Here is a 57,671-nt window from a genome sequence, read left to right on the forward strand (position 1 = left end):
CTTTGCTGGCTGGAAACCCTAATGGCTCTGGGTTTTTCTCAATATCCCTACTAAGCCTTGCTCAACCTTGCTGAGTCTAAAGCACTCAATCTGGTCGCGTTCTTGAGTGGGTGTTGATGGATCCCGGTCGATCGAGCAGCAGCAGGGGGACTCTAGAATGCACGTTTTCAAAGTGCATGTTTTCAAGGTGAACATTTTGCCATGCACATTTTGCCAAAAGCCTTTTGATCACCCGATCGGCCTTTGGCTCTCAACCTGTTCAAGATTTAGAGGCAAGTGGGAAACAACCGCTCATGCCCAGCCCGGCAACCGCAACATTCAGCATCAGCAGACCGCTTGGTCTTTTACTCTGTTGCCGTTCATTCTTGGTTGTTAGGCTGCGATCAATCGTTGACCCTATTGCCTGATCAGGGCTATTGCCCTGCTCATATTTTAGTCGTTGAGGAGACAACAGGGATCGAAAGATAACACTCAAGATAGAAGAATCTATGAGCGTAATTTTTGATTTTTCAGTGATGCCAGGAGGCGGACTTGAACCGCCGACACGAGGATTTTCAGTCCTCTGCTCTACCGGCTGAGCTATCCCGGCTAGGGTTTTTAGGCGCTGCTGTTTTCAGCGCCTAAATAAATTAGCAAACTTGATCAGGATTGGCAAGGGATTCGCTAATTTTTTTGGAAGAACTGGCTTCCTAACACCTATTGGATCGGTTGCAGGCGGGTGACCTTGAGCTTGAAGGGGCCGCCAACGGCTTTGCCAAAGGTTTGAACCCGCACCACATATTCGCCTGTGTTCTGAATGCTGGTGAAAATCAGGGAGTTCGTGCCGCCGTCGGGGCCGTCGTCGTTCTCGGCAACGCTGGAACCATCATCGGCAATGAGCATCAGGACGGTATCGAAGCTGTCGGAGCTGGCGGTGATTTCAACCCGATCGCCTGCCGTGAGCGAGATTTTATAGTCCCGGGCAAATCCCCCTTGGCCGGTGGGAATGTCCTTGGTTGATAGGGTGTCGTTCAACTCGCTGCTGCTGGAAATCGTGCCCGGTTGATAGGTCGGGCTGGCTTGGGCGATCGCCCCGCCACTGCCGGCCGTGACCAGGGCGATCGCGCCCATCATTCCCACCACACCACGCCGCTGCAAAAAAGACCAAAAAAGCATGAAATCACCGTCCCAAGGGCATCGCTCCGATTATAGCCAGTCCGATTGAGAATCCCAGTTCCGGAGCCAACCCGATCGCCCTGAATCTGCGGATTAAGCCGAGCGATCGCCCGGCTCCGAAACTCTGGCTAGTTCGATTACGTCACCGATCTAGCGACAGTCAGGCCCCTGCTCCGGAAAAGCAGCCCAAACAGTCCCAACGGTTTCTGAACGGCCAAAAACCTGGGAGAGGTTGCCAAAACCTTGCCCAAACGTTCCCGGTTCGGAACCCTTGGCGGTTGAATTTTTGATTGGCTGAAAACCCAGGGCCTGGACTTGCCTGATATTTTGGTTTTGAAGCAACCCAACCGATTTTGCGAATATGGCTCCTGCGGCTCGTTTAAATGGTTCCGCCACCGTAATCATGCTGGTGAACGGTCAGTCCGTCGAAATGGCGATTGATGGGGCCAATGCCCCCGTCACGGCCGGCAATTTTGTGGACTTGGTGGAGCGGGGATTTTATGACGGCATTTCGTTTCACCGCGTGGTGCGATCGCCCGATCCCTTTGTGGTGCAAGCGGGAGATCCGGCGAGCAAAGATCCCAACGTGCCGCTCAGCAGCTTGGGAACGGGCGGGTTCATTGACCCAGACACCAACCAAGCCCGCAGCATTCCCCTCGAAATCAAAGTTCAGGGCGCAACGGAACCGATCTATAGCCAAACCACCACTCAGCCGGTGGCCTTGCCCCACAAGCAAGGAACCCTGGCCATGGCTCGGGCCCAATCGCCCGATTCCGGTTCTTCGCAGTTCTACATTGCCCTGAAGGAATTGCCGTTTTTGGATGGTAATTACGCCACCTTTGGCCAGGTGACCCAAGGGTTTTCGGCGGTGGATGCGATCCAAGCGGGCGATCGCATCACAGCGGCCAAGGTGGTGGATGGAGTTTTGCCGGGCCGAACTTCGGTGGTGCTGACGGATGCAACCCGCTTGAACACTGCGCACAATTTTCTGAACCGGGCTGACCTGCCCCGCCAATTCACCTTCCTCACAGAAGCGGCAGAAACCGTGACCCTGACGGCGACCCAAAGCCAAACCACTCCCAGCGGCGTGCGGGGGTTGGGGGGCGATGACGTAATCACCGGCTCCAGTGCGGCGGATATTGTCTGGGGTGATGCGGGCAATGATTCGCTCTTCGGTGGCGACGGAGATGATTATCTGCGCGGCATTGATGGCAATGACTTGATCAACGGTGACGGGGGCAACGACTTCCTCAACGGCAATCAGGGCAACGATACGGTCAATGGCGGCGCGGGTGATGATTTTGTGCGCGGAGGCCAGGGCGATGATGTGCTGCTGGGGGGCGATGGTAACGATGTCCTTTGTGGTGACTTTGGGGCTGATACGTTAACCGGCGGCGCGGGGGCCGATACGTTCCTGCTGCGCACTGATACGGCGATCGGGATTCGGGCAGCGGCGGACTTGGTGGTGGATTTCAGTACGGCTCAGGGCGATCGAATCGGCATTGTCGGTTCCGTGAGCTTGGAGCAACTGACGCTGCAAAATCAGGGCGGCTCCACGGTGCTGCAATTGCCCACGGGTCAGACCTTGGCCACCATCACCGGAGCCACTCCCGATTTGGTGCGATCGGCTCTTGTGGCCGTCAGCGCCAGTGATGCGGTCATGCGCCTATAGGCTCCCTCAGGCTCAAAAACACGATCTAGCTCAGGCTTGGGGTCAGCATTTTCAAACATATCTGGCGAATCGCATCTGGCGAATCGCAGAGCGTGCAGCATTGCCCTAGCCCGGCCTCGCAGTCGATTTTCAGGCGGTTTTAGGTGTTGTTTCTCGGCTTGATTCTGCACAGTAGAGATGCAACCCCAACTGAGCTATAACTAGCTATTAATCAGTCACTAATCCGTCACGAGTGACTGATGCTTGGGCGATCGCCACGACAGGCCAAGCCCAATCGTGACATTCACCCTCATATTCGATCGGGAGGACAGGAACGTGGGTTGGCGAGTCCGGGCCATTCGAGGAGCAACTACCGCAACCGAAAACACCATTGAAGCCATTCGGGAGGCGGTTCATGAGCTACTCGACGCTTTGGAAACCCACAATCGTCTGGAGATGGATGAGGTGGTGAGCGTCACCTTTTCGGTGACCCGTGACCTGGATGCCGTGTTTCCCGCCAAGATTGCCCGCGAGCGGCCCAACTGGCAAAACGTGCCCCTGATGGATGTGCAGCAAATGCATGTGGATGGCAGTTTGCCCCAATGCATTCGACTGCTCGTGCATTTCAACACCCCTGACCCGATCGCCCGGATTCATCATCCCTATCTCCGAGGAGCCAAGCACCTACGCCCCGATTGGGTTTCAGCCCAAGAAGTGCGCCAAAAGGAACTGATCGTTAACTCCTAATTCTTTCAGGGGTTAAGCTAGCGGCAGTTTTGAGACTGAGACCTGTGACTGCTGAGCGTGCTTCTATTCCCGATCGGTTAACCTTCCCGGCCAAGCTGGCCTATGGGGCCGGCGACGCAGGCCCCGCCATCACCGCCAACCTGCTTGTCTTTTTGCAGTTGGCATTTTTAACCGATGTGGCCGGGTTGCCCGCCGGGTTAGCTGGCTCGGTGCTGATGGTGAGCAAAATTGGCGATGCCATCAACGACCCAATCATCGGCGTAATGAGCGATCGCACCCGCTCCCGTTGGGGTCGTCGATATTCCTGGATGCTCTGGGGGGCGATTCCCTTCGGCATTCTCTTTTTCTTGCAGTGGCTAGTGCCGCCGGGCAACACCTGGCTGCTCTATGGCTACTACGTGGTCTTGGGGCTGCTGTTCAATATTGCCTATACGGCGGTGAACTTACCCTACACAGCCCTCACCGCTGAGCTAACGGATGACTATGACGAACGCACCAGCCTCAACAGCTTCCGGTTTGCCTTCTCGATCGGGGGCAGTCTTCTCTCGCTGATTTTGGGCAAGGTCGTTGCCGACCAAATTCCCGACCCCGTTTGGCAATACATCTGGCTAGCCGCCATTTGCACCCTGTTTTCTGTGTTGCCCATTCTCTGGTGCGTCGTGGGCACATTTCGGTATGGCATGGCCGCCGAGCGCCGCTGCGCCGAACGCAACGAAACCGCCCCCAGCTTGGGTCTGAAACAACAACTGGCGATCGTCTTTCAAAATCGCCCCTTCCTCTACGTCATTGGGATCTATCTCTGTTCCTGGCTGGCTGTGCAACTCACCGCCTCCATCCTGCCCTACTTCGTGGTGAGCTACATGGGGCTACAGCAAGCAGATTTCTTCATGGTCGCGATCGGGGTGCAGCTCACCGCCTTCGCCATGTTGTTTGTGTGGAGTGCCCTCAGCCGCCGTTGGGGCAAACGGGGGGTCTACTTCGCGGGCATGAGCCTTTGGATCATTGCCCAAGCGGGTTTGTTATTGCTGCAACCGGGGCAAACGGGCTTGCTATACCTGTTGGCCGTGATGGCTGGCGTTGGGGTCTCCACGGCTTATCTAGTCCCTTGGTCGATGCTGCCGGATGTGATTGAGCTGGATGAGCTAACCACTGGGCAACGTCGGGAAGGTGTGTTCTATGCCTTCATGGTCTTTTTGCAAAAGTTGGGGTTGGCTCTGGCGCTTTGGCTGGTGGGGATTGCGCTGGAAGTGGCTGGTTATGTGCCCACAGCCGCCGGAGGCACGCCGGCCAACCAACCGGCCTCAGCCCTGTTGGCCATTCGGCTGGCGATCGGCCCTTTGCCCACGGCAGCCCTGATTGGCGGCTTGGTTTTGGCTTATTTCTACCCCATTACCCGCGACATCCACGCGGAAATTCTGCTGAAGCTGGCCGAGCGCAAACGTGCCAATCAACAGGCCAGCCAGGACTAGGGAAGCGCTAGGCAAGGATCCATCCCCCGGGGCGATCGCCCCCGTTCCTCTGCCTTGCGAACCCGGTTCAAAAAAATTCAAAAAAATTCAGAAAACCCCTTGACCCTTCTCGGAAGTTGTTGTTACTATACTCAAGCCTTCGGGCAATGGGGCGTCGCCAAGCGGTAAGGCAGCGGGTTTTGGTCCCGCCATTCCTAGGTTCGAATCCTAGCGCCCCAGTTAAAAAATTAGTTAAAGAAAGCTGGCTGATTGGAAGCCTGCTGATTGCGCTCCAGCCAAGCCAGTCAATAAAAAAGCAAAAATAAAAAAGCAAAATATAAAATCAAGAGTAATCAAGATCAAAAACAGTGTCTTGGTCATTCATGCCCTTGGTAATTGATGCGGGCTTACACCCAGACGTAAACTTAGAAACCCATTTAGGAATTGAAATATCAATCACTGAGGCCCGATCGAGGCATGATTGAGAAATCGATTTGGTAACCCGATTTGGCAACCGAGTTTAGAAACCGAATTTAAAAACCGAATCGGAAACTTAATTGGCAAGGCCCCCGGCGAACTCCAGCGCAGGAAAAAGCAAGTCATCGGTGGTCAATTTTGCACAATCCATCAACCCTACTGACGAGGACAACTGAGGTGGCAACCTGGCAATGTATCAAAGGCTGTGGAGCCTGCTGTCATCTCGATCCCAACGAACGCCCCGACCTGGAAAGCTATTTAGAACCCGAGGATTTATTGCTCTATCTGAGCATGGTGGGGCCCGATGGTTGGTGCATGAATTATGACCAATTGAACCGAGAATGCACGATCTATGACGATCGCCCCTGGTTCTGTCGGGTGCAAGTCGAAACCTTTCAGCGGATGTTCGAGATTGAGCCAGCGGAGTTGAACGATTTTGCGATCGAATGCTGTCGTGATCAAATCAGCGGAGTCTATGGCGATCTGAGCTTGGAAATGCATCGGTTCGATCGCGCCGTGGGCCTCACCCTCAGCACCAACGCCCCAGCAACCCCCGAGCCGTTGGAGTTGGATCCGTCTGGATTCGATCCGTCTGGATTGGATCAATATCAATAGGCATTTGACCAGCAGCAATCAACCAGCAGAATTCAGCCAACGAGATTGAGCCAACGAGATTGAGCCAACGGAATTGAGCCAGCCGAACGCTCAATGCCACCAACCAGCGCAACAACCAATGCAACAAAATGCAATGCAACAAAATGCGCAATGAGTGAGATCCCAATCGCGCAGGGGGCTGCATTCGGATTAAATTGAGGATTGGCTCTTTCAGTTTCCTGAGTTCCATGTCTGACCCTAACGCTTTACCCGACTGGATTCGCCAAATCGTGCAGGATCAACCCCTCAGCAACGAGCAGGCGACTTGTTTGCACTGGATTGGCGATGCTTACCAACTGCTGATGCAGCTCAATAGCTTTAGCTTGAGTGAGTATTCTGAGCAGGTTCAGCATCTCGATCGGGTAGCGGAAATGGCTCGGGCTGGGAGTCGGCTGGCTCAACATGCACCGGAAGTGGTGGAAGCCTTGGTTCAACAGCAGCCGGTGGGCCGCTCGTCCTGATGTTCACCCCCGAACAATTGGCGCTGGCGGTGGTGGCGATCGCCCTGGGGGTTTCCGTTGGAAGCTTCTTGAATGTGGTGGTTTATCGCCTCCCCGCCGGTTTGTCGCTGCTGCACCCGCCCTCCCGCTGCCCCAAATGTTTGCACCGGCTGGCTCCCCACGACAATGTGCCGGTTTTCGGCTGGCTGTGGTTGCGGGGCCGTTGTCGCTATTGCGCAGCCCCGATCGCCCCGCGCTATCCCTTGGTGGAAGCCACCACCGGGCTGTTGTTTGCCGCGATCGCCCTACGAATTAGCGCCGCCGAACCGGAATTGGTGTTCAGTCCTTGGGGCTTGAGCATGATTTTGGGAGGATGGATCTTCGTGAGCTGGCTGCTGGCCCTGGCGCTCATTGATTGGGACACCCTCACCCTGCCCAACTCGCTCACCCAATCGGGCCTGCTGTTGGGATTGGGATTCAGAACCGCCTTCGGAGCGATTGACGCGGGCCAAGGCAGCGGCGCGGCGGCCGGATTGCTGGATGCCCTGTTGGCCATGGCGCTTGGTTTGTGGTTGTTTCAGGCGATCGCCACCCTGGGCAGCTTGATTTGGGGACGCACGGCCATGGGGGCCGGAGATGTGAAGCTGGCGGCCATGCTGGGGGTTTGGTTGGGCTGGAAATTGCTGTTGCTGGCGAGTTTTTTGGCCTGCGCGATCGGGGCAGTAGCCGGTTTGGGCGCAATGGGCCTGGGTTGGCTACGGCGCGATCGGGTCTTACCCTTCGGCCCATTTCTGGCCCTGGGCAGCCTAATCGCCATGCTGTGGGGCCCAGAAATCATCACAGCCTACTGGCAATTTTGGGTGCGCTAGGCCCAAGTCAGAGCCTGGCCACCACCTCCTCCACTGAGGATGGCCAATAATTTCCCCAAGCCAAATTCAGCAACGTTCCTTGCATCTCACAGAGGCATTGCACCAGCCGCTGGGCAGTCCGCACCATTAGCGGGCTAGTTTTCAAAAAAGCAGCCACTTGAACCGCCTGGGCCGATCGCTGCAAGGTGGGTGAAATGGCCGTCGCAGTGGTGATGAACGATCGCTCCTGCCATTGATCCAAATCCTCGCGAACCGCTTGCCAGTAAAGGACTTGGAATTGCACAAAATCAAAATCGCACTCCCGCAGCACCCGCTCAATGCGGGCATAGCGATGCAGACACCAGTTGCGCAAAATGACCCAGGATGGGTGTAAATCCCGTGCCAAAACCAGCTTGAACGCCCGTCGGCGCAACTGCGGTAAATAATCATCCACCCAAAAAACCATCATGTCGTGATAGGCCGGCGTGCCGATGCACGATCGATCCAAAACCGCCGCCCGATCGACCCCAAACCGATCCAACACCTCCTGGGGAAAGTAGCAGATCCCCTGGCGCGCATCCTCATCGATGTCGCGCAGGTTGTTATAGAACTGATCGACCGCTCCAAAGTGATAGGCCGCTTCCCACTGGGACGGACTCAAAAACGGCAGAATCTGGAAAAAGGAACCCGCCAACGTCTCCAGCATCGTTTCATAGTCAGCCAACGTTTCAATCCGTAGATTGTCCGTGTGGTAGGTCAAGATTGCATCCAGATACCGATCCCACGACTGCACAGATAAGCGATCACTCAGACTTGCCTCCGCATGAAACCAGCGCTGTTGCATTGTCACCAGCAAGCTGGCATCTTCTGTGACCATGGCCGCCGGGCCATGACTCAGCAAACGCTTCCAAGAGCGATAGAACGCGAGGAAACTAGGCTGCTCCGTAGATGTGTGATTTTCTTTACAGACAAGTTCTGCCTCCGCCAATCGATCGACCTTACGAATCCAACCAATCCGTTCAATCCACTCCCGTTGCACATCTGACTCGAGTCCTAAGACCCAAGCAGCGTTATCTTCATCCTTAAGAGAATCATCAGCAATCGCGCAGTATTGCGACGATTCGACCAGCTTGGCCACAGCCGATCCGTTCATGATGCACCCGTGAAATCCCTGACGCACTCTATTAGAACTTTAGCCCCTTGTTCTGGTAGATGAACAAATACCACCAATTTCTAAGGAAGTCTTAGCCGTCAGGGGCGATCGCCCTTTGTTTTAGCAAGAAATGGCCAGACTTTATTGCTGTGTGACACCCCCTAATCTCAGGAATTGAGAACATCAGCCAAGTCTAGCCAGGATTGAAATTTAAAGCGCTTGTTTTCAGGCATGAAATTCTTTTTTTAGGCCATGAATTAGTGATGATTCTCAATCTTTAAAACACTTGTATTTTCCACTACATCAATTCAGAGAGAAATCCCTTAAGGTGTCTCACCACTCAATTGGTTGTCTCCGCAAATTCTCGGAGCTAATGCCCCCAGTGTCAGCTTTTGGGATGCGTAACCAGAACGACAACACGGAAGCCCCCTAAAAAAAGGCACAGGCTAACAGGGCGCAAGTTTTGAACAACCGCCGCCGTTGGCTGACCCGATCGCTGATCGCGTGCGCGCCTGTCTATGGCTCAATCAAGGGACTATCTGGCTGAACCCGAGGTTGGATTGAGACCAGATCGAGGCTGCTGAGTCCAAGCGTCAGCCCAAGGTTGACCCAAAATCGATACAGCCAAATGGATACGGCCAAATGGATACGATAGATGCGATGAGGGATCAAGTGCGATGAGGGATCGCGGATCGCGCCGATCCCGATCCTGGCAAGATTGTGCTGATTGCCGCTGATCACGTTGCCACTGAATCATGGCAAGATTCACCGGATCGCGACCCTGGATTACAAAACAGGGCGATCGGCAAATCCAAGCGCGTTATGGCTAAGGGAAGAATTTTGGGTTCTGGGCCAGAGCGTGGGAAACTAGGGCAGCGATCACCCGCTGCTGGCAAGGGCGCATCTGGAAGCAGGTAAACTGCGCCGGCCGAAAGCAGCAACGCATTTTGGTAGCCCTGTTGGAACGAATCCGCCGAGCCTCTGGGATGGTTTACAACACCCCCAATCGACCGTTACCAGTGCCTTTGACGCAACCGTTTCTGGTGTCCGCAAGAGTATTGTAACGCCCCGAGGGGCGGGGAATCTACCCGGAGAGTATTGAACCCATGTCGTTGTTTGATTGGTTTGCAAATCGTCGTAAGAGCGATCCGGCTGGACATTCAGGCCAAGAGCGAGAAATCGCCGATGGTCTCTGGACGAAGTGTGAAGCCTGCGGCGTTCTCGCCTACACGAAAGACCTTCAGGCAAATCAGATGGTTTGCCTGGATTGTGGGCATCATATGCGGGTCTATAGCGATGAGCGGATCCAGCAATTAATTGACCCGGGTACTTGGGTGGCGTTGGATCGGGATGTGCGCCCGGTGGATCCTCTGGGCTTTTTCGATCGCAAGTCCTACAGCGATCGAATTGTGGAGGCCCAAAGCAAGTCCGGCCTCATTGATGCGGTGCAAACGGGCTTGGGTGATTTGGAAGGCCAGCCGATCGCCCTAGGGGTGATGGACTTTCGGTTCATGGGCGGCAGTATGGGATCCGTGGTGGGCGAAAAGCTCACTCGGGCGATCGAGCGGGCCACCGCTGAACGCCGGGCCATGGTGATTGTCTGCGCATCCGGGGGGGCCCGAATGCAGGAAGGAATGCTGAGTTTGATGCAGATGGCCAAAATTTCCGGGGCCCTGGAGCAGCATCGCGAGGCCGGCTGTCTCTACATCCCCGTGCTGACCCATCCCACCACGGGCGGTGTGACGGCCAGTTTTGCCATGCTCGGCGACATCATCATCGCAGAACCCAAAGCATTGATCGGGTTTGCGGGTCGGCGGGTCATTGAACAAACCCTGCGCGAAAAGCTCCCGGATAATTTCCAAACGGCGGAATATTTGCAACAAAACGGGTTTGTGGATGCGATCGTGCCGCGAACCCAACTGAAGTCTACGTTGGCCCGCTTGGTTCGATTGCATCACGCTTCCCGACGGGCGGTGTCCACGGCTCCCACCAATGGGGCCCGGCTGCGGGATGAGGTGATGCTGGATGGTCAACGGGATGGGTTGCATGTGGAACATTCGATCGCCCCTGGCTCGATCGCGGCCCAGCCCTAAATCCTCTAACCGGCTATCCTCCAACCGGCTCGCAGTGATTCGGTTCACCCAATTCGATTCGCTCCAGCGGCCATCGCCAAGATTACGACCCGAGATTGCGGCCCGAGATTGCGGCCCGAGATTGCGATATGTTTCCGAACGATGGTTTCGGAATCCAGGCTCTACGGGGGATCACCCCGCCCCCGAAGCGAGACTAGGGCCATGGGCTGAAAGCCTTGACCCCCAACGGTTATTCAGCCCCCGATCTCGGAAAGTCATGCCCACTGATGCGGCTTGAGTTGATAACTTGCCATCTCCCGGAGCCTGAAAGGCGGGGGCTTTGCCCTCAATCCGGTAAGATTAAAATCAACTTTTGGCTACCGCATTTTTTCTCCAAAACATTTACCGTTTAGGGCTTTGCCGGCCAAAGGCAACCGTTATCATTACCCGGCGATCGCTGGGTGAGACTCGGACACTTTGAAAAGACACCGAAACCAACCCCGCTCCCGTCACTGGGCAGTGGAGAGGGCTTTGGGGTCAAACCACCGATCAACGCAGCCGTTTTAGCTGGCTGCCTAGATCGGGAATCCCCGTTGCTTTAGCATGGGGAGGATGTGAATTGTGGTTAGAGTGCCGCAGCGGGGGCGATCGCGCGATCCGAGCGACAATCTAGCCGGCTATAACATCGGCCTGACTTTGATCGAGATCAAGAGACTCAAGTCTAGAAAGAACTATGCTGAAAAAGGTTGTTTTGCTAGTTGTAGCGGTGGCGTTTTTTGCCTTCCAACTGGCCGTTAGCCCCGTAAGCGCGGCGGAAATGAAGCCGGAACTGCGCACGGTCAAGGTCAGCGAAAAGGGTGATACCGTCACCTTGACCCTGGAGCAAGTGGCTCTGGGCAAGAGACTGTTTAATGACACTTGTGCCCAGTGCCATGCGGGCGGTGTGACCAAGACCAGCCCCGATGTGGATCTGTCGCCTTCGTCCTTGGCGGGTGCCGTTCCTAGCCGCGATCACATCGCTGGCCTGGTGGACTACATGAAGAATCCGACCACCTACGACGGTGAAACGGAAATTTATGAACTGCACCCCAGCACCCGCAGTTCTGACATTTTCCCGGAGATGCGGAACCTGACCGATGAGGAATTGGAAGCGATCGCTGGTCATATTCTGAGCCAACCCAAGGTGATTGGTTCCCGCTGGGGCGCTGGTAAGACTCGTTATTCAACTTGATGGATGAGTGAATATGGAGGGCGATCGAGCAACAGGGTAGATGATGCCCGATAGCGATGCCCTCAGGGTTCTCTGGATGGTCGTTTGATTCAGTTGCCCCATTCAAGACTCATAATCGACTGCTTGCCCGGTTAACCGAAGGATGGTGGCCGGGTATTTGTTTGGGATGAATTGAGCCTGGGGATGAATTGGGCACTGGCATTAGTTGAGCATTGGACTGAATTAGGCTCTGGGATTCCTGAAGCGGCGGCCACCCCGCAATTTTGCAGGGTAGAATCGAAAGGTCTCTGGGCTAAGGTTCCATGGCCGCATGAGTTCCACTAGCTGTGCCGTTTGCCCCGCGTCATCATCATGTCTAAACGTCAGTCCGATCGATTTGCGCTGGGGATCCTGTTGGGGGCGGCAACCGGAGCCGTAGCAGGATTATTGTTGGCTCCCCGATCGGGTCGAGCCTCCCGCCAGCGCCTACAGCAATCTTTGCAAAACACCTTACAAAAAACGGTGAAGCAATCGGGCGATCGCCTGCCGGGAGCGTTGGAGGAGTTGGGGCAGGTGGTGCGCGACCAAGCAGCCATTTGGTCCGATCGCACTCGCGATCGCCTGGAAGGGGCGCTCGATCGACTGCGAGACGCGATCGCCAGCGGTGTGGCCGCCAGCCAAACGGTGGATCAAGAAGATGTCAGCTTGTCGGAAGAGGGCGACGCAATCCCAACCGGCTCAGCCCCAACTCCGAAGCCCCGCCAGTTGGCCTATAACCGTATGGCCGCCCCCATGACCCAAACGGGCGATCGCTAACGGCGCGCATTCCGTCCTCTGAACCCATGATCGATCCGTTATTTTGGCTGGGGCTATCGTTTTTGCTCGTCAGCGTTTGCTTGGCGATCGCCCTGGCCGCTGCCATTCCTGCCCTGCAAGAATTGGGGCGGGCCGCCCGCAGCGCCGAAAAGTTATTTGACACCCTCACGAGGGAATTGCCGCCCACCCTGGAAGCCATTCGCCTCACGGGTTTGGAAATTAGTGACCTGACGGATGACATGACCAATGGCGTGCAAAGCGCCGGTCAAGTGGTGCAGAAGGTGGACAGCAGCTTGGACACGGCCCGGCGGCAGGCCCGGCGAGTGGGAGCCACGGCCCGACGGGCGGCGGCAGGTCTTCAGGCCGCTTGGCAGGTGTTGGTGAAACCTGGTCGCGATCGCCGTCGAGATAACCGATTGGAAGGGCGCAGTGAACGGAATGAATTGCGGGGCGAACTGCGGGGTGACCTCAGGAACGATCGCAACGAACGGAGTGATCGCGATGAGCGAAACGACCCAAGAACTGAGGGGCTGAACCGACGAGCGGAACGGCCGGGACTACCGAGTGGATCCACTTGGCAACCGCCCGATCGCTATGCGGAGGCCTACCTAGAAGATGAGCTGGATGATGATCTTGATGATGATTTGGAAGATCTGGATGTCGAGGATCTGGATATCGAGGATCTGGATGAATTAGATCATCTGAGCCATCGAGCCAACTATGGAGATCAACAGGCGCTCCAAGATTTGCAAAATTTGCGAGGTCTGAACCATTCAGCAACCTCCGGTGAACTGGAGCAGCTAGGCAATGATCCCGATTCGGGCCGCGATCGAAACTCAGGTCAGGATCGCCACCCTGAAGCAAGCACTAACTCCGACCCTGAATCTGGAGATGGAACCCTGGTTGAGCGATCGAAATGAGCTGTCGAGATGAGCCTTGATTTGCAGGACTGGCCCCTAAAACTCACCCCCTTAAAACTGACGGATTTACCCGAGACGGCTTATCTGGTGGGTGGAGCCGTGCGGGATGCCCTTTTGGGGCGGCAACGCGACGCGGTGGATTTGGATGTGGTGCTGGCGGCGGGGGCGATCGAGCTGGCCCGATCGATTGCTGGGCGCTACGATGCAGGGTTTGTGGTGTTGGATCGAGAACGCCAGATTGCGCGGGTGGTTTTTGCGCAGGGAACGCTGGATGTGGCGGCCCAAGTGGGCGACTCGATCGAGGCGGATCTGCGACGGCGGGACTTCACGGTGAATGCGATCGCCTATCAACCCCATCGTCAGGAGTGGGTGGATCCCCTCGAAGGCCGGCGAGACTTAGCCGATCGATCCCTGCGGATGGTATCCGTGGAAAACCTGCGGGAGGATCCCCTGCGCTTGTTGCGGGCCTATCGAATCAGCGCCCAATTGAACCTTCAAATGGAGCCGACCACGGCCCAGGCGATCGCCCAACAGGTACCGAACTTGCGGCTTGTGGCCGCCGAACGAGTGCGAGCTGAGTTGGACTATTTGTTGGAAACACCCCGGGGCGATCGGGCACTGATGGCGGCCAGCGAAATTCAGCTTTTGCGCGATTGGCTGCCCCCTTGGCAAGGAAAGCATGGGGTAACGCTCCCGGCCCTATCCAAGGCGATCGAGCAATTACAAAACCTTTGGCCCGATGCGCCCCTTAACTGTCCCCTGCCCAATGGGCGATCGCCCTTGGCGGCGGCCCGGCTGGCCTGTTTGTTGGGGTCAGATTTGATGATCGCCCAACGGGCCCTGGAGCAACTCAAAACCAGCCGGGTTGATCAGCGCATTCTGCTGGCAATTCTGGGGGCCAAGGCTAGCCTGCCGGCCGATCGCCAATCGCCTCTCGATCGCGCGGCTCAGTACCAATTTTGCAAGGCGGCTGGGGAAGGATTTTTGGCGGCCGTGCTCCTGGCTTTGGCAGAAGGAACGGCCCCGATCGCCCTGGCCGAGGCGATTGGCCGTTGGCAAGATGCCACCGATCCGGTCGCCCACCCCAGCCCACCGCTCACGGGTCACGAGTTGATGACGGAATTTGGCTTGCCCCGGGGGCCGATCGTCGGTCAACTGTTGGCGGCCCTGGAGCGGGCCCAGGCTATTGGACAAATTCAGGGTTCCGAAAGCGCTCGGCAGTTTGCCCAAAGCTGGCTCCAATCAGCCCAATCCTTCCCGACATAGCCAACCTTTGCGGGCCAACCTTTGCGGGTCGATCGCGAAAGGCAATCTCAAGGCGATCGAGATGCGCTATGCTAGGTGGGCTGAACGGGAAATGGAACATGGCAAAGCGCCGTAACCTCAAAAAAGAAAAAGCACAGCGTAACTTGGCTTACGCACGTAAATTCCGCAAGCGCTCCAACAGTGGACGGATGCACCGCTCTCGTCGCCCGTCTGCATCGGCCGAAGCGGAAACCAATGAAGAGGAAACGACCACCGACGTTCAAGACGGTGCAGCGGTCTAACCCAACCCAAGTCTCTCTTCTGTGGCCGAAGCGGCCTGTGGCTAAAAACGTTTTGGGTTTCCTTGCTCCGTCGTGGATCCAATTTTCCATTAACCTCTGGGTTGTGCCATGGATTGGGTCTAACCCACGACCGGGGCCAGAAGCACCCGATCGCGGCTTTGAGGAAGCGCAGCAGTTTTATTAACTGTTGCGCTTCTCTGTTTTTGCCATTTGTTTTTGCCATTTGTTTTGAGCATTTATTTTGAGGATCAGTTCCCTTGACCAAGGGCAACAGCCGAGACAGGCCTTGCAGAGTTGGGAAATTGGACGACGGCCCCTAGAGGCCTCCCTCAAGACCTCGTTAAAGATTTTTGTTAAAGATTTTTGTCAAAGATTTTTAGAGATTTTTCAGAAAATCCTCCATTTCTTGGGCCTCGGTGACCATTCCCAAGGTTTGGAAGTGATCGATCGCCCGTTCGGCCCAATTACGCGACTCCTTGCGCAATCGCCCGGCCAAGGCCGCGCGGGCCAAATGCTTGCAGCAATAGGCACAACACCGCTGATCAACAATCACTGCCGCCAACCGGTAGCTGGCTTCCAACTCCCGCAAAGCTCGGGAATATTGCCCCTGCGCCATCCGCACCTGCCCGATCGAGGACTGAATGTAGGCCGTTCCCCGTTGCCAACCCAAGGCCTGTGCTTTTTTCAGGGCTGTCGTATAAAGTCGCAAGGCTTCGGCGGAGTTCTGTGCCTGCTGGGCCACATCGCCTTCGTAGTAAAGACTCTGGCACTCCAAGCGCAACCGGTGCTCGGCGTTGAGCTGGGGATTGTGAATGAGCTGCTCAACACGGTGTTTCCACCGATCGCCATGGTCGATCGATCCCTGTTCATAGGCCAGGCGCAGTTGGTTAATGGCTAAATCCGACTGCAAATCTAGATCCAGGTGATCCCGCAATTGCCAAACGGCCTCAAAATCCGCGCAAGCCTGGCGAAGGGATTGGGAGTCATTGCGGAGGGCATAGGTCCAACCGCGATCGAACAAAAAGCGTGCCTCCAAGGCCGAGTTCTGTTGCTGGCGAGCCAGTTGGATGGCTTTGGCATCGCGGGCAATCCGCTCCGACCAATGGCCGCGAAAGTGGCTGTAGCCCCTGAGGGGTTGAAAAACCTGCCAAAACGACTCCAATCGCCCGGCCGCCAAACACCAATCCAAAACCTGATTCAGGGTGTCCCAATGGAGATCGATCGCCTGGTGATCGGTTAACCACTCCAGGCGATCGCCCTGGCCATGTTGCTGCACGTAGTCGATCGCCCATTGCAACCATCGCTCACGCATGGCCATTTCTTGAGTTGGGGCCAGGCGATCGACCCCCACCGTGGCCACATAACGCCGAACCAAGGACGACAGACCATAGCGCCCGTCACAATGGAGGGTCACCATGGACTGCTCAGCCAGCTTGGCCAAATGGGCCCAAGTGGCATGGGCTTCTGGATCCACTCCGGCCACTTGGGCTAACAACACCGGTTGCACGGGAACCGCAAACCAACTGAGGGCCAACAGAAATTGCCCCGCCAACTGCCCACCCAAAGCCTCCAGGGTGTTGGCACAGTAAAACTGTGTCACCCAGTGATCCGGCTGTTCCAGTTGGGCAATGACCCAGGCGATTGGTTGGCCCGCCGCCAATTGCCCCAACCCCCAAGCGATCGGCCCCGGCAGGGAACCCGCCGCCGCCACCAAGCGCCGATATTGCCCCAGAGACCAAGGCCAACCCGTTTCCGGAACCCGCTGCATGATCCACCGCAAGGCCGCCTCTGGCTCCAGGGGATCTAGGTGGAGCGATCGGGCGATCGGCAACCGATAGCGACAGGTGAACAACACCTTGACCGTGGCCGGCAATTCATACAAAAACGCCAACGTGGCCTGCGGATCCGTCATTTCCTCAAAACTATCCAAAATCAACAACATGGGTTGTTGAGCCATCAAAGTCCAAGCCTGTCGCATTCGATCGGGCAGCGGGCGATCGTTCCATTCATTTGTCACCCGATCAGAATCGGATGTGAGATTTTGCAAAATTTCCGATAATAGCTGCTCTAGGGTTTGTTGCGATCGACATCCTGGCAGCAACCCCATCCCCGTTAAGTAATGGGTTTTAGCGGAAGTGAACAAGACCCACTGAAAAGGGCAAGAGTTTTGTTGAATTAAATAATGAACACTCGCTAAAGCCAGGGCCGTCTTACCGGTTCCGCCAGCGCCTTCAATCACCCAAAATCGCTCTTCTTGATTCCGTTGCAGCCAGTGAATCAGGTGTTCCCACTCCCGATCGCGGCCCTCCAAAATCGCACTATCCTGAGCTGGTAAATAAACCTTCAAGTTTTGATACTCCGCAATCGGAACGGAGGAAATTCGATAGGGACGTTCTGCTAACATTGCCAAAGCTCGGCGATGACAAAAACGTCCTTCCCAATTTAATAATGCTTTAAGATAAGTGTAAAGCTTATTTGTGAGTTCTGTTCGGAGAGCATCGGTGTTAATTTCAAGCACTGTTGCCAAGGCTTTAATGCTCATTCCTGTGAGAAATCCGCGCAAATAGAGGCGTTCAGTGCGGCTGAGTTGCGATCGCCGAGGATCACCAGCGGTGGGAAACTCCGGACAGGGTTGCCCCTGCTTTGCCCACAGCAGCCGGGCCTTGACTCGGCCCAAGTCGCGATAGAGACCTTCGAGATTCCATTCGCACCCCACCTCCTGAAACAACGTGCTTTTGCTATCCATCGCTTGCTGGTCACCCTCCTTCGGGAAAGGCTCGATTAGCCAAAGTTCGTGGCCGAGATTCAGGTCAGTTTCATCGAATCGAATTGATCAAAGATTTGAGATTTACCTAAGATTTTAGAGTTTTACCTAAGATTTTGGCTTTGGCTCTTACAAAACGGATCGAGATATTCTGATTTTCAAGCTGATTTCGCCACCGATTCCGCGCCGATCGCGTGGGGGAAACTGATTGCTCAGCCCTCGTGAATTTCTGTTAGTTCAGAGGACTCGTTCAACCAATTCGTTCAACGGACAGACCTAGGGTCGATCGACCCTGGATCTGGGCCAAAAGCCGCGAGCAATTCATCTGGGTTCTGGGCCAAAGCCCGCTGTCATGGGCCGCAGCCGGATCCAAGCCAATGGGCTGCTGATGGTTTTTGGGCTAAATCAACAACAATTCCAGGTCTTGGAGCTTGCATAAAAATTTCCAAGCAAGGCGATGTTAATGCAGTTGATGTTGGGTTTAGGGCTTGAGTAATTGCGCCCTAGCTGCTTGCTCTGTGTTGCTGAATTCTTGAAACTTTGGTCGAGAATGCCCCATGATCCTTCCCTCTCCGGTGTTGTCTCAGGATCGGAAAACGGCTTGGCCCGACGGAACCCTAATTCACGATCGCTACAGCATCCTGCGGGGGCTGAATGCCGCCGCCGCGCGATTGCCCCAAGTCGGTCAGGTGCAAGTGTTCGAGGTGGTGGACTTGGAAGACGACGATCGGCCCAAGGTTTTGAAACTGTTGATTCGTCAACAATCAACCCGGCTCGATCGGCTTTATCGGGAAGCGGAAGTGCTGATGCGCGGCCCCCAGCATCCCCAAATCCCCAAGGCGGCGGTGGATGGCTTCTTTTGCTGGCGACCGATCGACAGCCGCTGGCCCTTTCAGGGGCTGGTGATGGAGGCGATCGCGGGGGAATCCCTAGAGGCTTATCTCGATCGACAGGGGGCGATCGACCCCATGGCAGCGATTCGCTGGTGGGTGCAACTCAGCAGCCTGCTTCACAACCTGCACCAAGCCGGCTGGATCCATGGGGACGTGAAGCCCGCCAATCTGATTCGGCGACCCCAGGGGGATTTGGCCCTGGTGGATTTTGATGCGGCAATGCTGGTGGGTGAGCGGGCGGCGGCCTGTGGCTCCGCTGGCTACATTGCCCCAGAGCAGCGGCAAGGGCAGCCCATTGGCCCCGCCAGCGATTGGTTTAGCCTGGGCCGCACGATCGTGCATTGGCTCACGGGGCAGCATCCCTTAGATTTGATTGCCCAAAGTGTTGACTCTGACTTTGACTGGCGCTGGGCTGTGCCGGGGTTGCCGGACTCGATCGCCGATGCGATCGACACCCTGATGGCTCCCAACCCGAGCGATCGCCGAATCATGCCAGCGGGAACCACCGCCACGTCCTTGCTTCCCCTGGCTCAGCGCCTGGCGCGGCCGCCCGTTGTCGCCACGCCCCCTAGGCAGTTCCCGGAATTCCCGAGGGCTGCCTAGGGAATCCCTGGGAATCCCAGCAACCTAGGAATTTCTAGGGGTTTCTAGGGATTTTCTAGTGTTCCTACACACCACAATCTCTCTGTTCAATTCGGCGGTGGACTGTGCTCCACGAGCCGGATTTTTTTGTGGCAAATCTTGGTGGCAAATCTTGGTGGCAAATCTTAGTTGCCAATCAACGCGGCACATTAGCGCGGCAAATCAGCGCGGCACTAGGGGCGATCGCTCCGGTACGGAATGCCAAGGGCGCGGGACTCCATACAACGCCACCGTTCCCTGGCCGTTCCAGCGCTCCCCATTCGGCAGGGTAGCCCGCCGAAAATCCGCTTGCTCCAATTGAGCATCGTGCAAAACGGCCCGGGTGAGATTGCTGGCAAACAAAATGGCTTGGGTCAAATCTGCCCGACTCAAATCCGCGTCAATTAGCGCGGCCCGACTTAAATCGGTGCGGATCAGATTGGCTCGGCGGAGGTTAGCCCGACTCAGATCCACCTCTGACAAATCAAAATGGCTCAGATCGGCGGTGGCCAAGTTACTTTGGGGCGCAATTAACCACAGGCCAGCCCCGATCGGGTCAAAGTCCTGGGGCCAGCAGGTGGCCTCGTCCATCAATGCCCCATGAAAACTAGCCCCTTGGAGTTGGGCGTGGCTCAGGTCGGTTCCGCGCAGATCTGCCCGATCGAGATAGGCCTCCTGTAACTGGGCTTGGGCTAAATTCCAACCCCGCAAGTCCGCTTGGCTGAGGTTGCTGGCCGCGGCTTTCAGGTGGGAACCCAGGACGATCGCCCCCTGTTGCAACCAGTCGATCGCCCCTTGGGTACGGGCATCCACGCGGGCCTGTCGCCAGTCCACCCCATCCACCCAAGTCCACCGCAAATCCGCCCCACAAAGATCCGCCCCGTTTAAGCTGGCTCCTCGCAGATCTGCACCCCGTAAATCAGCTTCGCGCAAATCCGCCCGCCGCAGGTAAGTGCCCCGTAAGTCGGCTTCGCGCAAATCCGCCCGCCGCAGGTTCACCCCCGACAGATAGGCCGAAGACCAATTGACCGCCCGAGCCACAACCTCACGAAAGCGGGCCCCGGAAAAATCCGCCCCGCTTAAGCGTAGTTCCGACAAATTGGCTCGATCAAAATTCCACTTGCCCTGGTGATATTGCTCAATCCACTCAGCCGCCTGACTCTGTTTCATGGAGATCACCGATCGCGCCGTTGGCTACCAACTGTTGATAGTCTTCGGCCGTTAGTCCTTCGTTATTGCCCAAGACCGCACCCGTGACGATCGCCCGATGAAAATTCACCCGACTCAAGTTGGCCCCGCTCAGGTTAGCCCCACTCAGGTTAGCCCCGCTCAGGTTGGCCAGGGCCAAGCTGGCCTTGTGCAGATCTGCTTTGGTTAAATTGACATCGCTCAAGAGGGCCCCGGACAAATCTGCCCCGGCCAAGCGTGCTTCCGCCAAATCGGCCCCGCTCAAGTCCGCATCACAAAGCTGGGAACCCCGTAGGTTCACCCGTTGCAGATTGGCCCCGCTCAGGTCACACCCCTCCAGTCGCACCCCCAGCAGTTGTCTGCCGGTTAAGTCTTGTTGGGGATTCAGTTGGGCCAGGGTCAACAAGTCGAGGAAGCTGGCTTGCGGATTGGCCCAAATGGCCGCGATCGCCCCGGCCCAGGGCCCGTCAATGGCTCCACCCGATCGCGCCAGGAGGCAATCCAACACTGCTCGCTGCTCCGGCGACAGGGGGTGACGCTCCGCCAGGTTCAACGCTTGGGTAATTTGTTCGATCGCCGCATCCAAATCCACGCGCGATCGATCCGCACCCGCCTGTTCCGCAGGGGCCCCTGCATCCTGAAAAACCGTCACAATTCAATCTCCTTCAATTGCCGTTTGCACAACGGCTGCTGCACATGATCACTACCCAGTTTTTAGGGTAACCCGAAGGGAACCGGCGGCCGGCTGAATGCAAAGAGAGTTCAACATTCTCACGATCCGCATCGCGGCGGCACGAGGGTTCATCAGAAGGTTAATCAACCGTTCAGGTCGGTAACCAGGTTTGCACCACACGCCCCGTAATTTTGTGGCCCAGCCATGGGCTGTTCTGGGCCAGGGACTGCAATTGGGCCGGCTCCACTGTCCAGGTGGCGGCAGGATCAAACCGAATCAGGGGCTGGGCCTGACCGGGGCCGATCGCTTGGGGCGTTTGGCCCAGCAACTCGGCGGGCCGCTGACTGAGCGATCGCCACAGTTCCAGCGCCGTCAATTCCCCGGTCATCACCAACCCTGACCAGAGCAAGGGCAAGGCCAACTCCAGCCCGATCGCCCCTTGGGGTGCTTCGGCAAAGGCGACGGTTTTTTCTTCGTAGGTGTAGGGAGCATGATCCACCGCGATCGCGTCAATCGCTCCGGTTTTGAGGGCAGCGATCAGGGCTTGGCGATCGGCGGGATTGCCCAAGGGAGCAGGCAGATGCAGGCTGGGATCGTAGGGCAAAGGGGGGCGATCGCTACCCGGCAGCGGTCGCCGGCCGTCAATGTGGCTGGTGTCGCAGAGCAATTGCAACCATGACAAGCTGGCCGTGAGGGGCAACCCATCGGCCTTGCCTTGGGCCACGAGGGCTGCGGCGCGATCGGTGGCTAAACGCATCACATGCAGGCGGGCGGGGCGATCACGTAGCAATTCCAAGAGGGTGGCTAGGGCGCTGCTTTCGGCCGCCGCCGACACCCCCACCAGCCCCAACCGCAACGCCTCAACCCCTTCCAGCACCGGGCCGCGACTGGCCGAGGCCCTGTGACCCATCACCATTAACGGCAACCCCAAGGGCCCTGCATAATCCAGCAAGCGTTCCATTAAGACCCAATCCCGGATCGATCGGCCGTCGGTGAAGCCCACAATGCCAGCGGTGGCTAACTCTGCCAACTCGCTCATTTGCTCCCCTTGGGTTCCTTGGGTCAAGGCTCCCCAAAGGTGTAGGCGGGGGCTTGGCTCCGGCAAGGCCGCCCAGCGATCGCGCAGGTTTTGCACCATGGCGGGCTGATCGATCACCGGTTGCGTGTTGGGCAACAGGGCGAGAGTGGTGAACCCACCGGCCAGGGCGGCGGCGGCCAAGCTGGCGAGGGTTTCTCGGGACTCATAACCCGGTTCGCCCGATCGGGAATAGCAATCCACCAGGCCCGGAGCCAAAATTTGCCCCGCCGCCTCAATCACTCGGGTTCCCTCCGGCAGAGCTTGGGGATCCGGGTCGATCGCCCGCACTTGCCCCTGATCCAACAGAACCGTGGCCCGGCGATCAACCTGGGCCACCGGGTCAATCAGGCGAATTTCCCGTAGCAGTTCGATCGCCATCTACAGCGCCCCAGCGGCCGTTTTGTCCAAAATGGTGCCGGATAGGTGATGGGTAATATTCATCGCCTGCAACACCGGCAAACTATCGGGCCCGTCGGGATAGCAAATTGCCGTTACCCCACCGTTCCCTTGCTTAAAGCGCCAAATGCTGTCGGGGCCAAGACCCGTGAGCTGACAGAGCAGGGCTTTATTCACGGCATCATGGGCCACCACCAAACCGGTCAAGGGGCGATCGGCTGGCGTTGCCACTTCACCCGCCTGAGCCAACACGGCCGCCCAGGCCTGCTCAGCGCGATCGAACACCTGTTGCAAATTCTCACCCTCCGGCATTTGCACCGTTTCCGGGTGCGTTTGCCACTGTTTCAGCAAGCCCGGATATTCCGCCTCAATTTCCGATTCATACTTGCCTTCCCACAGACCATGGCCAATCTCCTTGAGGGTATCCAGCAAGCCCAATTCCAGCCCCGGGTGATGCGCCAAAATTGCCTCCGCCGTGGCCTTGGGGCGAGCCATGGGGCTGCTGAAGGCAAAGTCGATCGCCACATCCTTCAGGAAATTGCCCGCTTTGGCCGCTTGACCGTGACCCGTTTCATTCAAGGGCACATCGATTTGACCCTGAAACCGCCCCTGACGGTTCCATTCCGTTTCCCCGTGGCGCACCAACAGCAACTGCGGCCCCCGATCGCCCCCACCGGGCTTGGGCACGGCGGAACCCCCCAAGGCTCCCAAATGCGCCGTCAGGTTCATCGATTCCAGTTGCACCGCATCCCCTAGTCCACCGGCAAAGTTCAGCACGCTGATTCCGCAGTTCGATTGCAGCAGGCAGTGGTAGCGATCGGGGCCAATTCCCAACGCCGTGCTCAGCAAGCAACGGTTAATGCCGTTATGGCCCACCAAAACCACCGTTTGTCCCTGATGGCGGCTCAAAATCTCTTCCCAAAAGGCCTTAGCCTGCTCTCGCAGGGACAGCACCGGGAAATGTGTCCCACTGGCCAGTGCCATGCTGAATTCGTGGGGCTGGTGTTTCCATTGGTCATAGGCTTCAGGAAACTGAGCCTTCACGTCACTCACGGCCATCCCTTCCCAGAGGGGCAAATCCACCTCTCGCAACAGTTCGTTGGTGGTCAAGGGCGGCACGGGCTGTAGTTGCTGACAGATGGTTTCGGCCGTTTGGCGCGCACGCTGAAGGGGGCTGCAATAGAAGGCATCGATCGCCAAACCTTGCAGGGCGATCGCCACCTGGGTAGCCTGGTTACGCCCCAAGTCAGTCAGCACCGACTGATCGCAGCGCCCTTGAATGATCCGGCGGGTGTTGAAGTTACTTTGTCCGTGGCGGATGAGGATAACGCGCGTAGCCAAGGGGCTGTCTCCTAAAGTGGGGGTCAGGGGGGGAGCGGGGCAACAGGACTATTGCCGGGCTGAGGGCTTGTCAGAGCGAAGGTGCGGCGGTTTGGCGATCGAACAGGGCCTTGCTTCGGGGATTGAAGGCGGGCCCATGGCAGACAACCGGCGCTCAGCCAGGATGCATTCTACCGCTCTGGGGTGAATCAACAGTTCTTCTGATCGGATCTTCTGATTGAAGATTTCCATGGAAAAACAACCGCCACCCAAGGAAGCGGTTGCAACCCAAGCACACCGAGGCCCGATCGAGCCGGAAACTGCTACACCACCAAGGCGCAACCGATCAGCCTATTGCGCTAACACATCCGGTGCGGTGGTTTCACCAAGGCCCGATCGCCGCTGGGTGGGTGGGTTAGGGCTGGCGCTGGGCGTGGGTTGCTGGGTGGGTTGCTGGGTGGGTTGTTGGGTGGGTTGAGTCGCCGCTGGCGGATTGGTGGCCTCAGAAGTGGGGGTCGATCGGCTCTGGGGCGTGGGGGTAGGGGTTTGAGCCGGTACGGTGCGCGGAGCAGGGGTCACCGGCTCAGGCGATCGCGGCTCAGTCGCTTGGTTCAAGGCCGTGCGCACGGCTTCGATCGGCTGGGCCTCCTTGAGTCGGCCCCCTTCCCACAGCCCCGCCAACTGTTGCCCATTGGCATAGCTATAGATGCCGCGACCGTGGAAAGCATTGTTGCGAAATTCCCCTTCGTAGCGATCACCATTGGCGGTGCGGTAATTGCCGCGGCCGTTGAACTGTCCCGCCATAAAGTCTCCTTCATAGCGATCGCCCGCAGGCGACACATAAAGCCCCCGCCCTTGCAGCTTGCCGTTCACCACCTGGCCTTCATAAACCCCACCCGCCGCATAGGCATAGCGGCCGCGCCCCGTGCGCTGACCCGCCACAAAGTCTCCCTCGTAGCGATCGCCATTGGCCGCCAAGCAGTTGCCTGGGCCCGTGAAGATGGCCGCCTTGGCTAATTCCTCGCAGGACGCGGTGGCGGAATTGGTGGATAGGCGCACTTCTTCCGATCGCGCCGCTGGACTAATCCCGATCGTGCCAACACAGGCACTCAGAACCATCGGAAGCACAACACCCCGACCCCATGGCCAAGGCAAACAAGTTGAGTTGGATCGCATAAGGTTTAGATGAGTAGCTATTGCAATCGTTCTGAGCAACCGCCCCTAGGGAGCGTGGCGAGCGACGTAGCTAAGTCTTTTGTAGCTGGCTGATCGCAATCCTGACGCATTTTCTATTAAATCGTTATCTTAAATCGAGTCTGCCTAGGCTGTCTGTGATCTCTGTGATCAAATAATCACCTTGGTTGATTTTCTTGTGAGAATCAACCTATTCCAGCACATGATTTACCTTGATTTTTCACCCTAATTTTTGAATGATCCAAGTTTTGTTAACTTCATCATGATCACCACACCAGTCAGTGGTGCATTTGCAGGCTGGTTTCAGAATCCGCTCCCTCGTCTCCGCTTGGGCCATGGAGACGAGGTTTGAAGCCTCGATCGGACGCTGACCTTTCCGACCTTCAATTTTGGAAATGATGATGAAGCGATTACAAACTCCCAAAGCAGTCAATCCTTAAGTCGTTCAAGGCCAATTGCAGATCAAGAACAGATCAAAAAACAAAATCGACAGAAAATCAGTCGAAAAACCCTTCAAAATCGATCTAAGACTCCCATCAGGGACGAGGGAGATTGGCTTGAAACCTTGATTAGTTCCCTCAGCTTTGCTCATAGACATAGAGCATAACCGATGGAATAGCTGATGGATTAGCTGGGAGAATGGGCGGGAATAATGACTAGGGACAGGGTTGTGGCGATGCATTAGCGCAGATCCCGCTTGTTGGGGGCATCGTTAGCTTGGGGGGCATCGTTAGCTTGGGGGGCAATGGCTGCGGATGGCTTCCCTCCCGCGATCACCCTTGGGGTCTGAAATGCTGAAAATGCCGCCCAATTAGTCCCGAGCAGGGTACATCAGCATCGATCGAAGTAAGCAGTATGTGCGCTGGTTGATTGACCACCTCAGGGCCAGGCCCTGGCCGGGTCGGGTGATCATCCCCAGTCCGCAACACTTGAGGCGATTTCCCTGGGATCTGCGCCGTGGCTCATCCCTGTAGCCTGGGTCTGCCCACAGCCGTTTTATGCAATTCAGTATCGTCATCGCTACCTATAACCGCCGTCGGCTGCTCGATCGGGCGATCGCCTCTGCCTTGGGGCAAAGCTATCCCTGTGAAGTCGTGGTGGTGGACGACTGTTCCCGGGACGATACCCCCGAATGGGTGGCTCAGTTGCAACTCAGCCTCCCGATCGAGCGACGCGCCCAATTGGTCTATTGGCGCAACAGCATCAATCAGGGCCATTCAGCCAGCGTGAACCGAGGTGTGGAGCTGGCCAAGGGCGACTGGGTGAAGTTGCTGGATGATGATGATTATCTTGATCCCAATTGCATTGCTGAGTTTGTGCGGGCAATTCGCATTCACGATCAGCGCTGTGGCAAAGGTTTACGTCCACCCGCGGCCCTGTGCTCCTGCCAGGCCTTGCAGGTGGACTTACAGGGCAATGAAATGGGGCACACCCCTCGCACGGGGCCAGGTTTAGCCTATTTCATTCCCCAAGAGGATATTCACTACGGCATGTTGGTGGAGATGGTGCCGTTTGGTACGCCGGTACAAGTGGCCTTTCGTCGATCGGCCTTTCTGCAAGCCCGGGGCTGGGACTCTCAGTTTGATACCAATTTTGATGATATTGATGCTTGGATTCGCATTGCTGAATATGGCGATGCCATTTTTTTAAATCAGTGCTTGGCCTATCGCACCGTTTGGGACGGAGCCTATAACCGGCAATTTTCGTTCGATCGCCGGTTTGACACCAATTGGTCCATTAAACAAAAAATTCACGGGCTGGTAAACGAACGGTTTCAGCAACAATTACCCGAAAGCCAGGCGGTTCAGTCCTATCTGCGCCTGCATTGGGGATTGGTTGCCCTTAAGCATTACCAATGGTTCAAGGCCTTCTCGATCGCTGCTCCCAGTTTGCTATCGGCTCGGGGATGGGGCCTGATGTTGCGGACTCGGCTGAATCGTATTTTCCACGCCCTGACCTGGACCTATCGAGACACCCAACGCTATCTGAAGCGCCGCCTTCAGGCCTGGATTCGGGCCCAATCGCCCCAATCGCTGCTGCGGGGTGGGTGGTTCAAACTGCGCTGGCAACAGATGCGTTTTCGGTTGCAGTTGGCGCGGCAACTGTGGCAGCAGGGGTTCCCCTTAGCGGCTCTGTTTGTGGTGAAAACGGTGGTGATGCGTTGGGCGATCGCCCTGTGGCTCGATCCTTTGGTGCGTTGGGCCCAACGATCGCCCCGGCGACGGGCTTGGCTGCTGCGCCGTGCGGCCCGACTGTGGCGTTGGCTCGATCGGGACTTAAATTTTCTGAACCATTTAGATCATCCCCAGCGCCGAAACAGTCCCCATCACTCCAGTGCGCCCCGTCATCCCAATTACCCTCGCCCCCTCAGCGATCGGATCAGGAATCGTCTCGATCGCCTGAATCGCCTGAGTCGCCTGAATCGCTTAAGTCGCCTGAGCTATTTACCAACCAGCAATCCTTTGCTCGCGCTGCCCGCTGCCCCAATCTCCAGCCCACCACAACCGCAACCACAACCACAACCGCCCAAACCACCCATGACCCCAAGGTTGCGCCAATGGATCGATCGACTACGGTTCGTGCAAGCTCGCCAATTGTGGCATCAGGGGCGTTGGCTGAAATCTTTGGCGCTGTCGATGCCGCTGCTGTTTTCCCCTGCCATTTGGGGGCTGATGTGGCAACGGGGCGGGCGGGCAATGCGCCGGCCGAAGGTTCGGCGGTTTGTGCTGCTGGATTTGCCAGCGACTCCGGGCGATCGGCCTCATCCTCACCCCTGAATCAGGATGCGATCGGGGTGACAGCAAGGGCGAACTGGAGTGAAACCAGAATGAACCCAGAACAAAGCCAGGATGAAACCAGGATGCGATCAAGATGAATCGCTCCGCAATGGGAGTGGATTCTTGGGCTACCAACCGCTTAGGGGCGCGGCTGTGTTGATCGCTGCCAGTGATAGCATGAGCAGGGGCCAGGGCCGGAGAACGATCGAGTGCGATCGCCCGTCCAACCCAATGTTTCTGAACCTATCGTGATTTTGACTGCGCGCAGACCGCGCGACTAACACCTATGTCGCAAAACAAAGGATTTGGCTTCGGCTTGGGCAAAATGAAGGAAATTGCCCAAGCGATCCAAAAAGCCCAGCAAGTGCAAGAAGATGCTAAAAAGCTGCAAGAAGAGCTGGAAAAAACCGAAATTGAAGGTCAAGCGGGCAACGGCTTGGTGAAGGTGGTGATGAGCGGCAACCAAGAACCCCTCCGCGTAGAAATTTCCGCAGAAGCCTTGGGCGAAGGGGCTGAAGTTTTGTCGGATCTGGTTTTTGCGGCCATGAAAAACGCCTACACCGCTTCCACAGAAACCATGCGGCAACGAATGGAAGCCCTGACCGCTAATCTTCAGCTACCGGGCATGTAGTCCCTACAGATCTGCGATCAATTCCTCAGCCCCTGAGCCTGCTGTTCCGACATCGCAGAAGGCTAGGGGCTTCGGCCCCTGGCCTGCGGTGAGTGAGACACATCGAATTCAGTTGCCTTCTTTGGCACTTTGCTAGACTCTGCGACATCTGTGCCCTATGCCTGTCAAACTGCTATTTGTCTGTTTGGGCAATATTTGCCGATCGCCCGCTGCCGAAAATTTGATGAATCATCTCATTGCACAGCGCGGCTTGCAGGGGCAAATTGAGTGTGATTCGGCGGGCACAGGAGCCTATCACGTGGGCGAGCCACCCGATCGGCGCATGAGCGCGGCGGCGGCGAATCACCCAGGCATCAAACTGCAAGGGCGGGCGCGACAATTTTCTTCCGTTGATTTTGCGGATTTTGACCTGATTTTGGCGATGGATCGGGATAACTATTGGGGCATTTTGGCGCGCGATCCCGATCGCAAATATCGCGACAAGGTGAAAATGATGTGCGATTTTTGTCGCCACCATGACCTCAAGGAAGTGCCTGATCCTTACTATGGCGGCCCCGAAGGATTTCAACAGGTTATTGATTTGTTGCTTGATGCCTGTGAAGGACTGTTGGAAACCCTAATTCAGGAAGGCAAGGTTACACCTCCTTAGGATTAGGAAACTGCCGGGTTAACCACAGGATTAAACAACTGTTCACCAACTTCAGAATTAGACCATTCAGCATTCAACCATTTAGCATTTAGCCATCAAACTCGATCGCCCCAGGCCAATAGTCCCATAACACCAGGGCTTGGCCCTGAAACTGCGTGGGTTCTCCGAGGGTAATGAATTCGTTGGGTAATTCATGGGGTAACCCGCTGGTTGATTGACGCATCAACTCATGGGGTAACTTAAGGTTCAATTGAGGGTTCGATCGCTCCGTTAATCCTGTGATTGGCCGAATCACTGATCCCTCAACCCCAGCTACTGTTCCCCGAGGCGATCGCCCCACCAACGCCACATCAAACCGCCGAGCTAAATGGGCCCACTGGGGATGTTGAATGAAAAACAACTCCGCCGCTCGTAAGAGTTTCAGTTGCTTGGCGGGGGTGATGGCTAACGCGCCGTTGCGATCCCAATTTCCAGGACTGCGGGTTTTCACCTCCACAAAGGCCAATTCCTGGCCCGATCGCGCCACCAAGTCCAACTCACCGGCCCGACAGCGCCATCGCCGCGCCTCGATCGTCCAACCCTCTTGCATCAACCAAGCGGCCACAAATGCTTCACCCAATTCGCCTAATTGGGCCGCAGTTGATCGGCGATCGGAACCTTTGGAATGGGGGGTCATAGGCTGATGTCCTAGCGGCCCTCGCCCGTATCGAGCATTACGCCCAGAGCCAAGGCAATCCGGCGATCGAGATAGCGGTTGAGATCCGCACTCATATCCAAAACGTAGCGATCGAGCAAGGTGAATTTGCGGTTAAATTCTCCAATTTGCCGCTCTCGATTGGCTTCACAAATAATAAAGTTAGTGCGCAACAATCCAAACATTGGCCCCAGCAAGCGCCGAAGCAATGCAAGGGCAATTGAATCTTCATAGGCTATGCAAAGCAGTGAGCCATCGGGGCGATAGCAATGCCACCGTTTGCGAAATAGATCGTAGAGATAGTTCTTGCGAAATCGAGCTAAATCTCCTTTCAAATCGCGCACGGTGAAAGTGGCCGTGAACCATTCAAATTTTTTCTCTTGAATGATTTTAATCAGTGGTTCCTGTTTGCTGGCATCTCGATAGATGGTGATATGACGCTTGGGTGAAATCAGCACAATCACCGCCAAAACTGCGATGCAAATAACGATCGTTCCCATCAAAAACACGGGCCATTGCAAGTTTTCTGGCATCACCGACATCAGAAGAGCCAGCAGCACGATCATGACGATGGTGGTAACTAAACCGGCCAAAACCGCCAGCAAGCTACGCGCCCAATGGGTTGGCCGTTCAATGAACAGGATGGGGTCTCCGTGGTCATCACAAACGTCATATTTTTCCGAGAGGGTCATCAACTTTTGTCGCAATAAAAATCGATCGCGGTTAAAGACTGAATCGACCTGAAACATGCTCAATTCTCCACAACATCACCCGATCGCCCCGTGGCGGCGGCCCCGGTTAGCCCAGGTTTCTGGGCCAACGTTAACCGACAACCCGCCTCATCGCAGGGTCACCACCACCCCTTGGCTTTCACGGGCCGATCGATCCACGGCGCAGAGGGCATAGGTTCCGGCCCCCAAGGCGAGCGATCGCGCTCCGGCCGCCAACAGGAGATCGAGCGTCCAACTGTTGCCCTGTTGTCGGTAAAGGGCCCAACCACGCAACCCTTCGCCACCCGCAGCCCAAGTGAGTTCTCCACCATTGACCCTCACCCCCGTGGGCGGACTCGGCGGGTTGCCGGTGGCCCTCAAAACCGGCGGCAAGGCTGGTTGGGCATAGAGTTCCTGGCGCAGTTGGTCAGCAAATCCCTGGCGGTTTTCCGCGATCGGCTCAATGTTATAGAACGCATTTCCCAAGGCCCGCTGGGCCGCCAGTTCCCGCGTGAGGGTAATTTGCTGCTCAAATTCGGCCACTGACCAAGCGCTGCTGCTGCCCAATTTGTCCAAGTTATTGCCGGGGTAAACATGGGCCCCGTTGGCAATTTGCACCCACCAGTTCAGCAGGGTGCGGTAACTTTGGGCCGTTTGATCAATCCGCCAATAGAGTTGAGGCGCAACGTAATCTAACCAGCCGGCCTTGAGCCACCATTTGGGATCGGCAAACAGGCGATCGTACTGATCCAGTCCCACAATGCCCGCCGGTTCTCCGGGACGATAGATGCCAAAGGGGCTGATGCCAAATTTGACCCAGGGTTTGACCGATCGAATCTGTTCCGACAACCGCTTCACCAGCTTGTTTACGTTGTCGCGCCGCCAATCGGCCAAGGTTTTGCCACCCCCCCAAGACCAGTAGGTTTGGCGATCGGGAAACTCTTGCCCCTCCACGGGATAGGGATAGAAATAGTCATCTAGGTGAATGCCGTCGATGTCGTAGCGCCGCACCACATCCAACACCACATCCACGGCTCGGTTTTGCACCTCGGGCAGGCCCGGATCCATCCAGCGCTGCGTGCCGTAGGTGTAAACGGCGTTGGGGTAAACAGCTTCCACGTGGTTCCCGGTGCCGATCGGGGCGTTGAGGGAGGTGCGGGCCCGGTAGGGATTGAACCAGGCATGGAGTTCCAGGTTGCGTTGGCGGCATTGCTCGATCGCGAAGGCCAGCGGGTCATAGTAAGGATTGGGTGCGCGACCCTGGGTTCCTGTTAACCAACGGCTCCAAGGCTCAATGCTGGAGTCGTAAAGCGCGTCTCCTTCCGGGCGAATTTGCAGGAAGATGGCGTTTAAACGGGCCGCCGCCGCTCGATCGAGCAGAGTCACCAATTCCGCCTGCTGTTGGGCGCTGGACAGACCCGCCTTGGACGGCCAATTCACATTCCACACGCTGGCAATCCAAGCGGCTCGCAATTCCCGTCGATGGGACAGATTCACCAACTGGGGCGGCGGCTCCCCGGGTTCCACCAAGTAGGGCGAGTTGATCGCAGGGAAATCCCGATCGGCCACCAGGGCTTGATAGAGCATGGTGGTCACTTCCGCCCGGCTGCTGGCTTGGCTGGGGCGCAGTTGCCGCAAGTTGGGAAAATTCGCCACCAAGCGACGGTGCAAGGCTCGCTGCACCGGTTGTCGGGCGTAGGTTGCGATCGCTCCGGCATCATCAAAAAAACGGCTCAGATCCAAGGTTTCGCCGCCGGTTAAGCCCAACCCATTCACCAAGGCCACCAACACATCAGCCCGCACGATCGTGGCATCGGGGCGAAAGGAACCGTCCGGGTAGCCACTGAGCAGACCCCGTTCCCAAGCCTGTTGAATCGCAGCTCGGGCCCAATGGTTAGCGGCCACATCCCGAAAGCTGCGGGGCGATCGCATGGGGGGCCGATCAACCGATCGCACCAGCAAGGCCGCGAATTGGGCCCGAGTTAAGGGGCGATCCGGTTGGAAGGATCCATCGGGAAATCCACTAATCAACCCTCGATCGGCCAGGGCCGCGATGAAAGCTTGGGCCCAGTGGTTGGTGATGTCTGCAAACGTCGCCATTCTCCTCCAATCCCTTGCTGCGCTGCGATCGCTTCTCGCACCCTAGCATGGCCTTGAACTTTCGCCCCATGGCCCGATCCCCTTTTGGGCCCCGGCCAAGGGGGCGCTGATTAGGATCAAAAATCACTGCGATTGCAAGATTCAATCGGGCGATCGCCCCCAGATTCCCAAAGAAGTCCAAACACTCAGCGCCGCGATCGCCAATCGCCCGTACAATGTTGCGTGGACGCTCAACCCCGCGTCACAACTCCGGGCGCTGTTTGTGTTCGGCAATTTGCGTTGGGCAATTGAATTTGCGCTGGGCAATTGGTTGTGACCGCTGCCGGTTGAAGCGGTTCCATAGCTTGCAACTCTTGCAACCCATTGTTTTCATTTAGCTAGGCTTTTCACAGGAGAGCGCCCCATGGCCCAAGCGGTAGGCTCGATCGAAACCAAAGGCTTCCCCGCCGTCTTGGCCGCAGCCGATGCAATGGTTAAGGCCGGGCGCGTCACCCTCGTTGGCTATATCCGCGTGGGCAGCGCTCGCTTCACCGTTAATGTGCGCGGCGAAGTGGCTGAAGTTAAACAATCCGTTGAAGCGGGCATCGCGGCGGCCGAAAACGTCTTCGGCGGCGTGGTGGAATCGTGGGTGATCATCCCGCGTCCCCACGAGAATGTGGTGGCGGTGCTGCCCATTGAATACAACGACAAGGTGGAACAGTATCGCGTGGCGGTGGAAGGCCCGCGCCTGCTCACCTCGCGCTAGGGCTGAAGGCTAATTGATTAAGGACTGCTGAGAAACTACAAAATCTCAACAGATCAAGATGCCAGATAACAACCCTAACCGTTAGTTGAACCACAGCAAATCGCCTCGACATCTGATCAGCGTCCGCTGCATAACCGTCTGTCCGGGCGGCTGCAGGGGCGCTGTCCTTGGCGATTACAGCCTGAATAGATAGGAAAGGAGAAAGCTAGTCTAGAAACAATTGAGATAAGAGCTGCGTGCTGCGATAGCAAAACCACCTAGAGCCGAGAGAGGTTATAGAAGGATTTCATACAGCAATGGCAACAATTCATTTCAAAGGCAAGTCTTACGTTCAAAATCACCATCTGACCCTCAAGTATCATCATTTGGTGCCTAATCCCGCTGCCAGCCTAACGGATGAAATCAGCCTCCACGACAACCTGATCATTCATGGGGATAACCTGCTAGCACTGAAGGCACTGCTGCCAACCTATGCAGGCAAGGTGAAATGTATCTATATTGACCCACCTTACAACACAGGCAATGAGGGCTGGATCTACAACGATAATGTCAACTCGCCCATGATGCAGGAGTGGCTCAAAGCCAATAGCCCGGTTGACAAAGAAGATTTGGCACGCCATGACAAATGGCTCTGTATGATGATGCCTCGTCTGAAGTTGCTACGGGAACTTTTGCGGGATGATGGCGTGATTTTTATTTCTATTGATGATAACGAAGTCCATCACCTCCGAATGCTGATGGATGAGATTTTTGGAGAGGAAAATTTCGTTGCTAGGGTTATCTGGCAGAAGAAATATGCTATTGCGAATGACCATCAAGGCATAGCTCCAATGCATGACTATCTAGTCATTTTCTGTAAAACTGATGAATTTAAAAGAAATCTTTTGCCTCGAACAGAAAAGAATGACAGTCAATATCGATATGAGGATGAACATGGCGTTTTTAGAATAAGTGACTATACCTGTAACAAATCAGCAGATGAACGCCCAAATCTTTATTATTCAATACAAAACCCAAATACCAGGGATCACGTTTTTCCATCCAGATCAAGAGTTTGGGCTTATTCAAAAGAGAAACATAGAGAGCATATTGAAAAGGATTTGCTCTATTGGGGTAAAGATGGAAAATCATCTATTCCTTCACTTAAACGGTATAAGCACCTACTGAAGAACCAAGGAAAAATAGTGCCTTCAACTTGGTGGCAGCATGAATTTGCTGGTCATACAGATGAGGCAAAAAAGGAAATTCGAGAAATTCTATCTGACGCAGACGAGAATTCGGACTTTATTACACCTAAACCATCAAAATTACTCAAAAGAGTCTTGCAAATTGGAAGTGATGAAGATTCTATTATTCTGGACTCATTTTCTGGATCAGGCACAACTGCTCATGCTGTTTTATCCCTCAATCAAGAGGATGGAGGAAATCGAAAATTTATTTTGATTGAGATGGAAGGTTATGCGGAGTCGCTGACAGCGGAGCGAGTACGGCGAGTGATTCAAGGTGTCCCAAAGGCAAAAGATGAAGCTTTAAGGAATGGCTTAGGTGGAAGCTTTTCATTTTTTGAATTGGGCGAACCCATTGAGATGCAGGCAATTTTGAAAGGAGATAGTTTGCCTGCCTATGAAGACCTGGCAAGGTATGTATTCTATACCGCCACAGGAGATGAATTTGATCCCGCTAAAGTTGACCAAGAACGAAATTTTATTGGTGAAAATAAAGAGTTTGAAGTTTATCTGCTGTATCGGCCTGATCTCAGTTACTTGCGCTCAACCGCTCTAGATCTAGACAAGGCGGAAAAAATAGGTCTACCTGAACCCAACTGTAAAAAACGGCTGGTCTTTGCTCCCATGAAATATCTGGACACCGATACTTTAGAAAGGTATCGCATTGAATATTGCCAGCTTCCCTTTGAGATTTATAAATTCAAAGAATAGGAGGGTAATAGTCATGAAAATTCAAGGAATGCAGGGTGATGCCAAAGAAGATTCGGGAATTGAAGCAGTTGCTACGAAAGGCGGGGTTTGAAGAACTTCCTGGAAAAGGGAGTCATACCAACTGGATACATTCACTTTATCCAGGCAAAATAACGGTTTCTGGTAAAGATGGTGCAGATGCAAAACCCTATCAAGAAAAAGAGATTTTGGGAGCCATTCAGCAAGTAAAGGAAAACCAAAATGATGAACAAACTTAAGTATCAGATGGTGATCCAGTGGTCAGACGAAGACGATTGCTTTCTGGTCGGTTTTCCTGACTTTCCGGGTCAGCAGTGGCGCACCCACGGGGAAACCTATGAGGAAGCTGTCACCCAGGGCATTGAAGCCCTTGAGTCTCTGATCATGGCATACGAAGCTTCTGGAGAACTGTTGCCTGAACCCAGTACCGTTTGTGCTGTTGCCTAATTCTTAAGATGGAACTCAAGGAATACCAAAAACACTGCATAAATGAGGTCAAGGTTTACCTTGAGCACTTGGCAGAATTTCGCACCAAGTATGAAAAGGCTCTTACTATCGATCTAGACATCGCGTTCGACTTCGCTCGGAGAACTTGGGAAAAAGCCAAAGGAGGCACAACATTCCAGGGAGCGATTTACCACGAAAAGAATAACGGCTTAGGCGAACCCCTCCCCAATTTCTGCATCAAAGTCCCGACTGGGGGCGGCAAAACCTTACTTGCAAGCCATACCATTGGCTTGATCAATGCTCACTACCTGAAAAAGCAGACGGGCTTGGTGTTGTGGATTGTCCCCACTAACCAAATTTATCGACAAACTCTGAAGGCCCTGCGTACCCGCGAGCATCCCTATCGTCAGGTCTTGGATTTCAATAGTGGGGGACGTACCAAAATCGTTGAGAAGACCGAACGATTTACCCCGGCTGACATTCAAGAAAGCCTAGTCATTTTGCTGCTAATGTTGCCCTCTGCCAATCGGCAAAACAAAGAAACTCTAAAAATTTTCCAGGACTCCGCCGGATTTGATGCCTTTTTCCCTGCTGATGATCGCCTGCCCGATCATCAAAAATTACTGGAACAATTCCCTAATCTCGACTGTTTTGGTGAACAGCATTCCTTTTTCGGGAGACAAATCAAAACATCCCTCGGCAATACTCTCCGTATTCTCAAGCCCATAATCGTAATTGATGAAGGTCACAAAGCCTATAGTAAAAATGCTCAAGATACAATCTGTAACTTCAATCCCAGCATTATCGTAGAGCTATCAGCAACTCCGCCACCCAATAGCAATGTCTTGATTAGCATTAGCGGACAGGAACTTAACCGGGAGGAGATGATCAAGCTTGATATTCACCTTACCAATAAGGCCAGTTACGACTGGAGAGATTGCCTACGGGATAGCGTTGCTAAACGAGATGAACTCCATAGACAAGCATTGGAGTATCAAGCCAGAACCGGAACCTACATTCGTCCCATTTGCTTGATTCAGGTTGAGCGTACAGGCAAGGATCAACGGGGCGATATTCACTACATCCATGCTGAGGATGCAAGGAACTTTCTGATCCGAGAATGTAGCATTAGCCCTGATGCGATCGCCATCAAATCCAGCGAGAAAGATGATATTGAGGGAATTGATCTCTTCAGCCAAGATTGTCCGATCTGCTACATCATCACCAAGCAAGCCTTGCAAGAAGGCTGGGACTGCTCCTTTGCCTATGTGTTAGCGGTACTAACCAACCCTAGTTCAAAAAATGCGATTACCCAGTTAGTGGGGCGTATTCTTCGGCAACCCTATGCCCGAAAAATTAGAATTCAAGATCCTAGTGATCCGAAGCAACAAGCACTTTTAGCCTTAAATGAGTGCTATGTTTTCTGCTTTAAACAAAAAGCACAAGGTTTGATTAGTAGCATTCGATCTGGCTTGCAAAATGAAGGCTTGGGTGATATTGCCGGAAATATTGTTCAAGATGTTGTGGATGACGGGAAAGTAGAAGTTGGTTATCGGCAACAGTTCAAGAAATTTGAGGGAAAGCTTTATTTGCCTCGATTCGTTATTCAACAACCTCAAGGCTGGCGCGAACTCAGTTATGAAATAGATATTCTGAGCCGAATTAATTGGGGATTGATCAATTTAGATGAAATCAAGAAACTACCCCTCTCTAAAGCAGAGGGAAAAGATGAAACCTCTGCTATTGGATTAAGCCAGTATGAACAAGAAGTTATCACAAAAAAAGAAAGCCAAATTCAAAAAGCAAGCGTAAAACTAGATTTAGTCCACGTCACCCGTCAAATCCTAGATATCATTCCCAACCCTTGGATAGCTTATCAAGTTGCTGAGGAGGTTTTTTCTTCGCTCTCTAGGATCTCAGGCAATACAGAGGAAATCATTGCTAATAATATGGTTTTTATTATTGAAGAATTACGGAAGGCTTTAGCCAAGGAATGTGATCGTTTAGCAGAACAAGTTTTTCGAGATTTGCTAGACAGTAAACAACTTTGCTTTTTTCTAGTGATGGATCATAGTTCAGACATTCCCACACGAATTAATATTCGCAAAAGTGCACCGAAATTAACTAGAGAAAACCATGACCCAATTCAACGTAGCCTATTTGACTATGTTCCCGAAGAAGAGTTAAACGATATGGAAAAGGCAATTGCGATCTATTTGGATGAGCAAGAAAAGCTCCTTTTTTGGTATAGAAATGCCTCTAAGAAGGATTACTATGTTCAAGGTTGGAAAAGAGGGAAAATCTATCCAGACTTTGTTATATCCGAGCCTAATTTTGAGAGTGCTGCAAGCTGCTCAACTGTGTATGTACTGGAGAGCAAGGGTCTACACCTCAAAAATGAAGATACTCATTATAAGCAAACCATTTTTGAAATTTGTAATGAGCTAGGCAAAAAAATGCAGTGGAGAGACCTGAGACAAGAGTTTTTTGGTTCTCGCATTGAATTTAAACTCATTTTTGAAGATGAGTGGAAACGGAAGATCAATGAAATCTTTGGATAGTTTCCCTGCTCCAAATGGGAATATACACAAAAGTAAGCATCTCTTTCGCTGGTACATCTGATTACAACCCTTAATCCCAGCGATCGAGGTCGTCTGACCAACGCTGTAACAGGGCCCTGGCTCGATCGCGCTGGGTTTCAAAGGTGGCCGCCAGCCAGATCATTCCCGTGCCCAACGCCAACCCCACCAACCATTTCAGGAACGACCACCGGGCATTCAGCTCCACAAAGTTGGCCAAGGTGGCGGCTCCCAACAACAGGGATCCCATCAGCAGGTAGGCGCGCACTTGCCAAAAAATGCCGGCCCCGATCGCCCCGAGGGCCAACACCAGACTCACCCAATCGGTGCTGTGCTGTGCGAAGGCCGCCCAAGCAATGATTCCCGTGCCGGCCAATCGCAGGCCGTGGCGCAGGGGCCGGCCCTTGGCCCCTTGCCAAGCGGGGTCAATTTCCGCCGCCAAAATTAAGCTGCTGCCCAAGGGCCCCACATAGAGCAGGGCTTCCATGGAACCGGCCAGCCACAGACTCCGCCAAATCGACCAGGTGGCAAACAGCAGCCCCAGGTAATACAACCGGCGACGACGTAACAGGGCCGCCAACGCACCATAACTGGCGGCCACCACCATCAGCGCGGGCGGGGCGATCGACCCGGCCAGTAAGAGGCTCATGCTGGCGGGCAACCAAAGGGCAACCCGTTCCCAGGCGGTTTTGGGGGAGCGGGTTTGGCCCAAAACCGCCAGCCCGATCGCGCTGAAGGCCGCCAGAACAGCCCAATGGGGGTCAAAGGCGGCCCAGCCAGGCAACCAAGCGCGGCCCCAACTGATCCAGGCGATCGTTTGCAAAGCCGCTAGATCCACCCACAGGCCCGAGATGCGCCACCCCTGAACCCAGGGATAGGCCACCAACAATCCCAAGGCTGCCCAGGCCAAGGGGCCGTGGGTGGGGCCCGCCGTCAGCCACAGCAAGCCCGAAAACCCAGTGCCCACCAGCCAGTGGCCATGGGCTGTCCAGGCCAGCGTGCGGCCATTGAGGGCAAAGAGCGATCGCCCCCATCGATCGCGCCCAAGGTCATAAAACCAAGCCAGGAATCCTGCCACGACGGCAAACAACACCAGAGCATCGGTTGTGGTTCCGGCGGGCAACCAATGGCCCGTCCAAAAGAAGGCCAATTCACCCCAACCCCAGGAGGCGATCGCCAGGGAACTGTAACTCAGCCAGCGTTGATGGGGCGACCGGGCGGCCACCCGCAAGCCAATGAGCGCCACCCCCACCATCAGCAAGCCCGTCCAACCGTCCCAATAGCTCGATCGCCACAACAGGGTTAACAGGCCATAGCCCAAGGGCAACCACCGACGGCTGGGGAACTGTCGCCCCAACCGCTCTGTCGCAAACAGGCAGATGAACCCCAGCCCAAGCGTTGCCACCGCATAGTGGCTGAGGGAGCCGTTCAGTTGGCGAAGGGTTTCCGCCGCCGCCAATTCCAAGGCTGCGGCTCCCGCCCAGAGCAACCCCGGAATGGCGGCGGGCCGACCGGCCCGCCGACTGGTGAGCAACCGAAACCCGATCGCCCCCAACAGTAGCCCAATCACCCACCCTTCCCAAAGCGCCTGGGGCTGATCCCCGTCCAGGGCCAACACCAACAGCCGCAGAGCCGTGAAGGGCAACAGCAACCAACTCACCGCTGTGGCCCAGCGATCAAGAGCTTGGCCATAGAGACGCAGCAGCGGATTTGATCGCCCCACCGCCAACCACCACAGCCCCCAAGCCACAACCAGCAGGCCACTTTGCAACGTCACCCAAGGGCCAAAGGCCAGCCCGCTCCAAGGCCCCACGCCGGCCCCGGTCAAGGCGGATAGGGACAACCAACCAAAGGTCACGGCCATCAGGGCCACCCACCCTTGTCGAAACCCAGGCAGCAGGGAGCTGGCCCCCAAGGCCAACCCGGCCACACCTAGGGACAGAGTGAGGGACTGGGGTGAGGAAATGGCCAGAGATTGGGCCAAGACCAATCCTCCGGCCCCTAGGCCCTTGGCAGCTTTGCGGAACCTTTCGGGCCCGATCGCCGCTAACCCCAACAGGGCCAGCGGAATCGCCAACCAACTGAGCAAGCCCGAGGTCGCCACCTGTGCAGGGACGGTTTCCCAAACCCCATGGGTCAGTTGCACCAGGCTCAAACCCGCCAGGCCAAGACCCAGCCACCAACTGGTTTTCACCCAAGGTTGCCAAGGGGAACGATCACCCCCGATCGCCACCAAACTCCACAAAACCAGGGCGGCTCCGATGCCGACTTGCCCCCAACCGATCGGGGCGCTGGTGGTGGGCAAGGCAAACCGGGCCAGGGCATAAACAGCGGCCAGGGCGGCCGTGAGGGTGCAGTTGGCCAGGACTTGGGGCAGCAGGGATCCCAAGGGCGATCGACTGGCAACCAGGCCGAAGCTGGCGGTGGTGAGCAAGCTGAGGGGCAAAAGCCGCAGGTTATGGGGCCAAAGGGCGAGGGCGTAGGCATTGAGCAACAACAGGATTCCCAGCGCTAGGCCCAAACCAAATTTCGCCAAATCGGGGCGATCGCGTCGCTGCTGGGCGATCGCCAGGCCCCCCGGCACGATCGGGTAAGGCAACCACAGCAACCCCAAAACCTGTTCCGGTTGCCGCAGTTCCAGCAGGGATTGCACCGCAACCAACAGGCTCGATCGCCAATCATCGGGCAACAGGGCTGCGGTTCCCCGGCAAGCTCCCGCCATCACCAGGGTTAAGCCCAACAGATCCGCTTTCCGCCCCGATCGCTGCAACCGTTCCCACAACAGACCTCCCGCAATCAGGGCCAAGGTTAATTGCTGCCAAGGAGCCGTGGCATCCGTCTGCCCCAGCAACCAACCCAAGCCCACCAGCAACCAGCCAAACCCATTCAGCCCCACCTTGGCCCGGGTCGCCTCGCGAGCATCCAAAATCACCAGCAACCCAGACACCCCCATCACCAACGCCACATCGGCCAGGCTGGCGATCTGGGTGGCCAGGGCCCGCAACAGCAAAATCAGCAGTGAACCGGCCATCAGGGCCCGATGATGGCGCGATCGCAGTTGCCACCGGCCGGGCCAGGCGGCCGCCAGGGCAATGAACCCCGCGCAAATCGTCACCCCAGCCCAAGCTTGGCCCGATGGCCAGTTCCAATGCAATCCACAGGCCAACAGGATCAAGAGGGCAACCGATCGCCGACTCACCATCGTCCAGGCAATCATCAACCACAGTGCGCCCGCTCCAAACCAGCCCCACAGGGGCAACCCCAAACCATCGGCGGCCCAGGCATTCACCGGCAACAGCAGGGTCACCAGGGCGCGTAGGGTTTGGCCCGTCAGGCGCAACCGGGCCTGGCGATCGGTCCAGAGGGCCGCCCCCCAAAACAAGATCGTGTACAGCAGCAGGATGCCATATTGCCCCACGCCTCCCACTTGGCTCCAAAAGCTGGCCGCCAACCAGGCGGAGGACACCACCACCAAAAACGCCCCCAACAGCAGCAACCAAACCACGCTCAGCTCCGCCGTAATGGCCCGCAGCCGACCGGGGGACTGGGTGGCGGGTTGGGGGGAGGGTCTGGGAACGGGAGCAACGGGCGATCGAGCAATGGCGGGCAATGGACAGGTGAGCCAAGTGCTGGCCACTTCGCGCACCCAATCTTCCGACACCAACCCCAAACGCAACCACACCTCCAACCCCTCCAAAAGTCGGGGGTCAGAGGTGCGGACAGCCAATTCAATGGTTAGCAGGTGGTCGCGGTGTTGCGGAGCGAGGTCAGCCATAAAGGGAGTCGGAGGGACACGATCGGCTCAGGAGGGGTCAACCGCCATGAGCCTAACCCGATCGCCCCGCCATTCCCCAACCACCCGGCCAGTTCCACCGCTGTCGGTGGGTAGTGGTTGCGGCCAACGACTGCCCACCGATTGCTTGCCCTAGACCGATTCGATCTAGACTTCGATCTAGACCGAGATGAAGTCCTGGCTATTCACGAATTGCAAGGCGGGGATGCCCTGGAGACGGGCGATCGGGGTCTCGCCGGCCCGAATCAGGATCGAGTTACCCTCTTCAACAAAAGACAAATCGGTAAATCGCAATCCACCAGCCAGAGCAATTCGGTCATTGTTGCCCAGGTAATCGGAAATGATATCCAAACCGCGATTGAGACCGATCACAAAGGTATCGATTCCCTCGCTCCCAAAGAGCACATCATCCCCTTGATCGCCGGAAAGCACGTCATTGCCCGCACTGCCCGTGAGGGTGTCGTTCCCCTTGCCCCCAAAAAGGGTGTCGTCATCCTCGCAGCCATCCAGTTGGTCATCACCATCGTTGCCAAATAGCACGTCATTCCCGGCGTTACCGGACAACACATCGTTATCGGAACCCGTGCTAACGGACTGGGGCCGATCGGGATTGTTGCCGTAGAGGGTATCGTTGCCTGCTTCACCGCAGAGGGTGTCGTTGCCCCGATCGCCCATCAACAGATCCAATCCAGCCCCTCCCCAGAGGTAGTCATTCCCCTGACCACCCCGGGCCGTATCGTTGCCATCTTCGCCCGCCAGGCTGTCATTGCCATCGTTACCCAACAGCAAGTCTTCATTGCCGCCGCCCAACAGCAGATCGTTCCCGGTGCGATCGGGATCCCGCGTGTTGTTGTTGCCACCAATCAGGGTGTCGTTGCCCAGGTCACCGGACAGCACATCATTGCCCTTATCGCCATAGAGCAAATCGTTGTCCTTACCGCCATACACCAAGTCATCCTCTTGACCGGCGAAGATGGTGTCTTGACCCTGACCACCGTTCAGGTTGTCTTGGCCACGACCGCCATAGAGCAGGTCATCGTCCGTGCCGCCCCCGATCGGGACATTGCTGCCACCGCTGCCCAATAGGGTGTCGTTGCCCAGGTCACCGTAGAGCACGTCATTGCCTAAATCGCCCAGGATCAAATCATTGTCCCGGCCGCCAAAGGCCGTGTCCTTGCCGTCGCCCCCGGAAAGGGTGTCTTGACCTTCGTTGCCATAGAGCAGGTCATCGCCGCCCAAGCCAAACAACAGGTCTTGGCCGTTGGGATCGGTAATGAGGCGCACACCGGTTCCACCGATCAGGGTGTCGTTGCCCAAGTCACCGATCAGAATGTCGTTACCCCGATCGCCGTGCAGCAAGTCGGCTTCCTTGCCGCCGCGAATGTAGTCATCCCCTTGGCCGCCAAACACCGTATCTTCACCTTCATTGGCGCTGATCACGTCGTTTTCGGTATTGCCAAAGATCAAGTCCCGATCGCTCGGATCCGGCCGGTTATCCGGGCGACCCTGGCCGCCGATGATGGTGTCGGCTCCTTGGTCGCCGCGCAGGATGTCACTGCCCCGATCGCCCAGCAGAATATCGTTATCCTTGCCGCCATTGATGATGTCTTGGCCATTGCCGCCAAAGACCACATCATCACCCTCATTGCCGTTGAGCAGGTCGTTGCCCTCGCCCCCGCCGAGGCGATCGGCATCCACCCCAGAACCCACCGCAGCGAGATTGCCCAAGCCACCAAAAATGGAATCGTTGCCGAGGTCGCCAATCAGTTCATCGGAGCCGGGGCCGCCCCGCAGGCGATCGTTGCCTGCAAACCCCGACACAAAATCGTTGGACGCGGTGCCCACCAAGTCATCATTACCCGGCGTGCCCAGCAGCCGGTTACCGCCAGTTTCGGGCGGCGGCGGAATCACCAGCGCGGGTAGCTCAGGCACAATCAGAGGGTTGGGAATTTGCCAGGAAGCCGCCAACGGCGAGGCCACGCAACCGCAATTCGGGGCCACACCCGCCACATCAGTAAAGCTGGTGATGAAGAAGGGCAGATCTCCCAAAGCCCGATTAACCGTAGTGGGCGGCGTGGGCGGCGTGCTGGCCACCGAAATTCCCGGCGGCGCAATGAAGGAAATCGTGCCACTAATCAGGCTGCGATTGCCTTTGATATCAATCACGTCGAAAGTCAGAAAGTCCTTACCCGTGAAATCGGCCCGGGGGATAAAGAACAGATTGCCGAATTCTTCCGGAGTCAGGAGGCCCGTGCTGGTGAGTTTGCGTCCTCCATTGAACGGATCGCCCACGTACAAGTCACCCAAGGCCGGTAGGCGGGTGATGTTGTAATTCTTGATCGAATCGTTGTTTGGGTCGATCGCCGTGGGTGGCAGTCCCCCCAACCGAAACTTGACAACGCCGTTTTCGGGAGGTTCGGTCAAATCCGTGGCCGAGCCGGGAACCACGTTAAAGATCCCGTTCAAGGGAACCGGCGGTTCGGCAATAATTTCCGGGCGATCGAACAATACCGTTGCCGAATCTGGACTCAGGTTCCCCTTGTCATCCCTTGCGGAGTACTTGAAGAACCCTTTGCCATCGGGTGACTCAAACCGTAGGTTGCCGACATTGCCCGGCGGAATCGATTGCCCCGCCGACAGGGAAACCTTCGCCCCCGTCAGTGGATCGAGCAGAAACAGTGAACTCCCCGGGGGAATTTCCGTAATCACAAATTCCCGAATCGGATCACTATCGGGATCCACCGCCGCCAAAGGAATAGAACCATTGGGGTTATAGGGCAACACCAAATTGCGCGGGGTCGGCGGTGTATTCACACCACCCACCACCCGAGTCGCATCGGTCGCCGTAATCACTTGTGGGTCGAGGGGCCCCAAATCCGGGTCAAAAAGCCCAGCCGGAAGGGAGACTCGGGCCGTGTTGGTAATCACCCCAGTGGCCGTATCCGAGAGGCGACCCGACACCTGGAAGGTTTTCGTTTCTCCAGCATTGAGCGCCAAGCCAATCCCGGGAGGAGCCAGCACATTGGGATTCCAAACGGGGTTGAGCAGCTCTGCCGGGGGCGCATCGGACAGATTCAGCAAGAACGGGGCCGTAATGTCGCAGCCACCAGTGTTGGAGATCGTAATGCTGTAGGTAATGGTGCTGCCGGGAAGTACTGCTTCTAGCCCATCGGTTTTGGTGAGATTAATGTTGGGCTTGATCGGCTGGATCGGCAACGTTCCCAGGTCGCCCACGCTGATCGGCAGGTCAGTGGTGAGGGCCACACCGTTAACCACGGTTCCCGCCGGAATCCGGGTGCGGGCTACCAGGTTTGCTCCTCCCGAATTAGGGTCAATTCGATACAGCCCACCACCACTATCTGCAGCGATAGTGGTGGCATAGAAGTTGCCGTCGTAACCCAGAGCTAAACCTGAGAAGGGAACACTGCTTCTAGTCAGGAGTTGTGCTGAAACTGGCACCGGCACAGAAGGACTGTCGGACGTTTTGCTCAACTCAGAAGCAGGAATTTTGTAAATGTGGCCAGATGCGTTGGGGCTTCGCAAAACTATTAGAAGCGAGCCATCGGGAGTAACAGCAAAGTCACCACTAGCAGTTGTGGGTAAAGGACCTAGCTTACTGGGATCAGCAGGATCCGGGCCTGTTACTGATAAGGTTTTGGTTGTGGCTCCAGTGGCTGAGTTGATGAACTCAATAGTTTCATTGCTGCCAGCAATCAGGTTTCCAGCAGCATCGAAGGTCAAACGTCCAGAAGTTCTCGTGTTTGGAAGGGATGCTGGGCTAGGGGTTTGAGTTGGGTTCAAATCAAGGATTTGAATAGGCCCCCCGACAGACGATCCTTGAGGAACAGGATTTGGAAGGATGTAGATCTCAGTTGTGCCGGGTTTTCTAGCAATAGCATCGCTACCCCTGCCGCCGATGACATTGGCTCTTTCAAGCTGAACCAAACCTGTTGCTAGATCAACCCTCACCAGGTCGTTTTGTATACCGCCAATACCATCAAAGTTGGCGATTCCAAGGAATTGGTTGGGAACACAGGGAGCCAACAGGCCTGGATATTGGGCGATCGCCCGCTGTGTGAAGGGCACTGGGGATTGCAGGGATCCGGTCGATCGGTCCAAGCGCCAAGATCCACCCCGATCGGCCGATCCCACCGGACTGGTGGCTGCGCCCACGGTCGCTTGGGTCAGGTGAGCCAGGGTTTCAATCAGTTGCTGCCCCAGGATGCCGGCCCCCGTGCGGCAGCCATAGAGCAAGATTTCAGCTCGATCGCTCAGCAACAGGGCCCAGCGACGCAGCCAGTCCTGCACATCCCGAGACAGATTTGCTACGGACAGCCCCCGATCGCCCAACTGCAACCAGCCCGGTTGACCGTGAGCAATCATATGGAGTTGTTGAACCGGTTTTTCAGCCAAGGCTTGGGTCACTTGGGCCCAAGCTGCCGCCGTTGGCTCCAACTTCAGCACCCTTGTGCCGGGCTGCACTCCCTGAATCAATTGGTCGATCGCTTCTACCCTTGCATCAATCACAACCAAGGTGGATTCAAGGTTGTTGGGCTGGCGTGACTGAGAAGACGTAGACAAAACAATCGATCGATCGGTGGACTGCAATGAGCTATCAAAATGTTGATCTTGCAAATCACAATTTTGATCATTGCTTTGGCGTTGCATCGATGATGAACCCTCAGCAAAAATACTCAGAGTAGTCAACCCAGACGATTGTGTTGATTGATGCGTGCTCATGAAGCTCTCACAGAAAGGTAGAAAACAATGTGTCTTGCATCCCTTTAACGGGGAAATAAATAGATGCCCCGGACGATTGATAAATTTGAGAGAACTTGATCGCTCTCGTCTAAATTTAATGATGGACTAGTTGTGCCGAGAGAAGGGTCATGGGCAGTTCCAACGCATGATATTGGTCACGAATTCACCGTGAAAACCAAGCAAGGAAAGGTCATCCAGACTGTGGCAGAACGAGTATTCGGAAATTCACAATCTTGATTGAAAATTCACAATCTTGATTGAAAAATTCTCGAAAAATTTAAATTTTTTGAATGAAATTGATCCATGCATTTTGAGTTCTGATCATGACTCAATGCCAACCAATTCATTCACTCTTCGTCTTTACGTCTTCCGCTTAAGGTCAATCTCAAGGCCATGAAAAGCCATGACGATATCACAACAGCTTGAACGTACCCTGACCAACGACCCGGGTTTCACCAGAGCGCTGAACTGAGTAAACTGTCTTCGTTGCGGACTTGTAAAGGACTCTTGGGACAGTCCGTGAAATTGATGAGACGGTTCGACACCTAAAGGAACGACTTCAAGGCAGATCCTGGGCGATCGAGTATCAAAGACTACAGCCAGTTTCACTGGTTTTTCATCTTTGCTGTGTAATCTGCGATCGCTCAAATTTTGGGTAGGGTGACCATCATTGAGCAATTTCTTGAGTCTTATCTATCCAAAGGAAACATATTTTTCTGTTTGAATGTGTTCGAATCGATCTGCACCCTGATTTTAAAATATAGCGATAAATTTCTTAAGAAAACTCAGTTCAAAGGAAGATTTTAGATTTTTTCATTAAAAAAGTCTTCGTACAATCATTTCTTCAATTTTCAATCAAGAAAGCAAATAAGCATTGTTCGATAGTTTAAGCTTGATGATTCAGTAATTTAATTTTTGACTTCCGATGATCTTTGATAATCATTTGACAGTCAAACCATTTCAAAATCACAAAAACATCACAATCAGGTCAATTCACCAACTTTCATACTGCTCAATCATAATTTAGTCATCGTAGTTTGTAGTATTTAGCAATTGAAATCGAATAATTATCGAATAATCAATGCGGAGAGAGAGAACCAATTGGTGAAGGACGAATTGATCGATGACTTGGCTTTGATCTTTCGATCGCCGTAGCTGGCGTGGCTCAAAATCGAGGGAGACAGAAAACCTTTTAATTGACTCAGGCCAATCGATTCGATCGCACCAAGAAAATGACAACACTGAGCGCGGAAAGTTAGATGCTGGGGCTAGATGGGACTCTAGAAATGATGTCAGGCTGAGTCATCCCGCCTGGGGCTTGGTTGATTGCATCCTAAACCGCAAAAATGAAAAACCAGTGAAGCCACAAAAATCATGGCCCCCAAATACCCTGAATCATCCCTGACTCAGGCTATGGATTCGTGAGCGTTTGCAAGGTCAAAACCTGGGGCGGGGTGGCATCGGGGGGATAGATCAGGCTGACTTGCACGAGCCGATCGCCCTGGGGCGGCAACTGCACCGTTGCGAGGGGCTGACCCGGTTCTCCTCGGCGCTGCACCAAATGTACATATCGCGTTTGTGGCAATCCCCGATCGTCGGGATATCGAATGCGGACGGTTCCCCGAAAGAAGACCGAGTTGGGTAACGGATCGAAAAACTGCAACCCCGGCGCGGGCGCATCAAATTTCACTGGCGTTTCTAGGGCAATGGCCACCGTCTGCGGTTGGGCTGTGGGGTTATGCAGGGGCAAGGTGAGGTCATATTCAATCCCATAGTTGCCGTGGGCGGCCCAGGCCGTATCCGGGTAGCGAGCCACGATCGGGGCGGTTTGCACTTGCTCAGTCCCCAACCGACCGGCAACCAGGGTGCTCACACCATAGGAAAAGGCCGCACCGGGAGCGGGAATGCTAAGGCGTGGGTTGTTGGGCCCATCGGTAACGATCGCGCGCCAACGGGACCCGATCGCCACGCCGGCCACCCGGCCATAGCGCAGGGGTCCCGGTGCACCGGGGGCTGTGGGAACCGGTTCGCGCGGCCCTGACAGTGTTCCGGTAGTGAGCGTGGATCGCCAGTCCGCTTCCGTGGGGGGCTGTTCTCCACCGTCGGAGGTTGCCTGGGCAAAACGGGCGAGGGTGGCGGCATAAACCGGGCGATCGCTGTCCAGACGCAGCAGGGTGGAGCGACCGTTCAGGGGTGGGTTGAGCGATCGAACCGGAATGGGCAAACTGGTCAGCACCACTGTCTCGCCCGGGGGAATGGTGACCCGATCAGGCAAATCCGCTTGGCGGCGGCCGCGCAACACCCAATCCACCGCTCGGCTGCCGGGGCCCGAGTAGACCTGGCCGATCGGGTTATCCACCATCGGCGGCAGCGCAATAAATGGCGCATCGGGCTGGCTGAGGTAACTGGCCCCCTGAAGAACTCGCACCGTTGCCGATCGATTGGGATCCGCGTTGCCCAGCACAATTCCCACATAGAGCGATCGCAGGTCGATCGCCCCATCCGGCCCCGTTGCCGCCGCTTTGGCAATGTGGTGGGCAAAAATATCAAACCGCCCTTGAAACACCTGGTTGAGGTGTGCCTCGGGACTGCGCATCCCAGCAGGGGGAAAGGTCGAGAGCAAAATTCCCGCTTGCTGGACAATTTCCGGGCTGTTGCTATTCAGCACAGGCACCGCATCCAAATGTCCCGGGAGCGATCGCACCTCTTGGGGCCGTAGATTCGGACTCGGACTCGGTGCGGGCGTTCCGGGTGGCAAGCCCTGTGCTCCCACAATCCCCGCCAGTAGCCAGCTTGCCAACACCATCCTTCAAGCCCTCCCGCAACCACAAAGCATCGCGGCTCCCATTATCTCAAACCAATGGCCCCTCCTGGGTTGCCAGCCGCTGGGGTTAATCAATAGTTCCTCAATCCATCGCCCTAATCGAATCGGGCAACTCGCAATCCTCGATCGCCCCAGCCGCGCAACTCCCCAGCGCAAAAAACCAACATAGCCCAGCATCAACCGGCACTAAACAGCCGAATTAGCCGAAAAACGGGCTAAAACGTTTCATTTAGGATTACTAACCTCTTCGTGCCCCTCGAAAGCCGAAATAGTTCAACAGCCCTTTGGCCACAAAAGCCACGACAACTCATCAGTCCCAAGAGGACAATGGCATCAGAAATCGCAATCAAAAATCTTGAGTAATTTGGAGTGATTTTTGGAGCAACTTTTGCAGAATCACCTGAACAGAGTTATCAATTTTTCGCCTAAAGGCTTCGTGATTTCTGACAAAAACTTCCCGTGATGACGGTCACCATAATTTAAACTTTCTCAAATTCTCAATCGCCAGAAACTTTGCCCACAAAGACTTTTAGTCTTTTTAAATTTGATCTTTATTTAATCTTTAAACTTTAAATAGGCTTCATAAAACTAGCTTGCAATTAAAGATTCCGCCAAGAGCCAGAAAAACGCTAGACAGGCCTTCGTAAACACAGTACAAGTAAATCAAGAACCCAAAAGAGCGCGTGCTTTTCCAGGCAAAACAAGCGGACTAAATCATTCACCGGTTTGGTAAGTGGGCGCGATCGACATCAAGGGTGCTGTCAGGAAAAGCGATTCCAGCAAAACTACCACTGCTCACCAAGAACATTCGGATTAGGACTAGGAGGATTTAAATCGTGAAAGGTTTTATTTGGAAAGGCTTTGTCCTCGCAGCGGCTACCCTCGTCGGCACCATGTCTGCCTCCGCTGCTCGCGCGTTGCAACTAACTCCCGAACAGTTGGCCAAATTTGATACTTATGTCCAACAGGAGCGCAAAGCATTCACGGCGCTGGAACTCTCGCAAATTAACCCCAACAGCCTGAAGTGGTCGGGTGCTGCTGATTCGCTGGAAGTTTACTTCATCAACGAAGGCGCAGGTTATCGCAACCAGTTGCTCTTTTCCGCCAACAATGGCCCTTTGAGCACGGTCTTCAACGATGTGTCTTCCAAGGAGTCGATTTTGGCTGAGGCTGATGGCCCCCTGAAGCGGGGTCAAGGCGTGAGCCTCGGATCCTTCAGCAAAGGCAGCGTGATTGACTTCTTCCTGAACTCTGATGGCTACAGCCGTGGCGAAAACTACGCTGGCATCACTTCGGATCAGGTCTATGGCACTGGGACTTGGAACTTCTTGGGCGCTGATGCCAACCGCAATGGCGACAAGCTGCAACACATGATTGCCTACGACTTGGGCGATGGTTGGACTCTGATGGGCTTTGAAGACATCGTGACCGGCGGTGACCTGGACTATAACGACACGGTGTTTGTGGTTCGTGGTGTTTCCGGCTCGAAGGTGGCAACGCCTGAGCCTTCGGTGATGCTGTCGTTGGCTGCTGCTACGGCTCTGGGCCTGGTGTCCCGCCGTCGTCAGCAAGATAGCTAGACCGATCAAGTGATGCTGCCATGGGTTGCCACTCACCAGTAGGCAGATGATTGAATGGGCAGATGATTGAAGTAGGTGGTGGCTAGCGATTGCTAGTCGTTAGCAATCGCTAGCCATCAAACTGGCGGGTGAACCTTTCAATTGGGCTGAAGTTCCATCCGCCGGTTCGATCGAGCAATGGATATGGATTTGGTTCGGTAGGTCATGGGTGAGTTGAGCAAAGTCAACTCGCCCACCTTTTTTTGGCTACTTTTCGGCTAATTTTTGGCTACTGGTTGGCGACCTGGCGGGCAAAGGCTGTTTTTTGGAAAAACCGCGCTTGGCCTGGGCCTAGCCTGTGCCATCATCTCCGGGTTAGGAATGCTGACCGGGAGAGTTTGGCTTTTGGATGTTACAGGATGGATGGCGGCAACGCTGGCGGCTAGTTCGATCACCCCGGTGGGGATGGCGCACCCTGGCGTGGGCTGGTTGGGGGCAACGGTGGCGGCGCTGTTTTGGGGGTCGTATCTAGTGCCCGTGAAGCGGCTACCGACGGTGGATCCCTTGGCGGCGCAACTGAGCATGGCGATCGGGATTGTGCTGTTAGCCATTCCGTTGGCGATCGCCTCTGGCGCTTGGATTCCCAATGGTTGGGGCCTGCTGGCAGGGGTGATTTGGGCCTTGGGCAATTACGGCTCCATTTTTGTGGTGCGGGCCTTGGGATTGGCGCGGGGGTTGGCCCTGTGGGCCACGATCGGGATTGGGGTTTCGTTTCTTTGGGGAGCGTTGTTTTTTCGGGAGCCGGTGTTGTTGCCGGTGGCCGTTGGGGGAGTGGCGCTGTTGGTGGCGGGAATTGCCCTGATGAATTGGCCCGATCGCCCGGCCGGAACGCAACCCCCGGGCCCTCGATCGACCAATTCACCGGTTAACCGATCGAGCCAGCAGCCCAGCCACCGACCCAAAATCCAGAATCAGGGCTGGTGGCTTTGTGGCGTGGTGGGGTTGCTGTTTGGATCGCAATCAGTCCCATTTGCCTTTGCGGCCCAAAGCCCGATCGCCTTTGTGCCGTCTATGTCCCTTGGAATTTTGGGAACAGCGAGTCTGTTGGCTGGGCAACGGGGCGGTCGGGTGTTGCGGCAGTTGCCCCGATCGAGCCTGTTGGCGTTGGTTTGCTCGGGAATGCTTTGGAATGTGGCGAATGTGGGCAGTTTTTTCGCGGTCGATCGCCTCGGAATGGCGGTGGGAATGCCCCTAACTCAGTTCGCGATCGTGGTGAATGCAGCTTGGGGTCTGTGGTTATTTCGAGAGGTGACCGGTCGCCAGCAAATTTTGCGAGTGGCGATCGGGACGTTCTGCGCCTTTGGTGGAATTATTCTGATTGGAGGATCGCGCCTTTGAGGGTTGTTTAACGTTCACTGGTTGAATTTTTCAGGCGCTTGATCTTCGATCTTGAATGGCGATATTTCATGGAAGGTTGCGTCTGTCTATCTAAATATCCGAGTTTGTATATCTGAATGGCGGGAGAAACCGGCACGCTCAATCAGGGTTGGGTCTATCAAGATCGGGTCGATCGCGCGGCGGCGGGCCTCACCCTTTTGGCCTACTACAGCCAACACTATCGGCACTCCACGGAACAGACTTGGCGCGATCGAATTTTGGCGGGTCAAATTTTGGTTGAAGATGGCCCGGCCAGTCCTCAGCAAATTCTGCGATCGGGACAACGGTTAACCTATCATCGCTCCCCTTGGGTGGAACCAACCGTGCCCCTGGATTTTGCAGTGCTCTATGAAGATGCCGATCTGTTGGTGGTGGCGAAACCCGCTGGCTTGCCCGTGATGCCGGCGGGGGGTTTTTTGGAACATACCCTGTTGCGGCAATTACAAAAACGCTATCCACAATCCAGCCCTGTGCCCATTCACCGACTGGGGCGCGGCACTTCCGGTTTGGTGTTGTTGGCCCGATCGCCCCAGGCCCGATCGCACCTGACCCAACAAATGCGCGATCGACAAATGCATAAGGTCTACTGGGCTTTGGCAGTGGGCAACGCTTCCATGGATCGGTTTCGGATTGAGCAGCCGATCGGCAAAATTCCCCACCCCCAATTGGGGCATCTTTACGGGGTCACCCCAGATGGAGCCTTTGCCCGCAGCGATTGCCAAGTGTTGCGGCGGGATCGTGACCAAATGTTGGTTGAAGTCACCATTCTCACGGGCCGTCCTCACCAAATTCGGATTCATTTAGCCGCCGCCGGATTTCCCCTCGTGGGCGACCCACTCTATGGGGCCGGTGGGCAACCGCAACTGACCCCGATCGCGCCGGAGGCCCCAAGGGATCCCGAGGCGATCGCCCTGCCCGGCGACTGTGGCTATTGGCTCCATGCCCAAACCCTCGCCTTCCGCCATCCCCAAACCCAAGCCCCGATCGAGGTTTGCTGTCCTGCGCCGTCGCCATTTGGCCAACCCGCCCATAGTTAGCGCCAGATCTTGAGCACCAAATCTTGAGCACCAGATTTAGGGAGCCTTGGAACCCGCCGCCGAACCGCCGATTTGAACATTGGGCGTTTGGATGGTTGGGGCTTGCTGACCGTTCCACTTTTCAATGCGAGTTCGTTCCACCCGCAACCGCTCCAACTCCAATAATTGCGGGGTGATGGAACCCGCCCGCAGGCGATTGGACTCCGCCTCCGCCCGGGCCTGCTCGATCGTCACCAACGCTTCTCCCTTGGCCCTCGCCACATTGGAGGCCGCCTCTGCTTCCACTTTGCGGCGATTGGCCTCAGCCGTTTGGGCCGCCTGTTGGGCCGCAAACTGTTCGTTAATGCTTTTTTGAATATCTGGGGGCAGCCGCAACGGCCCCAAAAGGGACACATCTTGAACGGTGATGAACTGGAAGCGTCGTTGCACACAGGCCCGCACCGTTGCCACCAATCGCTGCTGGCTGGTGGGCACTTGCACAGGAGTCAGGGCTAAGGTTTCTGCCGCTTCCGAAAAACAATTTCTCAATCCATTTCTCAGCTCATTCGCCCGAAATTGATCGGGGGTTTTGCGATAGGTTTCATAAAACTCATGCAGTCTGGTTTTGGTAGTGTTGGGAATTACTTCCGTAGAAAAACCAAACGATAGACCCACATCAGCCGAAACGGGACTACCGGCCACGGAAAACACGATCGACTCATCAACGGGTGAGCCTTCCGTTGTTTCTTTGGTGAAAGGATAGGTATTGACAAAGGTTGGAAAAACAACGATTTCTTCTGTGTAACCATTAAACCAAACACGCCCCGAAACCAATTCAGCCTTATCAATTCCTTTGCTGCCACCATAGAGTTGAATTTTGAGGCCGGCATACCCTGGCTCAACGGTGGTGATGCTGGTTCCAGGAATGATGCCACAGGCGTTAAGGGTTGAGGCAAGTAGAGCAAGAAGCGAAGTTTGGATGATTACTCGTTTTGGAAATTTTTTCATGGTTGACGCTCTCACTCTCCATTAAAAATCAGTTAAAAGGATGACTGAAAAGTGTCTTGAAGCACTTGCCAGCCCGTAGGGTGGGCAGTGCCCACCGAACCGTTGCTTCATGGCATTTGCGATATGGCGTGTCAATTATTTTAGGTAAAGGATTTATTAATCAAGAATTAATCATGAATTCAGTAGGTAATCAATCAAGCTGTTGGTAAAAATCAATCAAAAATTAATTTCAAACAAAGCTTGCATTAAGCCATCTTTTTAGGGCGATCAGTGATTAGGGCGATCGGTGAGTAGGTTTAACGGCTTGGGACTGATCGGCAACATGGGAAATCAGCCGTTGATGATCAGTTTCCCAATCAGGAAAAGGCTGCAACAAATCCAAAGGAGATCGGTTTAAGACACGATAGGCTTCATCCTGATTGAGCAATTGCAATGTTTCGATCGCCTCCTCCACCGATCGTGAAGAAATCGCCAGTAATTGCACCGTTCGCAGCCGCCGATAGACCGGATCGTATTGCGCCAACAGGGTTCGGGCCCGTCGAGCATCCAGCCACCGCCACAGGCCATAACCCAGCGATCCAACCCAGGCGATCGGCACACCCAACACAATCGCAAACCCCAAGAGGGGCCAATGGGAATTGAGAAAGAACGGCGCGATCGCAAAGAGCAACAAGCCCAGCAAGATTTCTGCCAGGGCAGTGAGTAACCAACGTTGCCAGGTTTGAAGCGGCCAGCGCCGCCCGCGTCGTTTCATGGTCACCTTGCCCATCGCCTGTGCAATGGCATGTTGAATCGCCGGTTTCGATGATGTGGTGAAAAGTTGGATGATTGCTCGATCGTAGCCAGCGATGCCCACGATTGCCCAGCGTTTGATCGATCGACCTCTTGATCGACCTCTCGATCGACATTGGGATTTACGTCACCGGGGCCACGAAACCGATCGACCTTGGCACAATGAAATGAGCTGCCCCTGTTCCCGGGCCGGTAGCCACATCAATCCACCCTCACCCCCCCGATCGCCCTTGAACTCCCTGCTCACCGACCTGACCAAACTTCGCCCCCACTTGCGATCGCGCCTGTTGCTATCCCACCTGCTGGTGGTTTTCCTCAGCATCGGTAGCTTTGCTCTGGTGGGTTGGTTTTCGTCCCCCAAAACCTTTGTTTGGAAGCTGGATGAGCTGGAGGTGCGGGGGTTTCGGTTGCGCTATGCCCGCACGCAACTGGTGAACAGTTTTGGGTTTGTGTTGCAGCAAAGTACCCTTTGGTCAGCGCTGGTTGGGGCCACGGCGGCAGGAGCCTTTAGCTATTGGGCGGCTTTGCGGATTGCGCGGCCCCTGAAGCACATGGAAGAGGTGACTGTGCGGTTTGCCTCGGGGGAACTGGATGCCCGCATCCAAGCCAGTGATATTCCAGAGCTGAATCAGTTGGGCAGTAGTTTCAACCGCTTGGCCACGAGCTTAGAGGGCACGGAGCAGCGCCGCCGGGATTTGATCAGCGACCTGACCCATGAACTGCGCACACCGCTGACGGTGGTAAGGGGCTATCTCGAAGAACTGAGTGAAGGGCGCATTGATCCCACGCCGGATTTGTTCGATCGCCTGATTCGCGAAACCAAGCGGCTGGAGCGACTGGTGAGCGACACTCAGGAACTATCGCGGGCAGAAACAGGCTATTTGCCAATTCATGTGCAGTCGATCGATCTGCGGCCCCTTTTGGAATCGATCATCAACCGCATTGCCGATCAGGTGTTTGATGACGAACCGAAGTTAATTTTGGATTGTCCGGCTGTGCTGCCGCTCGTGGCTGCCGACCCCGATCGGGTGGAACAGGTGTTGCTGAATCTGATGGGCAATGCCTTACGCCACACCACCTGTGGCTCGATTCGCCTTTGGGCCAGCCCCAAGGATGAACGCGCCCTTTGGGTAGGGGTCACGGATACGGGGGAAGGCATTTCTGAGCAGGACTTGCCCCATGTGTTTGAGCGATTTTGGCGGGCCGATCGCAGTCGTTGCCGCCATGAGGGTCGCCAATCCGCTGGCGTGGGAATTGGTCTATCCATTTCTCGGCGGTTGGTGGAGCTTCAGGGGGGCGAAATGGAGGTGACCAGCGAGCTAGGCAAGGGCAGCACATTTCAATTCAGCCTCCCGATCGCGATCGGGAGCGAGAAACTTCAGAAAAGCATCGAAACAAATTAGCAGTAGTAGCATGGCAGGCTTAATACATTGGGTCAAAGTTGCGGAGCCAGTCGTGGTAACAAGGGGCTTAAGCCCCTTGCTGCCTAACGATTTGGTGACGGTAACAGCCATGTAATTTAACCCAGCGAATTAAGGCAGCCACGCTAGTAGAAACATCCAGAAAACCTGACCCCCTCTCCCCAACCCGAGCGATCGCCCAGGTAATCACCCCAGTAATTACCAGTAATGATCAGAAACTATTCCACCTCGCGCCGCCCTTCCAAAGCCTTGGCCAAGGTCACCTCATCGGCATATTCCAACTCACCCCCCACGGGCAACCCAAACGCGATTCTGGTCACCTTGGTAAAGGGCTTGAGCAGTTGGGATAGATACAGGGTGGTAGTTTCCCCTTCAATGCTGGGCCCGATCGCCAAAATTACCTCATGGGTCTTTTCGCGATGCACCCGCTGCACCAGGGGCTGAATCGTCAGGCTTTCGGGGCCAATGCCATCCATGGGGGAAATGACCCCGCCTAAAACGTGGTAGC

The 57,671-nt window shown here is 55.4% G+C and carries 40 protein-coding genes, 2 tRNA genes and 2 pseudogenes (1 of these 44 running past the window's edge); 26 read left to right on the forward strand and 18 right to left on the reverse strand.

Annotation, left to right across the window (positions count from 1 at the left end):
* Positions 1-516: 516 nt before the first annotated feature.
* Together H6F46_RS05200 and H6F46_RS05205 are read right to left on the reverse strand one after the other, a co-directional pair.
* Positions 517-589, reverse strand: a tRNA-Phe gene (locus H6F46_RS05200).
* A gap of 107 nt (positions 590-696) precedes the next feature.
* Complete coding sequence (locus H6F46_RS05205; protein ID WP_199291398.1) at positions 697-1,155, reverse strand: PPC domain-containing protein; 459 nt, start codon at positions 1,153-1,155, stop codon at positions 697-699.
* Positions 1,156-1,516: 361 nt separating this feature from the next.
* Here H6F46_RS05205 and H6F46_RS05210 point away from each other — a divergent pair, with 361 nt between their 5' ends.
* The 7 genes and pseudogenes from H6F46_RS05210 to H6F46_RS05240 all read left to right on the forward strand — a co-directional run bounded on the left by H6F46_RS05210 (position 1,517) and on the right by H6F46_RS05240 (position 7,441).
* Entirely contained in the window at positions 1,517-2,827 is a 1,311-nt protein-coding gene (locus H6F46_RS05210) for a peptidylprolyl isomerase (RefSeq protein ID WP_190353833.1), read from the forward strand.
* Between the two features lie 315 nt (positions 2,828-3,142).
* Positions 3,143-3,553 carry a chorismate mutase gene (gene aroH, locus H6F46_RS05215; protein WP_099534499.1) on the forward strand — a complete coding sequence of 137 codons (411 nt, stop codon included), beginning with the start codon at positions 3,143-3,145 and terminating at the stop codon, positions 3,551-3,553.
* Between the two features lie 35 nt (positions 3,554-3,588).
* The gene (locus tag H6F46_RS05220) at positions 3,589-5,022 is read left to right on the forward strand and encodes an MFS transporter (protein WP_190353967.1); all 1,434 of its coding nucleotides are present in this window, start codon (positions 3,589-3,591) and stop codon (positions 5,020-5,022) included.
* A gap of 147 nt (positions 5,023-5,169) precedes the next feature.
* Positions 5,170-5,241, forward strand: a tRNA-Gln gene (locus tag H6F46_RS05225).
* A 414-nt stretch (positions 5,242-5,655) separates the two neighbouring features.
* Positions 5,656-6,003, forward strand: a pseudogene (locus tag H6F46_RS05230) (YkgJ family cysteine cluster protein); the annotation flags it as partial.
* Positions 6,004-6,320: 317 nt separating this feature from the next.
* The gene (locus tag H6F46_RS05235; protein ID WP_099534496.1) at positions 6,321-6,593 is read left to right on the forward strand and encodes a hypothetical protein; all 273 of its coding nucleotides are present in this window, start codon (positions 6,321-6,323) and stop codon (positions 6,591-6,593) included.
* The gene (locus H6F46_RS05240; protein ID WP_099534495.1) at positions 6,593-7,441 is read left to right on the forward strand and encodes an A24 family peptidase; all 849 of its coding nucleotides are present in this window, start codon (positions 6,593-6,595) and stop codon (positions 7,439-7,441) included. Before H6F46_RS05235 ends, H6F46_RS05240 begins: the two co-directional genes overlap by 1 nt.
* Before the next feature lie 7 nt (positions 7,442-7,448).
* On the opposite strand, the gene H6F46_RS05245 is transcribed toward H6F46_RS05240, so the two are convergent.
* Positions 7,449-8,573, reverse strand: coding sequence for a squalene/phytoene synthase family protein (locus H6F46_RS05245; RefSeq protein ID WP_190353834.1), 1,125 nt, complete (start codon positions 8,571-8,573; stop codon positions 7,449-7,451).
* Positions 8,574-9,679: 1,106 nt separating this feature from the next.
* On the opposite strand from H6F46_RS05245, the gene accD reads away from it, so the two are divergent.
* The 6 genes from accD (at position 9,680) to H6F46_RS05275 (ending at position 15,138) form a co-directional block, all read left to right on the forward strand.
* Positions 9,680-10,666, forward strand: coding sequence for an acetyl-CoA carboxylase, carboxyltransferase subunit beta (accD, locus tag H6F46_RS05250; RefSeq protein WP_190353835.1), 987 nt, complete (start codon positions 9,680-9,682; stop codon positions 10,664-10,666).
* A 712-nt stretch (positions 10,667-11,378) separates the two neighbouring features.
* Positions 11,379-11,876: a photosystem II cytochrome c-550 gene (gene psbV, locus H6F46_RS05255; protein ID WP_099534491.1), complete on the forward strand. Its 498-nt coding sequence runs from the start codon at positions 11,379-11,381 to the stop codon at positions 11,874-11,876.
* Positions 11,877-12,227: 351 nt separating this feature from the next.
* The gene (locus H6F46_RS05260) at positions 12,228-12,671 is read left to right on the forward strand and encodes a YtxH domain-containing protein (RefSeq protein WP_190353836.1); all 444 of its coding nucleotides are present in this window, start codon (positions 12,228-12,230) and stop codon (positions 12,669-12,671) included.
* A 26-nt stretch (positions 12,672-12,697) separates the two neighbouring features.
* On the forward strand, positions 12,698-13,591 hold the full coding sequence (locus H6F46_RS05265; RefSeq protein WP_190353837.1) for a hypothetical protein: 894 nt from the start codon (positions 12,698-12,700) through the stop codon (positions 13,589-13,591).
* Positions 13,592-13,600: 9 nt separating this feature from the next.
* Positions 13,601-14,857 carry a CCA tRNA nucleotidyltransferase gene (locus H6F46_RS05270; RefSeq protein WP_190353838.1) on the forward strand — a complete coding sequence of 419 codons (1,257 nt, stop codon included), beginning with the start codon at positions 13,601-13,603 and terminating at the stop codon, positions 14,855-14,857.
* Positions 14,858-15,000: 143 nt separating this feature from the next.
* A complete protein-coding gene (locus tag H6F46_RS05275) occupies positions 15,001-15,138 on the forward strand; it encodes a hypothetical protein (protein WP_370567083.1) in 138 nt (45 codons plus the stop codon).
* 376 nt (positions 15,139-15,514) lie between these two features.
* Here the strand turns inward: H6F46_RS05275 and H6F46_RS05280 are convergent, their stop codons facing one another.
* Positions 15,515-17,884 (reverse strand): NB-ARC domain-containing protein, encoded by a 2,370-nt coding sequence (locus tag H6F46_RS05280; protein WP_190353839.1) that lies wholly within the window; start codon positions 17,882-17,884, stop codon positions 15,515-15,517.
* Positions 17,885-18,459: 575 nt separating this feature from the next.
* Here H6F46_RS05280 and H6F46_RS05285 point away from each other — a divergent pair.
* Entirely contained in the window at positions 18,460-19,398 is a 939-nt protein-coding gene (locus H6F46_RS05285) for a serine/threonine-protein kinase (protein ID WP_190353840.1), read from the forward strand.
* 201 nt (positions 19,399-19,599) lie between these two features.
* On the opposite strand, the gene H6F46_RS05290 is transcribed toward H6F46_RS05285, so the two are convergent.
* The 5 genes from H6F46_RS05290 to H6F46_RS05310 form a co-directional block, all read right to left on the reverse strand.
* Complete coding sequence (locus H6F46_RS05290; RefSeq protein WP_099534486.1) at positions 19,600-20,586, reverse strand: pentapeptide repeat-containing protein; 987 nt, start codon at positions 20,584-20,586, stop codon at positions 19,600-19,602.
* Complete coding sequence (locus H6F46_RS19770) at positions 20,564-21,256, reverse strand: pentapeptide repeat-containing protein (protein WP_234407030.1); 693 nt, start codon at positions 21,254-21,256, stop codon at positions 20,564-20,566. Before H6F46_RS19770 ends, H6F46_RS05290 begins: the two co-directional genes overlap by 23 nt.
* Before the next feature lie 172 nt (positions 21,257-21,428).
* Complete coding sequence (locus H6F46_RS05300; protein WP_190353841.1) at positions 21,429-22,733, reverse strand: dihydroorotase; 1,305 nt, start codon at positions 22,731-22,733, stop codon at positions 21,429-21,431.
* The gene (locus H6F46_RS05305; protein WP_190353842.1) at positions 22,734-24,092 is read right to left on the reverse strand and encodes a histidine phosphatase family protein; all 1,359 of its coding nucleotides are present in this window, start codon (positions 24,090-24,092) and stop codon (positions 22,734-22,736) included.
* 330 nt (positions 24,093-24,422) lie between these two features.
* Positions 24,423-25,190 (reverse strand): MORN repeat-containing protein, encoded by a 768-nt coding sequence (locus tag H6F46_RS05310; protein ID WP_190353843.1) that lies wholly within the window; start codon positions 25,188-25,190, stop codon positions 24,423-24,425.
* A 1,073-nt stretch (positions 25,191-26,263) separates the two neighbouring features.
* Here H6F46_RS05310 and H6F46_RS05315 point away from each other — a divergent pair.
* The 3 genes from H6F46_RS05315 (at position 26,264) to H6F46_RS05325 (ending at position 29,322) form a co-directional block, all read left to right on the forward strand.
* Positions 26,264-28,042, forward strand: coding sequence for a glycosyltransferase family 2 protein (locus tag H6F46_RS05315; RefSeq protein ID WP_190353844.1), 1,779 nt, complete (start codon positions 26,264-26,266; stop codon positions 28,040-28,042).
* A 286-nt stretch (positions 28,043-28,328) separates the two neighbouring features.
* The gene (locus tag H6F46_RS05320) at positions 28,329-28,673 is read left to right on the forward strand and encodes a YbaB/EbfC family nucleoid-associated protein (RefSeq protein WP_099532961.1); all 345 of its coding nucleotides are present in this window, start codon (positions 28,329-28,331) and stop codon (positions 28,671-28,673) included.
* A 157-nt stretch (positions 28,674-28,830) separates the two neighbouring features.
* A complete protein-coding gene (locus H6F46_RS05325; protein WP_190353845.1) occupies positions 28,831-29,322 on the forward strand; it encodes a low molecular weight protein-tyrosine-phosphatase in 492 nt (163 codons plus the stop codon).
* Positions 29,323-29,611: 289 nt separating this feature from the next.
* Here H6F46_RS05325 and H6F46_RS05330 read toward each other — a convergent pair.
* From H6F46_RS05330 to H6F46_RS05340, 3 genes and pseudogenes are all read right to left on the reverse strand, one after another.
* Positions 29,612-29,998, reverse strand: a pseudogene (locus H6F46_RS05330) (YraN family protein); the annotation flags it as partial.
* An 11-nt stretch (positions 29,999-30,009) separates the two neighbouring features.
* Positions 30,010-30,765: a hypothetical protein gene (locus H6F46_RS05335; RefSeq protein WP_190353847.1), complete on the reverse strand. Its 756-nt coding sequence runs from the start codon at positions 30,763-30,765 to the stop codon at positions 30,010-30,012.
* Positions 30,766-30,855: 90 nt separating this feature from the next.
* Complete coding sequence (locus H6F46_RS05340; RefSeq protein ID WP_190353848.1) at positions 30,856-32,826, reverse strand: family 10 glycosylhydrolase; 1,971 nt, start codon at positions 32,824-32,826, stop codon at positions 30,856-30,858.
* Between the two features lie 403 nt (positions 32,827-33,229).
* Here H6F46_RS05340 and H6F46_RS05345 point away from each other — a divergent pair, with 403 nt between their 5' ends.
* The 5 genes from H6F46_RS05345 to H6F46_RS05365 all read left to right on the forward strand — a co-directional run bounded on the left by H6F46_RS05345 (position 33,230) and on the right by H6F46_RS05365 (position 38,534).
* Positions 33,230-33,571: a carbon dioxide-concentrating mechanism protein CcmK gene (locus tag H6F46_RS05345; protein WP_099532966.1), complete on the forward strand. Its 342-nt coding sequence runs from the start codon at positions 33,230-33,232 to the stop codon at positions 33,569-33,571.
* A gap of 296 nt (positions 33,572-33,867) precedes the next feature.
* A complete protein-coding gene (locus H6F46_RS05350) occupies positions 33,868-35,508 on the forward strand; it encodes a site-specific DNA-methyltransferase (RefSeq protein ID WP_190353849.1) in 1,641 nt (546 codons plus the stop codon).
* Between the two features lie 38 nt (positions 35,509-35,546).
* The gene (locus tag H6F46_RS05355) at positions 35,547-35,765 is read left to right on the forward strand and encodes a type II toxin-antitoxin system HicA family toxin (protein ID WP_190353850.1); all 219 of its coding nucleotides are present in this window, start codon (positions 35,547-35,549) and stop codon (positions 35,763-35,765) included.
* Positions 35,752-35,973: a type II toxin-antitoxin system HicB family antitoxin gene (locus H6F46_RS05360; RefSeq protein WP_190353851.1), complete on the forward strand. Its 222-nt coding sequence runs from the start codon at positions 35,752-35,754 to the stop codon at positions 35,971-35,973. Before H6F46_RS05355 ends, H6F46_RS05360 begins: the two co-directional genes overlap by 14 nt.
* An 8-nt stretch (positions 35,974-35,981) precedes the next feature.
* Complete coding sequence (locus tag H6F46_RS05365) at positions 35,982-38,534, forward strand: DEAD/DEAH box helicase (protein WP_190353852.1); 2,553 nt, start codon at positions 35,982-35,984, stop codon at positions 38,532-38,534.
* 70 nt (positions 38,535-38,604) lie between these two features.
* Here the strand turns inward: H6F46_RS05365 and H6F46_RS05370 are convergent, their stop codons facing one another.
* The 3 genes from H6F46_RS05370 to H6F46_RS05380 form a co-directional block, all read right to left on the reverse strand.
* Positions 38,605-42,327 carry a hypothetical protein gene (locus H6F46_RS05370; protein WP_190353853.1) on the reverse strand — a complete coding sequence of 1,241 codons (3,723 nt, stop codon included), beginning with the start codon at positions 42,325-42,327 and terminating at the stop codon, positions 38,605-38,607.
* A 177-nt stretch (positions 42,328-42,504) separates the two neighbouring features.
* Positions 42,505-47,013, reverse strand: coding sequence for a DUF4347 domain-containing protein (locus tag H6F46_RS05375; RefSeq protein ID WP_190353854.1), 4,509 nt, complete (start codon positions 47,011-47,013; stop codon positions 42,505-42,507).
* 1,504 nt (positions 47,014-48,517) lie between these two features.
* The gene (locus H6F46_RS05380; protein ID WP_190353855.1) at positions 48,518-49,912 is read right to left on the reverse strand and encodes a DUF3370 domain-containing protein; all 1,395 of its coding nucleotides are present in this window, start codon (positions 49,910-49,912) and stop codon (positions 48,518-48,520) included.
* 911 nt (positions 49,913-50,823) lie between these two features.
* Between H6F46_RS05380 and H6F46_RS05385 the strand changes: the two genes are divergently transcribed.
* The 3 genes from H6F46_RS05385 (at position 50,824) to H6F46_RS05395 (ending at position 53,963) form a co-directional block, all read left to right on the forward strand.
* Positions 50,824-51,510: a DUF4114 domain-containing protein gene (locus H6F46_RS05385; RefSeq protein ID WP_206753575.1), complete on the forward strand. Its 687-nt coding sequence runs from the start codon at positions 50,824-50,826 to the stop codon at positions 51,508-51,510.
* Positions 51,511-51,912: 402 nt separating this feature from the next.
* Entirely contained in the window at positions 51,913-52,887 is a 975-nt protein-coding gene (locus H6F46_RS05390; protein ID WP_190404981.1) for a GRP family sugar transporter, read from the forward strand.
* 116 nt (positions 52,888-53,003) lie between these two features.
* Positions 53,004-53,963, forward strand: coding sequence for an RluA family pseudouridine synthase (locus H6F46_RS05395; protein WP_190353858.1), 960 nt, complete (start codon positions 53,004-53,006; stop codon positions 53,961-53,963).
* 36 nt (positions 53,964-53,999) lie between these two features.
* Here H6F46_RS05395 and H6F46_RS05400 read toward each other — a convergent pair whose 3' ends face one another.
* The gene (locus H6F46_RS05400) at positions 54,000-54,950 is read right to left on the reverse strand and encodes an SPFH domain-containing protein (protein ID WP_190353859.1); all 951 of its coding nucleotides are present in this window, start codon (positions 54,948-54,950) and stop codon (positions 54,000-54,002) included.
* Positions 54,951-55,224: 274 nt separating this feature from the next.
* Complete coding sequence (locus H6F46_RS05405; RefSeq protein WP_190404982.1) at positions 55,225-55,806, reverse strand: hypothetical protein; 582 nt, start codon at positions 55,804-55,806, stop codon at positions 55,225-55,227.
* Here H6F46_RS05405 and H6F46_RS05410 point away from each other — a divergent pair.
* On the forward strand, positions 55,799-57,145 hold the full coding sequence (locus tag H6F46_RS05410) for a cell wall metabolism sensor histidine kinase WalK (RefSeq protein ID WP_242027788.1): 1,347 nt from the start codon (positions 55,799-55,801) through the stop codon (positions 57,143-57,145). The two genes, H6F46_RS05405 and H6F46_RS05410, sit on opposite strands and share 8 nt — an antisense overlap.
* 236 nt (positions 57,146-57,381) lie before the next feature.
* Here H6F46_RS05410 and recR read toward each other — a convergent pair whose 3' ends face one another.
* A protein-coding gene (recR, locus tag H6F46_RS05415) for a recombination mediator RecR (protein ID WP_190353861.1) crosses the window boundary here: on the reverse strand, positions 57,382-57,671 show its 3' end. Its footprint extends 337 nt past the window's final position; 290 of the gene's 627 nt are visible here — the last part of the coding sequence; the start codon falls outside the window, past its right edge; it ends in the stop codon at positions 57,382-57,384.

It is taken from the genome of Limnothrix sp. FACHB-1083 (genome assembly GCF_014696485.1).
Taxonomy (GTDB): Bacteria; Cyanobacteriota; Cyanobacteriia; order CACIAM-69d; family CACIAM-69d; genus CACIAM-69d.

What these genes read in the sequence shown, in the direction of transcription:
- psbV (WP_099534491.1), top strand. Translation starts at nt 11,379, where the DNA reads ATGCTGAAAAAGGTTGTTTTGCTAGTTGTAGCGGTGGCGTTTTTTGCC.
- H6F46_RS05325 (WP_190353845.1), top strand. Translation starts at nt 28,831, where the DNA reads ATGCCTGTCAAACTGCTATTTGTCTGTTTGGGCAATATTTGCCGATCG.
- H6F46_RS05315 (WP_190353844.1), top strand. Translation starts at nt 26,264, where the DNA reads ATGCAATTCAGTATCGTCATCGCTACCTATAACCGCCGTCGGCTGCTC.
- H6F46_RS05310 (WP_190353843.1), bottom strand. Translation starts at nt 25,190, where the DNA reads ATGGTTCTGAGTGCCTGTGTTGGCACGATCGGGATTAGTCCAGCGGCG.
- H6F46_RS05365 (WP_190353852.1), top strand. Translation starts at nt 35,982, where the DNA reads ATGGAACTCAAGGAATACCAAAAACACTGCATAAATGAGGTCAAGGTT.
- H6F46_RS05410 (WP_242027788.1), top strand. Translation starts at nt 55,799, where the DNA reads ATGCCCACGATTGCCCAGCGTTTGATCGATCGACCTCTTGATCGACCT.
- H6F46_RS05345 (WP_099532966.1), top strand. Translation starts at nt 33,230, where the DNA reads ATGGCCCAAGCGGTAGGCTCGATCGAAACCAAAGGCTTCCCCGCCGTC.
- H6F46_RS05380 (WP_190353855.1), bottom strand. Translation starts at nt 49,912, where the DNA reads ATGGTGTTGGCAAGCTGGCTACTGGCGGGGATTGTGGGAGCACAGGGC.
- H6F46_RS05370 (WP_190353853.1), bottom strand. Translation starts at nt 42,327, where the DNA reads ATGGCTGACCTCGCTCCGCAACACCGCGACCACCTGCTAACCATTGAA.
- H6F46_RS05350 (WP_190353849.1), top strand. Translation starts at nt 33,868, where the DNA reads ATGGCAACAATTCATTTCAAAGGCAAGTCTTACGTTCAAAATCACCAT.
- H6F46_RS05245 (WP_190353834.1), bottom strand. Translation starts at nt 8,573, where the DNA reads ATGAACGGATCGGCTGTGGCCAAGCTGGTCGAATCGTCGCAATACTGC.
- H6F46_RS05400 (WP_190353859.1), bottom strand. Translation starts at nt 54,950, where the DNA reads ATGAAAAAATTTCCAAAACGAGTAATCATCCAAACTTCGCTTCTTGCT.
- H6F46_RS05390 (WP_190404981.1), top strand. Translation starts at nt 51,913, where the DNA reads ATGGCGGCAACGCTGGCGGCTAGTTCGATCACCCCGGTGGGGATGGCG.
- H6F46_RS05395 (WP_190353858.1), top strand. Translation starts at nt 53,004, where the DNA reads ATGGCGGGAGAAACCGGCACGCTCAATCAGGGTTGGGTCTATCAAGAT.
- H6F46_RS05385 (WP_206753575.1), top strand. Translation starts at nt 50,824, where the DNA reads ATGTCTGCCTCCGCTGCTCGCGCGTTGCAACTAACTCCCGAACAGTTG.
- H6F46_RS05320 (WP_099532961.1), top strand. Translation starts at nt 28,329, where the DNA reads ATGTCGCAAAACAAAGGATTTGGCTTCGGCTTGGGCAAAATGAAGGAA.
- H6F46_RS05335 (WP_190353847.1), bottom strand. Translation starts at nt 30,765, where the DNA reads ATGTTTCAGGTCGATTCAGTCTTTAACCGCGATCGATTTTTATTGCGA.
- H6F46_RS05360 (WP_190353851.1), top strand. Translation starts at nt 35,752, where the DNA reads ATGAACAAACTTAAGTATCAGATGGTGATCCAGTGGTCAGACGAAGAC.
- H6F46_RS05340 (WP_190353848.1), bottom strand. Translation starts at nt 32,826, where the DNA reads ATGGCGACGTTTGCAGACATCACCAACCACTGGGCCCAAGCTTTCATC.
- H6F46_RS05210 (WP_190353833.1), top strand. Translation starts at nt 1,517, where the DNA reads ATGGCTCCTGCGGCTCGTTTAAATGGTTCCGCCACCGTAATCATGCTG.
- H6F46_RS05300 (WP_190353841.1), bottom strand. Translation starts at nt 22,733, where the DNA reads ATGGCGATCGAACTGCTACGGGAAATTCGCCTGATTGACCCGGTGGCC.
- H6F46_RS05240 (WP_099534495.1), top strand. Translation starts at nt 6,593, where the DNA reads ATGTTCACCCCCGAACAATTGGCGCTGGCGGTGGTGGCGATCGCCCTG.
- H6F46_RS05280 (WP_190353839.1), bottom strand. Translation starts at nt 17,884, where the DNA reads ATGGATAGCAAAAGCACGTTGTTTCAGGAGGTGGGGTGCGAATGGAAT.
- H6F46_RS05375 (WP_190353854.1), bottom strand. Translation starts at nt 47,013, where the DNA reads ATGCAACGCCAAAGCAATGATCAAAATTGTGATTTGCAAGATCAACAT.
- H6F46_RS05265 (WP_190353837.1), top strand. Translation starts at nt 12,698, where the DNA reads ATGATCGATCCGTTATTTTGGCTGGGGCTATCGTTTTTGCTCGTCAGC.
- H6F46_RS05235 (WP_099534496.1), top strand. Translation starts at nt 6,321, where the DNA reads ATGTCTGACCCTAACGCTTTACCCGACTGGATTCGCCAAATCGTGCAG.
- H6F46_RS05290 (WP_099534486.1), bottom strand. Translation starts at nt 20,586, where the DNA reads ATGAAACAGAGTCAGGCGGCTGAGTGGATTGAGCAATATCACCAGGGC.
- accD (WP_190353835.1), top strand. Translation starts at nt 9,680, where the DNA reads ATGTCGTTGTTTGATTGGTTTGCAAATCGTCGTAAGAGCGATCCGGCT.
- H6F46_RS05355 (WP_190353850.1), top strand. Translation starts at nt 35,547, where the DNA reads ATGCCAAAGAAGATTCGGGAATTGAAGCAGTTGCTACGAAAGGCGGGG.
- H6F46_RS05260 (WP_190353836.1), top strand. Translation starts at nt 12,228, where the DNA reads ATGTCTAAACGTCAGTCCGATCGATTTGCGCTGGGGATCCTGTTGGGG.
- H6F46_RS05285 (WP_190353840.1), top strand. Translation starts at nt 18,460, where the DNA reads ATGATCCTTCCCTCTCCGGTGTTGTCTCAGGATCGGAAAACGGCTTGG.
- H6F46_RS05270 (WP_190353838.1), top strand. Translation starts at nt 13,601, where the DNA reads ATGAGCCTTGATTTGCAGGACTGGCCCCTAAAACTCACCCCCTTAAAA.
- H6F46_RS05205 (WP_199291398.1), bottom strand. Translation starts at nt 1,155, where the DNA reads ATGCTTTTTTGGTCTTTTTTGCAGCGGCGTGGTGTGGTGGGAATGATG.